The following is a 56,543-nucleotide window of genomic DNA, read 5'->3' on the forward strand; positions in this document are numbered from 1 at the left end:
TGGCTCCAGCCAACCGCGACCACCGCTGGGCCTTTATCGATCCCTTTGGGGATCGAGTAGAGGTACCTCATACACCACGCTTTGTCACCGCTGACCTAGATGCATTACATCGAGCTGCGGTCCAGGGTGTCGGGATCGTCCAGATGCCAGAGGTTATGGTGAGACATGACCTAGAGGCTGGCATGCTAGTGGAGGTGTTGCCGGCGTATCGACCTCCTAGCGGGTTAATTCATGCTGTCTACCCCTCCAAACGCGGATTGCTTCCGTCCGTCCGTGGGCTAATTGATCTTCTTGCCGAGGAGCTTGGGGCGAACGCTGAAGCTGATGGGAAGGCCTGTAAAGCAGCAGGCAAGATATCCAAACCGTAGTGATCGGAAAGACTCAGACAACGTGGGATGACGAGGCTTAGGATCAGATCTGTCCACCGAGCATGTCGCCATATAGGCAGTCCAAGCCGCAAATCTGCCAGATATCTCCAGCGGGATAATCGCAATACATGACCCGGGACTGATCCCAAGAGGGAGACCGTTCGTCGGGTTTGCCAGATGAGTAACTGAATAAAAAGTGTCTGATTGTTCACGTGCCTCCTGATTTTTCAAAGCCATGTAAATTACTTTGACATAGTAAAAATATTTCTAAGTTTAGTTCGCTCAGCGTGTTAGCGATTTTATCGCTAACCAAAACGGCAGGGTTCGATACTTAAAGCTTTATTATTAGGATGTCAATGTGATTGACCTACGCATGCAAAGGTTGAGGTGGAATTTTACATGCCAAAAAAAATAGTTGCAGCGGAGGTTGCTGTGGGCTAATTATTTCTACGCCACAACATGAACACGACGGCGTTGAAACTCATGCTAAACACTTCAGTTCTATCGCTGCTCTGCCAAAAAGAGATGCCAGCGGATCTTCAGTGCATCATGAATAGAGAGCGCTTCAAAAGATCTGAATACGGCTACAAAATTGACAAGCGGCTATCCGTGACATATCCGGTATTCTTGGATGCTTATGGTCTGCAATCCGGTGTTCGTGGCGACGAACAAGATATGTATGAGTTCTTTATGCTTCATTATACAGACGATAGCATCGGTATGGTCAGGTCGCAATGCATACGATTGAGCGAGATTAAGGATTTAGCAGGTCATAAAGTCGAATCTAGGAACTCGTTAAGCTTTGATGAATGGCGAAAGATACAGCCTTCAGCTGATCGTCTGAATTTCTATAATGGGTGGTTTTTGCCCACGCTAGGGCAGGCAGGCCAGCACATTAATTTACTCGACATTTACCAGAAGTTTGGTGCGGATTTTTGTGCCGAGGTTTACCGTGCCTTGGGCCTATATATCCTAAAAGTCAATCCGAAAACCGCGAAAATTAAAATAAATGCAATGCTTGTGGTTAACGGTATTCTTGTTGAAACCTTCGAAAATAAAGATCAGCTTAAGTATTCGTTTGGCGATCGTTTGCTTGAAGTTCTGGAGAAAATCTGGATTCACTTCATGCGTAAGAATTTCAATAGGCTAAGTGAGATTCATTTCTTTGAGGCGGTAAAAAGCTTAAATGATTTCTATATGAAGTATGGATTTATAGAGGGTTTAGGATATCCGTTGCACGGCCGACTAGCAAAATTGCTATTAGGTGACGTTATTAGAGGGAAAAGATTCTACTAGAACTCGCGACCTCTCGAACCACTGAGTTACTCCACTAGGACCGATATCAATCACATCTTTAAAGCCAGGGTGGGTTATGAGACACCGAATTTCCAGTGGCCAGATATCTAAGTACCCTCTCACTGAGCAGGGGCGCTTGCTTGAGCGTCGCATGTTGAATGCCATGTTGTTTCGGACCCAAACACTTGAATCAGGTTGTAGGGTTGCCTTGGCTCTATTCTGTGCGTTTCTCAACGTCGTCGGGATGAAGGATCTCCCAGTAGTGCTCTATAAAGTGGCAATCGAGTTTAGAGGTTTTTTGCTCATTGAGGTGGATGGGCCGCTTCACCATTTAGATAGAATATTTAAGTTCGCTTGCAAAATATTGGCCGCAATTTGTCCAGGATGTGACTTTCAGAAGCTAATTGAGCAGATATCCAATGATGATGCTAGTCGACAGGCATATCTTAGCCTTAATCGTAACGGAGCGCTCCTTGAGTATTACGGGGGGTGGCCGATAAGAACGCTTGACGATGAAGTGGTTTGGGCGAACTTAAGAGAGCTTCACCGAATTCATGGGGTGGCAGTGGCTAGGCGCTATCATAAAGCTCTCAAAAGTTACGGAAGGAAAATAGATGCTCAAACATTCAAGCATAAGCGCACACTGATCATAGATACTTTGAATGCAATATTGATGCTGTTGGTGAAAAGCGAAGATTTACAGCATTTACAGACCCCGCTGGGCGTAAACCAAGTTTTTGAACGTGTTAAAGTAATTATGCTTGTTCAATACCAAGCGGAGCGTCCAGGGGAAAACGTTGACATATCATTTGAAACGAAATGGAGGAGGGTGTGGGTTGAAATCTACGCCTTCTTCATTGGAGAAAAGTTAGTCTCGGAGCCGTTGTATCCCATCCCAAAGGGGAAAATACGTGGTCCTGTATCAAGGTCGTCGCTGCCGAAGGATGAGCTTGACGCCATAGGAACTTTCGGCGTGCTTACACCCATTCCGCTTTCAATACAGGACGAAGCAGCAGCGAGCCGGATATATGAACAAATCTGTACTGACCTTGATTTGGTAAAGGAGGCCTGTGAAGAAGCCAGGGAAAATATTTTAGAGGCGCACTGGAACAGGATTCACCTTGCGGAGAAGGGAAAGGTTTGTTCTCCGAATGATAGCACTGAGGCACGCGAGAAACTGGAAAATCGGTGTCGGACATGGCAGGAATATAATTATCATGTCGCAGATCGAAAAAACAAAACAACACTTTACGCCCTGCGCGGGGCAATTAATCCTGAGCTAGCGCTCCTATCAAACTCAACCTTGTTACCGTTCTTTTATTTATTGGTGGCCGAGCACCCTGCAATTACGGCATCGTGGTTAATAAATTATGAGCTTTACGATAAGCACGGAAATCTGAAAGGGCTGCAATCAGACGGGAAAATTGCAGTTAGCATTAAACCTAGGAGAGGGTCAAAGTCCGCACATCAACCTATCTATCTCAGTGAAAACGCCAGATTGCTGCTTGATGAAGTCTTGATGTTGACCCAGCAGGCGCGAGACTATTTGCGTAGCACGGGTAATGATGACTATCGTTATCTATTTTTGACAGGTAATGGGTTTGGTGTGCCGAGGCGTAAAAAGGAAAGCGTTCCGCCTTTAAATGACTTGACTTATGCACAATCAATCCTAAGGTCTGTGCTGCTTAATAAACTTACGCACAGACCAGATGGAAAAGAGTTTCTCGACAGAGTGACCCTCAAAACAATGAGGACCACCGCAGCCTTGAAAATCTACTTCGAAACTGGACGGCTAAGGGATATGGCCGATGCATTGGGCCATAAAACACTGAGCAGAAAACTCCTAGAAAAATACTTGCCGGCGCAATTGCTTCGATTTTTCCTTAATAGATGGATCCGGATTTTTCAGACGGCGATCACCTACAAGGCAGTCGTTGGTCGACCTTGTCTTCATGAAGCGATGGGGCTGAGCAATGAACACGAACTTCAGGAGTTTCTGCTGCATCATGACCTTAAACCACTGCCGAACTATTTAATGGTGGGCACGTACGGGCTGCCTGAAATTAATGTTACTAAGAAACGGGACAACATCCAAGTGGTATTTCCGATTACGCCAGAGAGGTGCACTTTCGTACTGTCTTGTGTAGCTGCTGTTGAGCGACTCCAAGCTAGCGGGCATGAGGTCTCAGAGGTCGGCAAGCATTGGTGGAGAACTGGTAAGTTCTTACAGATGTCGTCGGGGCTTCACGAGTCGGGCCAGATACGCGTTTGCTCTAACGAGGTGCTATCAATATTTAAAACAGCAAGTCATTCAGAGGCACTTGTAAGAGTGCTTGCCCCGATCATGACTCAATCAGCGAGTAGGTAATCGAGCTTTCATCATGAAAAATCCTGATTATTCAAACCGGGATCGACAATCCCAGGAGACTAAGTCCTTAGCAGAAAGGCTTGATGAGGTTCTAAAGCTGCCGTTTTCTGAAAGTCTTTCAGCATTGAATGCCTTAGTGCAACACGGTGCATCAGGTGATTACAACATAGATGCACCAGATTGGCTGGTTGATGGCACAAACTTTTACTCACCTATTTGGTCGTGCTATTTCGGAGAGGCTGATGAGTATTCGGTTAAAAGACTCGTAAATTTTGATGTGCGATTGGCAAACGGAAGCTCACTGACAGATCCTGAAAACATCGATACGCTCACATGGATTAGGTATTTTCTAGCTGTTCAAATTCATCCTCGGTTCAATGGTGGGACACGTAAGGCTCCAAATTTTGAGTTATTGAAATTCAATAGGGGGCTACACGTCGCTGATTACATTCTAATGAATGACGCTGCGGATTTTGACATAGGCAAAAATGGCTTAGGAATGGTTTCGGTAAATTCTTTCAAGAATTTCCTCATCAAAAATACAGCGACCCCTATTACCGATTATCTTTATGAGTATCCTGTCAGATTATCGAATTGGTTTCGATCGAAGCTAGACGAGGTGTCAGAGGCGGAGGTGGACGAGGCCTGTCAAAAATTCCCGTTGATAAAAAATATTCCTTCACAAGAGGACAGGATCCTTGGCTTCACCGACGCCGAGCTTATAAAGGTTCGCACGGTTATTGCTCTGAATGGTTGGTACGACTTGTATCCTGGTGGCAAGAGGTTCAATCCTCGAACTTTTATTAATACGGAATACAGGAATACTCTCTACGGTGTCTCTCTGATGCCCCGGGTTATTCCAGAGTTGAACCTTGATGACTCTCTCGCTAGAGAGTATCCGGGCGTGCCAGTAACAAGCGTTCCAAAACCAGGTGTTACTCTAGAACAACTGCGTAACTATGTGTCAGTTGTGCAAAAAATACCTGTTATTGAGGCTAGCTATGGAATAAAAGGTGTTTCGATTCAAGGTTTTGAGACCATTAACGCTGCCAATCTGCTGGAGCTGGTGGATCAAAAAGATCGAGGCCGTTTTGTCACCATTCCTTATGCGGTGCTGCTCCACACTCTTGGAAATAGTTTTCAGTTCTTTATTGATTACCGTCATGCGATTCTAGAAACGGTACTTGATGTGTTAATTGCGGTTAAAAATAATAATTTTGATTCGAGTCCTAGGATGAGGCAGGTCGAAGAGATTTTCTCCAGTGTATCGATCCCTGAACCGCTTCACGCGCTCGGCGTCAGTGAGTGGTGCATAGAGCGCCTGAGTGTGGATGTTGCCGATTTTTATGGAGAGATACGTAGTAATCGGTATTTCTTATATCTATATCAGGTAATGATTGGCTCGTTTCTGATTATAATCGGTAGTTTGGGTCTGCGGAGACAATCGGAGATCTTGGATTTAGATCCATTGTGCTGCCTGGAACCTCCCATTGATCCATACCTACCTAACAATGCATCTATAAATTACTGCTTGAACTATTCAGCAAGAAAAACTGGAACCAGGAACCAGCATCAAGTCCTAAGTGTAGGTATCACCCACCCGCTTGCCAGATTTATTTGGGATCTGATGGAGTTTAGGCGCAAGTGCGATCTCGCAGGTGTCCTTTCGGATAAGGCGAGGTTGTTGTTATGGGTGGATCAACGTAAGGTAACGGCAGGCCCTATTAAAATTGTTTCGTTTAATCAGGCCCTAGATGTGGCGTGCGATTATTTCGAAGTGCAGACTGTGGAGATTGATGGTATTGAGCGGCGTTATTACTTGCGCCAACACCAGTTGCGTAGATTTATTGCCTTGGCTTTCTATCACTCATCAAAAGGACATATTGAGGCGCTTCGTCATTGGCTTGGCCACTCAGACGTTGAGCATGTGTATACCTACATTTCTGAAACTACACCTGGACTGGTTCTTGATTCTGTAAAGGCTGAAGTGATTGTGGATTTTATGTTTAACGGAGAGGATAGCATCGAAGGGCTGGACTTCCTTAAGCAGAAAATCATGGAGAAATACTCTGCTGAAGATTTCGTAGTGCGATCACTAAATGAGATTGGTAAGTCTTACGAGCCGTTAGTCAAAAGGGGATTGAAGAATTCTAGTGTTTCTTTGGCAGATCTGATCGATCAGCAGACAGGTTACGATGAAGTGATGAAAATGCTGAGCGCTCACGCAATTGACCTCACTCCAGAGTTTTTTACCGCCACCATGGAAGATGGTAGTCAAGAAAATCGGTTTAACCTTGTTTTAAAAATTTCGGAGACTCAAGATGCACGGTGATCGCTCTAGGAAATCGATGCTGAAATTGCATGAGCTGTTACGAAATATCAATGACTCTCCTCAGTCGTATGTGCATGACAGAGAATGGTTGTCGATATTAGTTACTCAACACAGCTTGGCAGAATACAGCAATGTAGACCTGGGCATTCGTGGGTGCGCGATGGGTACATTCAGAAGTGCGGCGTCCCATCTAGCGATAGGCTTTGATGGTATAAACAAGCTGAGGATAAGTGCTCGCGCTCGGATTTTAGCGCTAACAACCCAAAAAGCGGTAAAAGCCTCAAAGAGTCGTCGAGATTACGTTTCCGAGATAGCGCATCTTCAGGAACAACTGAAAATCATGTCGCGGGACTTCTGTCAGATGCAGGTCGTTGTTCATAAATTGCGGTTGATATCGCAGCAACTTGCGACTGATGATGGTATTAGAGATCGGGAAAAATGGTGGATTCGAGAGATGAGACAGGTCGAGATAATTTATGAAGGTGGATTGAATAAATTATGGGCAGAGCAAAGCAATGCTACATCAAACTTGGCGTAGGGTCAAAGCTCGCAACTCACGCCCCATCGCCAAAAGAGCCGCCGCTATTCAACAACGCCACAGGCTTCCCCGTACTATACTTTCCTGATGGGGGTTACTGCTTTGAGTTTAATGCTTATTTGGCCTCGCTTCTCCTTGATCGTAATTATTCCTTAGTCGGCGACAGGGGTGGTACCTATGCGCAAATAGCTGCGGACCTGTCTCCTCTCATGAGGTACATGTATAGCAACCGTATTTGTGCTATGCAAATGAGTGATTCGCGGTTTATGAGTTTTATTGATGGACTCAATGTTGGCAGAAACCCAGATGGAAGCCCGCTTCGTGACCCTAATAGGATCCGTGCGATAGGATCTACTTGCCTTGATTTTTTGAATTACATGGGGGTATTTCATCACAGAACAAACTTCGTCTCTCCCGACGGTGCAATCAGAGGTTACCAGAAGCATATAGTTCCAACATGGAAGAAGAAGGTGGCCGGTCGTCTTCGCTGGTATCATTTTCATCTTCCAAATGCTAGGCCAGAGAATCACCGGCATCCCATTGGGGATATATCGCTGAAGAAGATGTACAGTGCTGCCTACTCGGTTGGATCTTATGAGCTTCAGCAAAGGAATAACATCCTTCTTTCAGTGTTTGAGCATACGGGAGGGCGTAAAGAGGAGTGTAATAGTCTGCTAGTTGCGGATCTGATCACAGCGCTGGAGAGTGGAGAGCCGTCGCCTAAAGTCAGACTCCCCACTCTCAAGCGGGGCAGAATTCATTTTCGCTACATTCCTGTGCCCAGAATCTATATTCAACAATGGATGGGCTACGTTAACTCGACTCGTCTTGTATGTATTCTTGAGAAAGGTGTTATAGATGATGGCTACCTTTTCATTAATATCAAAACTGGGAGGCGGCTGAGCAGTACGACTATAACTAAGATTTTTCAAGATCTGCGTGCCTCGGCGGGGATCTCAGAGAGAACGCACCCTCACATGTTTCGACACAGGTTTATTACAAATAAATTGAAATCGATCATGCTTGAGTTTGATTTTGAGAACCAAGACAATTTTAAGAGGGCATTAGCGGACTTCAGTGGGTTTTACGAGAAGCTTAAGCAGTGGACCGGTCATGCCAGGATAGACTCATTAGAGAGGTACATCCATCTCGCTTGTAATGAGCTTTCTGACTTAGGTCCAATAGTGGAGCACGCTCAGCAGGCCGAAGCCTTTCGAGCAGTGAGTCGTGTTCTGAATGGCGTTAAAGAAAAATTGGATAAGGGGGAACTCACAGAAACGGAATACAAGAAAGAATTTCGACGAACGATTGAAACTGGACTGGGCAGTCTGCTCAGTGAGGATTGGAAGTCGGCGATTTACACGTCTAACATTGACGCACCTTCTCATCCGTAATGATTGCCTTTCACCAGCCAAGAGGCTAAGCGCCCTCTAAAGCTCGTGTTACTACTCTCTATTAATAGTGATTCTTGAGGATCTAATATGGAAGTCGATACGATTGACGACGTCACGCTTGGTAAACTCTACGAGGCAGCCGAGTCTTTGGGGACCAGGGAGGTGCAGGATCGAAACAAAACTTTGCTTGGGGTATTCGAGCATACCGGTGCCCGGTTGGATGAGGTCCGCAATTTAACTACAGCATGTGTATTGATTGCATTTCACGTTGCTGGTGAGGGGGATATGGTTATGCTCCCACTGCGCTGCGCAAAAGTATCGAAAGGAAGCCTAGCGAGAGATAATCGAGATGTAGCCGTTTCTTATAAGAAGGTTGTACCTGTGCCCAAGAACATAGTCGCTACATGGGTTGAGTATATTCATACGAGTCGTGCTGCGTGCATCAAAAATAGCGAAGTTGACGATTGTGGATACCTCTTTATCGACACCACGACGGGTCAAAAGCTTACTAAAGGATCACTTCGTGGGATCATGCAACAACTCAGTGACGCGGCAGGCATAGCGGCTTCTGTGACGCCCCGAATGATTCGTAATAGGCTCCTTCTTAAAATCTGTAGGGCCAAGTCGAAAGCCTTCATAGTCTCCTTTCAGTCAATGTTAGGACACACCAGGTACGACGTCTTGAAGTATTATTTGAATTTGAATGATGCAAACTCCCGACGACCTAAAGATTGAGCATCTTTCTCATTGCTCAAAACGGGGGCGCCAGGGGTCAATTCACGGCCCGCAGGCGCCCTTTGTTTTTGAAGCGGATGATTCCGTCCTTCCACCGGATTCCAGGGCTACCTGTTTTGCGGAGGCCTCGGTTTGGTACCTGTGGCGGTCAAAGGTCATTGCGCTACAGACATCTGTCTTCCCAGCAGCGCATTGAGAGGTGAGGGGAGAAGCCGGCGTAAATTCGACGGCGGTAAATTGACTATTCGTGCGCGAAAGGGTGTTGACCTGTCAAAAAAACGTAGCGTATTCTCTATATGGTGTTTCTTTATCATCTCAGGCACTAGATGTAGTGCTTGTCGGGTTTTGCCACTATTATGCCGCTAGGGACTGGAGGTTGATGCATGTCAGATGGGTCTGGACCGCGTACGTATCACGTATTGGCACTGTCTGGGGGAGGTTATCGGGGTCTATACACGGCGACCATCCTTGCAGAGGTAGAGCAGGCTCTGGGCCGACCGATCGCCTCGCATTTCGATTTGATCTGCGGTACGTCGGCGGGAGGCCTGCTCGCGCTAGGCTTAGCTAGCGAGATCCCTGCCCCCGAACTGAAGTCGTTATTCGAAGATCAGGGGAAGCAGATTTTCGGCGTCCGCAGTTGGTGGCGTCGACGGGTTGGGATGTACTTCAAGGCCAAGCATTCCAATGACGGCCTGAGGTCGGTCCTGGAGCAGCGTTTTGGTGAAGCTAGCATCGGTGATTTGAAACATCGCGTGCTCATCCCGTCCGTTAATTTCACCACCGGACGGGGTCAGTTCTTCAAGACCCCCCATCACCCAACCTTCGAGCTTGATCACCGTCTCAGCATCGTCGATGTAGCCCTGGCAACTTCGGCCGCGCCGGTCTATTTCCCATCTGTTCGCAACCCCCGAGGTGTCTTTGTAGACGGCGGTCTGGTGGGCAACGCCCCCGGTTTGTTTGGGCTGCATGAAATACGCACCTTCCTAGACAAAGACCCGCAGGCCATCGTGCGAGTTTTGGCTATCGGAACCATGACCATCGGGGCAACGATTAGCGGTAAAACCAGCCTAGATCGAGGCATTCTTGGTTGGGGTGGGAGTCTTTTCGACCTGGTGATCTCGGCTCAGGAATCGTCTGTGGACTACATGCTCATGCAGTCGATAGGAGAGCGATATTTCAAAATTGACGACCAAGTCACTCCTCAGCAAAGCAGTGATGTGAAGTCACTTGATGAAGTGACCACAGCCTCCACCAATACGCTTCGTGATCGTGGTGCTAGTGCCGCACAGCGCGCACTTGGAGATCCGCGCTTCGCACCCTTCCGTACCCACGTCCCATCACGTCCCATTTTCTTCCATGGCCCCAACAAAAACTCGGAGGGCGTGTAAATGCTCGACCTTTCTAAGCTGTTCTACACCGAAACGACAGACGACTGCCTGTTGAACGCGCTGGAGCTTACCGACGTCGAGCGAGCTTACATCGCCGCATCCAAGGAAGACGTGCGCAACTGCTTGCGTGCAGGTGTTCCCCGGGTTCTAAAGACAATGGGGTACGAGGGTGTTGTGCCAAAACCACGCTTCTTCACGCAGGGTTCGTGGGCCTACAAGACTCTCAATTCGCCAGCGCACATCCCCCCGCAACAAGGCGATTGCGATGACGGCGCTTACTTGCCGATCAGCTTTTTGAAGGGAACCAGGAGGCCAAGTGTTGCAAGTGCGATCTTTTTCACAGCTGCGGAAACTGCGCTTGAGGATCTGGTGAGGGAAAACCAGTCACTGGGCTGGAAGCTGATTCGGGACAAGGACACCTGCATCCGAATCCAGATTTCAACCACTGCGCATATCGATATCCCGCTCTACTCAATTCCGGACGAAGAATTCGTTACCTTGGCTAAGGCCGCGACACGCAGTGGATACATGAGTTTCGATGAAGCATTCAACGCCCGAGGTGCTGAGTCGTGGGCTGATCTCCCTACCGACGAGGTGATGCTCGCTCACAGGAAGGATGATTGGGTTAGCTCGGATCCGCGCCCTGTGAAGAACTGGTTTGTAGACCAGGTAGCAGACAAGGGTGAGCAACTCCGTAGGATTGTGCGATACCTCAAAGCCTACCGTGACTGGCAGTGGGAGGCCGGCGGACCTTCCTCGATCTTGCTGATGGCTGCTGCAACGCCGCTGTTCACGAAAGTGAAGGGTAGGGACGACTTGGCGCTTCTGGAGGTGCTCAAAGGGCTTCCTGATGCATTGCGTGGAGGTGTCAGCAATCCAGTTGATGAGTCTGAGAGCCTTACTGAGCGACTCAGCGCTGAAGCGCTGGAGGAAGCCGCAGAGCAATTTGAGAAGTTTGAGATGAATCTGAACGGAGCAGTCAATGCATCTGACCCTGCCTCCGCGTGCGTATGGCTTCGCAAGATGTTTGGCCCTCGCTTCCCTCAGCGCACCGATCTCGTAAAGATTGTCACAGTCGCGTCGACAATCGCTGCTATGCCAGCCGAGGCAGCACCCAGCGAACTCGTCGGTACTTCCAAGGCAGGATAGATCGATGGGCTCGCAAAACGAGGCAGTCATTGAAGCGCTTGAAACGCGTGGTTTTCGTTACGTCGGGCGTAACGCGCAAAGGTGGCTGTCCTTTCTGGGGTATCTGAACACCAGTAAAGGTGAGCACGGCTGTGAGCTGGCCGTTGATCCTGAATTTTATGAGCTGCCACGCGTGCGCCTGCTTAGCGTTCCTGATGCTTTACTCCCCATCGCACCTCATATCGGAGGAAACGGAAGCATCTGCTACCTGACAAAAAATACAGTCGTTCTGGATTTTTTTGATCCCGTTGGCCAAACCCTGCGGTGTGTTGACGAGGCGCAAAGTGTCTTGGGCAAGGTTCTTCGGAAGGAGATGGTAGAAGATTTAACGGAAGAGTTTTTCGTCCACTGGTACGCGGGGCAGTGCATTTTCGATGTCCAGAAACCTATCCTCGGTGAGGTACCAGGCTTTTGCCTGCTCGGACGCAGTGGGGAACGGTTTCCCGTCATATCTGATGACCTCGGGGCCACTTCCCTGAAGCTGGATGTGATGGGCTTCGAAGCGAAACGTGAGCGAATTCCAGCGTACATTGTGAAAGCCCACGTCGAGCCAAGGCCGAGTCAGAAAGACTGGCCACCCAGAACAGTGGCAGATTTTTTGGAGTGGCAGCGGCAGTTGGACGGACGCTGCGCGAAGAAGGTAGAACAGCGGCTTGGCGAGGCCTCCCGCCTGACGAAGCGAGATGCTCTGATCATCATCAAATCGCCTAAAATGCGGTACGGCATACATGTACATTTTGATCAATCGGTACTTTCTGACGAAAAGCTAGCACTCGCCCGCGGAACCCAGCGCCTTTACAGCTACAAAATCTCTCGACTACATGTCTTGCGTCTGGATAACGAATACATCGCACAGCGCAACATTCCTGGTATGCAAACACTGGCTGGCAAGAGCATTGCTGTCGTGGGCTGTGGAACGATCGGTGGTTACCTGATCGATGCTTTGGCCAAAGCAGGGGCGGGTACTGGTGGTGGGGAGCTGACCATCGTTGACTACGAAGTACTTGGGCCTCAGAACCTCGGCCGACACCGCCTTGGGATGGGGCACCTATTTTTGAACAAAGCATCCGGGATGCGATTAACGCTTCAGTTCGACAACCCGTCAGTGGCAGTTCGTGCCCTAGATGTGGACGCCCGGCGTGCTCATCTCGGCGCAGTTGATTTGTTGATTGATGCCACGGGCGATGAGTCGCTCGGGCATTGGTTGGCGGCACGCTACGCCAATCAGCTCCCTATGCTTTCGATATGGATCGAAGGTCCTGGCGTGGCTGTTCGCGGCTTGATGAAGGAGCCAGGGCCAGGTGCTTGTTACCGATGCCTATGCAATCACCAGCGAGCAGGAGGTTTGCCTACGGTGAAGGGCGTAATGCCGGCATTGCGGGCAGGGCACGGGTGCGAGGGCTTGTATGTACCGTTCCCTGCAACGGTGTCTCTTCAGGCCGCGGCACTCGGTGCTGAGATGGCTCTGGCGTGGGTTAATAAAACAGAAAGTCCCTCGTTGCGGACTAGAATTACAGATTCGGAGTATGAGCTAGATACCCCTGACTGCGACGTTTTGAAAGCAGAGAGGTGCCCAGCTTGCTGCAAATGACAGATTGGGCCGCCCACGAAGGCCGCTGTTTGATCCACCTTTTGCCTGACGTGATCACGCTGTTCCACGAGTATGTTCAGAGGAATCCCTCGGATCCTGAAAGTGGCGGCATCCTTCTCGGAACTGTGCACGGGCCGCATAATCAGGTTGTCCACGCGACCCCACCCTTTCCTACAGACAGAAGGACCCGGTGCAGCTTTGATCGGGGCTCAGAAGGTCATACGGAGGTAGCGGACCAGTTTTGGCGGGAGAGCAGCGGGATCATTCGCTACATCGGTGAATGGCACACGCACCCAGAGGACTATCCATCACCTTCCGGCATCGATTTGAGAGAGTGGAAGATCTCAGCAGCGAAGCGCACGGATGGTCGGCCGGTGATTGGGTTGATCGTGGGCCGCAAGGCGATCTATATCCAAAGCACCTCTGCTACGGGAAAAGCCCTCGTTTACCAAGCACTGCTGGGAAATTGCCCTGCACTTGGCCACTGATTTTCATCGATGCTGACCACCGTTTGCATTCGGTCTGACCGGCCACTTGCAGGCGATCTGAACAGTCGAAAGGATGGCTAAGAAGCGTGAGCAGTTACCCACAACCGGGAGCTTACGATCCTTAGCTGCCCTTCACGAAGGGCTAGGAAACGTGGAGTGATTCCTATCTCCCCCACAAAAATCCAATAAGCCCTCCCTAACCATCAGTTGATAATCCACAATAGATCTGACTCCTTGAGCTTTGGTGAATCATGGCAGCTATCTCGAATCGCAGTTTTATCCTACCTATCCTGATGGCGTGCTCGTTCGCTACCGGTCTGTTTTTCGGACTAATAGCGAAAGGTCTGCTAAATCCTTCAGGCTGGGCTGAGGCCGCCTCTGGAATTGCTACGGTAATGGCTCTAACTCTTGGGGTCGTCACATATATAGGGTGGCACAAGCAGAAGATCAGAGAGGACGCATACTCAACAAAGAAATTATATATATCAACACTTGTTCAGATCGAATCAGCCGCTGTGCAAATAGCAAACCTACTATTCAATCTCGTCCCGGAAGCAGGTATGTTGGTGCCTAGTGATTCTCAGGCCAAGTCCAGCCTGGAGAAGGTGGTTGATAAAAATAACGAACTGAAACTCCATGCGCAATCTCTTGTTTCAATTAGTAGTGAGCTTAGCTTCTGGGGCGCTTCGTTGACCCAAGAATCAGCCAGCGAGCACATGAAGCTGATTGACTCAATAAGCGAATATCTAACATCTCTCCATTACCTTCACAATTGTCTGATAAATTTTTACGTACACAAGACAGGTGACGATACCATTCAGCAGTGGAAAACTAGATTTATTGAGGCCAATAAATCCATATTCGATTTGTTTGATTCGAGAAAGAAAAAAAGTATGAGCACAGTTTTTGTGAACTAGGCTCTGTACGAAATCCCGAAAAACTCAATCGTCGCGCCTCCAGCGCTGAGCTTTTGTAAGGTCACTCGCTATCAGAGGAAGGAATTTTGGGGTAAAGCGGTACCGACGCCTGGGGTGTGGTTTACGATCTCTTCATCGAAACCCACGGTCAGGGGCTATGCTGGGCGAGATAATCGCTGTAATTGGTTACTTGCAGGACTACGATGCCGATGCCCATCAATCGGCGTACAGCCTCAGATCACTGACAGCAACAGGTCGTTAGCTGCGAGTCGTGTATAGCTGCTTTCGCCCCTTAGTCATGCGTGCGACCGCTCAGAGTATGCAAGTGACTGGTCACGTCGAATGCTCATACGTGCGTGACATCGCCTTCAACGCTTAGATTTATCCTGCCAGGGAGTGATTTCCTATAAGGGGTTGGCGAACTCACCCTAACAAAGTACGCAGCCATCGAAACCGAAGGATGCAAACCCCGCCAATGTGCCCTTAACGTCCATTCCGAAATGGGTGTAAATGGGTGTGGAAACGGGTGTGTAGATGGTTGGTAAGCGTCCAGCCAGCCCGTCTTGTGTGGCTATGGGTCACCACGCGTGCGATATCAGACTCCCTAATCTCTCAAACCCGCTGCTTCGATAACGGACACAAGCACCATGCTGCCAACCGTAGGTCATCCGGCGCTTGCGGTCCTCCGCTCATGCTTTCAACCGTCACGAAGCTCAACGTCCGAGTTTATGGTTGAGGTGATGAAAAACTTTCGAAAGCATCTCCTCAGGCCTTCACACTACTGATCAACCCAGTCGCACTGTGCTGAGAGGATTGAGGGAGGAACCTCGAAATGTGCTTGGACGTCTACTGCCCTTGAGGTCTCTAGGGAAGAGAAGGGCAGAGCATTTTGACCTTTTCTGCTCCTAAACTGGTATTCCCCACAAAACGTTGAGGTCTTGCATGAGAATGTCTCACTGTTCCATCTGTGGGACAAACTAGCGCATATTTGCCGCCTTATCACCCATTACTCATCTCTGTAGGATTCTCTCCATCGTGATCGCCCAACGCTGCGGTCTTCAATCACAGGAGAGTCCCATGAAACTGTTGCACATCGATTCGAGCATCCTGGGCGACAATTCCGCCTCCCGCCAGCTGAGCCGTGAAGTGGTCGAAGCCTGGAAAGCCGCTGACCCAAGCGTGGAGGTGCTGTACCGCGACCTGGCCGCCGACGCCATTGCACACTTCTCTGCCGCGACCTTGGTAGCCGCAGGTACCCCTGAGGACATGCGCGATGCAGCCCAGGCCTTCGAGGCCAAGCTGAGCGCGCAAACCCTGGAAGAATTCCTGGCCGCCGATGCTGTGGTGATTGGTGCGCCGATGTACAACTTCACCGTACCGACCCAGCTCAAGGCCTGGATCGACCGCGTTGCCGTTGCCGGCAAGACCTTCCGCTACACCGAAGCGGGCCCGGAAGGCCTGTGCGGCAACAAGAAAGTGGTACTGGTGTCCACTGCCGGTGGCCTGCACGCTGGCCAGCCGAGCGGCGCCGGGCATGAGGACTTCCTGAAAGTGTTCCTGGGCTTTATCGGTGTCACCGACCTGGAAATCGTTCGCGCCCATGGCCTGGCTTATGGCCCGGAGCACCGCACACAAGCAATTGATGCTGCACAGGCGCAGATTGCCAACGCGCTGTTTGCTGCTGCCTGAGCCAGTCCGTAACCGCCAGCGTGAACATCGGGGGAGCAACCGTCAGGCGTGCTTCAGAATGTTGGCGGTGTGATCACCCAGATCACCACGGCATCCACCTCACCGGGGTTGCCGTAGCGGTGCGGCTCCTGGCTGGAGAAGCTGAAACTGTCGCCTTCACCCAGCTGAAAATGGCGTTCGCCCACCCACAGCTCGAAGCTGCCGCTCAGGATGTAGCCGGCTTCTTCGCCCTCATGGCTGTAGCTTTGCTGGCTGTAGGTGCCCGGGGGGAAGCGCGAGTGCAGGATCTCAAGCTGGCGGTTGGGCTGGGGGGTGAGCAACTGATCGACGATGCCATCTTCATAGTGCACGCTCAGGCGGCTGTTGCGCCGCACGACATAGCCCTGGTCCTCGGGCGCAGGGGTGGCCTCGCTGGCGAAGAACCACTGGATGGTCACGCCCAGGCTGCGGGCGATGTTGAACAGCGCCGGGATTGACGGGTAGGAGAGGTTGCGCTCCAACTGGCTGATGTAGCCGGCGGTCAGCTCACTGTGCGCAGCCAGCTCCGCCAAGGTCATGCCGCGGCGCTTGCGCAGGCCGCGGATGCGTGTGCCCAGAAACTGCGGCGCGGCGCCTCCGGCTTCGCTGGCGGGGGGCAGGGGGAGTTGGCTCATGCACGTCGGTCCATCGCAAAAGCCGCAGTATGTACAGCCTCAGAGCGACCAGGCAACCGTCAGGCCGTCGTGAATCGCTTCTTCGGCGGTACGTGGTGCCAGGCAGTCGCCAATGCGCCGCACTTCTACCAGACCGGCCAGCTCGCTGGCCAGGCTGTCTTGCGGCTGATGGCCCATGCACAGCACCAGCGTGTCGATGCCTTCGAAGATCATGGGTTCGCCGCTGGCGGTGTGCTCCAGGTACACCGTGTTGTCGTCGCTGCCGTACAAGCGCGCGTAAGGGGTGACAGGGATGCCCAGGCGATGCAGTTCGCCGGCGAGCTGGTCACGCACGTAAAGCGGCAGGTTCTCGCCGCAATGGGTACCGTTGACGGCCAACTGCACCTGGTGCCCCTCGCGTACCAGGCGTTCGGCGATGCCAGGGCCGATCCAGTCGCAGCGCCAGTCCATCACCAGCACCGAACGCCCCAGCTTCACTTCGTTACGCAGTACTTGCCAGGCGTCCACCACCTGCAGCTCGCCGCTGCGCTCGAACGCCGGCCAGTAGGGGGTGGCACCGGTAGCGGCAATGACCAGGTCGGGGTGTTCGTGTTCGACCAGGGCGCGGTCCACCCGGGTGTTGCGCACGACTTCGACACCGGCAAGGGCCATTTCCCGTTGCAGATTGGTACTGGCCCCGCCGAACTCGCTGCGCCGCGGTAGCAATTGGGCCAGCAGCACCTGGCCACCGAGCTGTGGGCCGGCCTCGTACAGCGTTACGTGGTGGCCGCGGGCGGCGGCCACGGCGGCAGCCTTCATGCCGGCGGGGCCGCCACCGGCGACGAGAATGCGCTTGGGCGTTGTGGTAGGCGTCAGCTGCCCATACTGCAATTCACGGCCGGTTTCTGGCCGCTGGATGCAGGAGATGGCCAAGCCGCGATGGAAGTGACCGATGCAGGCCTGGTTGCAGGCGATACAGGCGCGTACATCTTCGACCTGGCCGCGTTCGGTCTTGCTCGGCATCAGCGGGTCGCAGATCAGTGCGCGGGTCATGCCGCAAACATCGGCCTGGCCGCGTGCCAGGATCAGTTCAGCTTCCTGGGGCTGGTTGATGCGCCCGGTAACAAACAGGGGTATGGCCAGCTGTTGCTTGAAGGTGCCGGCTTCTCTGGCGAGATAGGCTGGCTCGATGGCCATGGGCGGGACTATGTGCACGGCGCCGCCCAAGGACGCCGATGTGCCGGCGACGATGTGCAGGTAGTCGAGTTGGCCCTGCAGGGCAATGGCTGCGGCCAGCGACTCGTCCTCGCTCAGCCCTTGGCTGTCGCGCTCGTCGGCGCTGATGCGCAGGCCGATGATGAACTGCTCGTCGGTGGCGGCGCGCACGGCGGCCAGCACCTCACGCAGAAACCTCAGGCGCTGTCCCAGATCGCCGTTGTAGCCGTCGCTGCGCAGGTTCACCCGCGGGTTGAGGAACTGTGCGGGCAGGTAGCCATGGCTGGCCACCACTTCGACGCCGTCCAGCCCAGCCTGGTGCAGACGCCGGGCCGCACTGGCGTAGCCCTGGACAATTTCGTCGATCATCGGCTGGTCCAGTGCGCGCGGCATCACCCGGAAGCGTTCGTTGGGCACCGAGGACGCACAGTAGGCAACCGCCAGCAGGCCGTCTGCCGATTCCATGATCTCCCGGCCGGGGTGAAACAGTTGCGACAGCACCACGGTGCCGTGTGCATGGCAGGCTTCGGCCAGCTGTCGATAGCCGTCGATGCAGGCATCGTCGGTGGCCATCAGCACATGCGAGGTGTAGCGGGCGCTGTCATGCACCCCCGCAACCTGCAGCACGATCAGGCCGACGCCACCGGCTGCACGGTCGCGCTGGTAGGCGATCAGCTTGTCGTTGACCAGGTTGTCGGTGGGCAGGCAGGTATCGTGGCCGGTGGACATGATGCGGTTCTTCAAGCGCTTGCCGCGGATCTGCAACGCTTCAAACAGGTGAGGGAAGGCGGTCTGCATACAGGCGGCTCCGGTGCGGTGTTGTTCTTGTTTTGTGTATGAAAGTGTAGCTCCAGTAAAAAATCAACTTGTTTTTTTACTGGTGCGCGACTAGGTTTTCATCACCCTCAGCGCGAGGGCGTGACCTCACAACAACAAGAAAACGGGCCCTTGGGGGCACCGGCAGGAGGAAACTTAGATGCAGACAATTGCACGTGTTGCTGGCCTTTGGGCAACGTTGCTGGCCGTTGGCCTGGGCACTGCGCAAGCTGCGCCGCAGATGGTCGTGGTGGGCTATGGCGGCGCCGGCCAGAAGGCTCAGGATGAAGCAATCTTCAAGCCCTTCAGTGCCCAGGATGGCAGCAAGCTGATACAGAGCGAATACAACGGCGAAATGGCGCGGATCCAGGTGATGGCCGACACCGGCAACGTCGATTGGGATGTGGTGCAGATCGAGGGGCCGGACTTGATGCGTGGCTGTGAGGAAGGTATCTACGAACACCTCGACTGGCAGCGCTTGGGCCATGCCGCCGACCTCATACCCGACGCGGCGCAGGATTGTGGCTCGGCTGCGCTGGTGTGGAGCGTGGCTATCGCCTACGACCGCAACAAGCTGGCGCAGGCGCCGGCCTCGTGGGCCGACTTCTGGGACGTGAACAAGTACCCAGGCAAGCGCGGCTTGCGCAAACGTGCGGTGTATAACCTGGAGTTTGCCCTGCTGGCCGATGGGGTCAAGGTAGAGGACGTCTATCAGGTGCTGTCGACGCCGGCCGGGGTTGACCGTGCATTCGCCAAGCTCAGCGAACTCAAGCCCTATATCCAGTGGTGGGACGCCGGCGCCCAACCTGCGCAGTGGCTGGCTGCAGGTGATGTGGTAATGACTTCGACCTACAGCGGGCGCATCGCCGTGGCGGCGCAGCAAGGCAGCCCGTTGGCCGTGGTCTGGCCTGGAAGCCTGTATGGCATGGACTACTGGGCAATCATCAAAGGCTCGCGGCATGTCGACCAGGCCAAGCGGCTGATTGCCTATGCCAATCAGCCGGATACCCAGGTGCGGTATGTGCAGCAGATTCCCTATGGGCCGACCAACACCCAGGCAGCCGTCAGGCTTGGCCCGGCCCTGGCCAGTTGGGTGCCCACCTCGCCGCAGAACTTGCAAGGGGCACTGGCGATGAATGTGGAATTCTGGGTCGACCATGGCGAAGAGCTGGAACAACGCTTCAATGCCTGGGCGAGCAAGTAGTTTCAAGCCTCCTCATCTATAGAGATAACCACCATGATCGCAACGGAACAGCGCTTGCGCCGGGAACTGGCTGCCTGCTATCGGCTGATCGCGCACTTTCGCATGAGCGACCTGATCTTCACCCACATTTCCTTGCGCCTGCCCGGGCCGGAGCATCACTTCCTGATCAACCCGTACGGGCTGCTGTTCGAAGAGATTACTGCCTCCAGCCTGGTAAAGATCGACTTGCAGGGAAGGCCAGTGCAACCTTCGCCACACCCGGTCAACCCGGCCGGCTTCGTCATTCACAGTGCTATTCATGCCGCTCGTGATGACGCCCAGTGCGTGCTGCACACTCACACCCGCGCGGGTTGCGCGGTAGCCGCGCTGGAGTGCGGCCTGTTGCCGGTCAACCAGATGTCCATGGAGTTTTACGGCCGGGTGGCTTACCACTCCTACGAAGGTATCGCACTGGATATGGACGAACAGCAGCGGTTGGTTGCCGACCTCGGCGACAAGCCGGTGATGATCCTGCGTAACCATGGCCTGCTTGCTACAGGGCGCAGCGTGGCCGAAGCATTCTTGCGCATGTTCTACCTGGAGAAGGCCTGTGAGATCCAGTTGGCAGCGCAGAGTGCCGGTCAACTGATACTGCCGCCGGCCGCAGTGTGCGTGCATACCGAACGGCAGTTCAATGAGCCGGAGCGGGGGTTGAAACAGGGTGAGCTGGCCGACCCGGATGCGCTGCAGCTGGCGTGGGCAGCGTTGTTGCGAATGCTGGAAAAGGTGGCACCAGGTTATCAGGATTGAGGCTGCGACCCGCTGATTTGGCAGGGGTGTGTCAGGCTCGGCACCGGAAAGCCTGCGATGTCACGGCGGGAGTACATGTGTTCTCCTGTGGTTGGCCCCGTACTGGGGGCCAGTAACAGTCACTGTTGCGCAACGACGGCGGGTAACTGTGCTGGTCCGCTTTTGAGGAATAGCCTTATGCTGTAACGAAATATGTCCACAAAGCCTGTAGAAGGAAGTCGCAATGCCGCTCAAGGACCTGCTCATTGCCCTGGTGGTGATTGTCGCCTGGGGAGTCAACTTCGTGGTCATCAAGGTTGGCCTCGACGGCTTGCCGCCGATGTTGCTGGGGGCGCTGCGCTTCCTGTTGGTGGCGTTTCCGGCAATCTTGCTGATCAAGCGGCCGAAACTGCCTTGGCGTTGGCTGATTGCCTATGGTGCGACGATTTCGCTGGGCCAGTTCGCGTTCCTGTTCCAGGCTATGTACAGCGGCATGCCGCCGGGCTTGGCCTCGCTGATCCTGCAGTCACAGGCTTTCTTTACGCTGGGGTTCGCGGCACTGTTTTTGGGTGAACGGTTGCGCCTGGCCAGTGTGTTGGGGCTGCTGATAGCAGCCAGCGGCCTGGCGTTGATTGGTAGCGAAGATGGTGGCCATGTACCGCTGCTGGCGTTGGTGCTGACCTTGTGCGGTGGTGCCATGTGGGGCATGGGCAACATCATTACCCGGCGTTTTGGCTCGGTTGACCTGGTGGCATTGGTGATCTGGGGCGGGCTGATACCGCCACTGCCGTTCCTGGCGTTGTCCTGGTGGCTGGAAGGGCCTGAGCGCATTGGCCATGCCCTGGCCAATATCAGCTGGAGCTCGGTGCTGGCACTGGTGTACCTGGCCTTCGTCGCCACCATGCTTGGTTACAGCCTGTGGAGCAAACTGCTGTCGCGCCACCCGGCCGGCAAGGTGGCACCGTTCTCGCTGCTGGTGCCCGTGATTGGTTTGAGCTCGTCGGCGTTGTTGCTGGGCGAACGGCTGACCGCAATCCAGGGCTGGGGTGCCTTGCTGGTAATGGCGGGGTTGCTGGTGAACGTATTCGGCGCGCGTATCGGGCAAAGGTTGCGGGCGGTCACCGCGTAAGCCGCACAAATATGCTGCTTGGCGCTCTGTTAGAATCGGCCTCTTTATCCAGGTCAACGGAGCGCTTTCATGATCATTACCACGACCAGCCAGTACAGGCCGCGTTTTCTGGGCGACTTTTCTGGTTGCCGGCGCGACTGCCACTGGAGGGAGACAGGGCATGAGCGAATCCTTTTTCGAAGACCTGAATGATGCGTTCCCGATCAACAGCCAAGTGCGTTGCGGCCAGGCGGCCTTCCGCCTCGGGTTCGCCCACATGACGCTGGATGATTCCGAACAGCTACAGCCTGCACACCTGCAGCGCAGTAAAAAAGGCCGCTTCATGCCGCGGGTTCCGCTGAAGAAGTGACCCCGCCCCAGTACATAACCCCGCCCAATGGCGGGGTTTTTATTGCGCTTTGTTGATCCGGCTCATGGCATTGCCGGGTAGCGCTCGCCGGCTGGCCAGGGTTGTGGTCTTCTGTCGTGGCATTCCAGCGACGGAGGATCGAATGCTCATGCGAGTCAGGGAACAGACGTATTGGCAGTGGGCCGACGCCCAGTTGCACAGCCGCAGCCACAACGAAGCTCTCAGTGACGGCACAACGCTGGATGTGCAGGTGCGCTTGTCACGTCTGGGGGCGACTCAGCTATTTTTAGGGCTGTATGGAGCCGATGGGCGGGCAATGCTGGAGGAGTACTACCCTGCGCGGCCCGGGGAAACCATGACCCGTGCCTTGGTGTGGGGTGTGGACCGTGCCCGTGCGATGGCTACCGGTGCCCTGCCATTGCCGCAAAGCCGTTGCCGACGGCGCCAGGCATGAAAAAGCCCGGCCTATGCGGGCCGGGCTCAGATAAAGGTGAGAACCCTCAGTTGAGCGGTTCGATCACCTTGACTGCCTGCCGCTCACGGGCGGCGGGCCATTCTTGTTGCAGGGTCTGCAGCACGCGGCCGACGAATTCGGTATCGGCGGCGGCCTTCTTGCCGACGTAGCCCTGGCCACGGCGGTAGACCTTGAAGCGGGCACGCATGCTGGGCAGGTGCTCTTCGAATTCATCTTCGATCGTATTCGGTGGCAGGCGGTCGAGCCGCACCTCACCGGTTTGGCTAACCCACAGCAGGTGGTCGTCAAGGCTGTCCTTGCGTACAGCGAACAGCTGCGCCAGTTGGTCGATAGTCGGATTGTTGTTCAAGTTCATCATAAAGCCCCCATTACCCATTCGTAGGTGATTTTCACAGTTGGCGCTACCACGGTGTAGCGCACTACCAACGCTGCTACAGCAGCATCGCAACAGGGGCTTTCTCACGCTGCCTTTTGGACAGTTCCCTCTCCACGGACGGCCTGCGTTACCGCGCAAGCCGTCTGGAACACCCTTGCCACCGCTCCCGATCAGGGAGACGGCTTCATCATGCACAAGGGCGATGAGCGGCGTCAATCATTTTGTAGTGAATATTTTTACTCACTACATTTCTGTCTTTTTGTTCGACAATCGCCGTTTCCACTACAGCCCGGAGAGTATCTCGAAGGCTGCACGAACCCTGGCTTCGTTCGGGTAATTTCGATTGGCCAGCAACACTATTGCCAGCTGTTCACTGGGCACAAATGCGGCGTATGCGCCGAAACCGCTAGTTGCACCGGTTTTGTTGTACCAGGCGGCCGGCAGTTGGGGCAGGGCGGGTTGCAAGCGCTTGGTTGGCTGCGGTTCACGGATCAGCCGCGCGCTGTTGCCATCTACCAGGGTGCCCAGCGTGACGGGGTAGGGATAACGCTCCCAGCCCAGGCCTTGGGTCATGGTGCCGACCTGGAAGTAGCCCTGCTGGGTGATGGCGGTTGCTTTAGCCAGTGCCGGTGGCAGGCCCTGGGGCTGCATGTGCAGCCGCACGTACTGCAGCAAATCGCTGGCGCTGGTCTTGATGCCGTAGGCTTCGTCGGCATACGGGCCGGGGCCGACGCGCACCGGTTTGTCGGCGTCGTCGTAACCTTGGGCATAAAGCCCCTGAGCACTGGCCGGGACCTGCAGATAGGTGTTTTTGAGGCCCATTTTTGCCAGCAGCCCCTCGGACATCAGCGTAGAAAACGGTTGATGCTGTGCCCGTGCGGCCAGGTCACCGAACAGGCCAAGGCTGGGGTTCGAGTAGCAGCGCTGGGTGCCGGGTTTGGCACGGGGTTGCCAGTGGCGGAAGAAATCGACGACCTGTTGCGGTGTCTGCACCGCATCGGGGAACTGCAAGGGCAGGCAGTCGGCACTGTAGGCACCCAGTTCCAGCACCGTCGCGTCGCCGATGGGCGCCCCGGCCAGTGCCGGATGATAGTGCTTGGCCGGGGCTTCAAGGTCCAGCTTGCCCTCGGCGCTGGCCAGCGCGGCCAGGGTGGCGGTGTAGGTCTTGCTCAGCGAACCGATCTCGAACAGCGTGTCTCGGCTGACAGGCACATTGTCGGCCTTGCTGGCCACGCCATAGCTGAAGTAGTGCGCGTGGTCGCGTGCGTAGATCGCCACGGCCATGCCGCTGATTCCCTGCGCCTGCATCAACGGGCGGATGATCTGGTCGACCTTGGCCTGCAATTGGTCGTCGGCCTGGGCGGCGGTGTGGCCCAGAATGAGTGTGATGACGGCTGCAAGCGCGGCCGGGCGGGAGAGGGGCATGAGCGGGTCCTTTTGCGGAGCGTGTCCGTTGAGCGATACCGATGGGGGTTCCGGCGTTAGCGGCGGAAAGCCGTAGACCTTATCGTCTGCCCTTGCACAATGACAAGACGGACACTGTGATGAAGTATTTGCGGATGTTATTCGACAATTTCACCCTGGCTTTGCTTGGGGTGGTTCTGATCGCCACCGTCCTGCCTTGCTCGGGCGATGGTGCGGTGTATTTTGGCTGGCTGACCAACCTGGCCATCGGCCTGCTGTTCTTCCTGCATGGTGCCAAGCTGTCGCGCGAGGCAATCATTGCCGGCGCCGGGCACTGGCGCCTGCACCTGCTGGTGTTTTCTTGTACGTTCGTGATGTTCCCGCTGCTTGGCCTGGCGCTAAAGCCTGTGTTCCTGCCACTGGTAGGCAACGAGTTGTACCTGGGCGTGCTCTACCTGTGTGCCTTGCCGGCCACGGTGCAGTCGGCCATCGCCTTTACCTCGCTGGCCCGCGGTAACGTGCCAGCAGCCATTTGCAGCGCGGCGGCCTCAAGCCTGCTGGGTATCTTCCTGACCCCCTTGCTGGTGATGATGTTGCTGGGCGCCAGTGGTGACACCGGTTCTGGCCTGGATGCCGTGCTGAAGATCACCCTGCAACTGCTGGTGCCGTTTGTTGCCGGGCAGGTTGCGCGGCGCTGGATCGGCGCCTGGGTCAAGCGCAATGCGCGTTGGCTCAAGGTGGTGGACCAGGGCTCGATCCTGCTGGTGGTGTACACCGCTTTCAGCGAAGCCGTGGTCACCGGCTTGTGGCACACGGTATCGCCGCAGCACCTGGCCGGGTTGTTCGCCGTGTGCGGGATTTTGCTGGCGGTGGTGCTGTTTGGTACCCGTGTGCTTGGCAAGGCATTGGGCTTCAATCTCGAAGACCGCATCACCATCTTGTTTGCCGGCTCCAAGAAAAGCCTGGCTACCGGTGTGCCCATGGCTCAAGTGTTGTTCGTGGGCAGCGGTATTGGTGCGATGATCCTGCCGCTTATGCTGTTCCACCAGATCCAGCTGATGGTCTGTGCGGTGCTGGCGCAACGTTATGCCAGCCGTGAGCAGGGCGCCGAAGAGGCTTCGGCGGCGTCCTGAGCGCATGCGCAGTCCGCTACCGGAGCGGCCTTGTATCGCGATGGGCTGCAAAGCAGCCCATTTCTACCTGGCTTGGCCTGAAGCGCGTTCGCGCAAAGCCTTGCCGACCTCGGCCTCGATCTTGTAGGCCGGCGCTTCGAGGTCGTCATAGTTGCGCGTATAGCGCCGGGCAAATTCCTCCACCCCCAGCGCCTGATACTGCTGCACATGCTTGAGCTCGTGAGCCCACAGGGCCACGTTGTCCTCGGCGTCGCCGGCCCGGCGGAAGATGATCGTGTCGATCAGCGTCACGGCGTTTACATCGGGGTTCTGCAGTAACGCGTTGGCTGCGCTCATCTGCTGTTCGTCACCCACCCGGAAGCGCGCCGCATCGAGCACGGCAAAGTCGTACCAGGGTTCGAGTTGCGCACGGATATGCAGCGGGATCGGCTCGACGCCGCTGGCGGTGGCCTCATCCCTGGCCTGGCGCAAGGCGAACGTCAGGCTGGACGAGGCCATCACCTCCACATCCTTGAGAATCTGACCGGCTTGCCCCGGGTCAATCGGCGCACAAAAACAGCCCATCAGGCACACTTGGTATTGCCCGGGCGGGCACGCTTGTTCGGCAAGCGCGGGCACCGTCAGCGTCAGGCCCAGCAGCAGGCTAATCCGCTTCATGCAGGGCCTTTTCGACAAACTGGCGGCTTGCATCCAGCACCTGCGATTGCACCCCTTCAGTGGCCAGCATGCGCCCGATCATCAACGCACCCACGCATTGGCTGATCAGCACCCAGGCCAGTTGATCATCCTCCAATGTCGCGCTCCAGGCCTGGTGCAGTTCGACCAGCCAGTGCTCAGCCTCTTCGCGCACCGGCGTTGCGGCCCGGGCGATTTCCACACCCAGCGGCGGGAGCGGGCAGCCGCTTTCGGGATTGTGCAGGTGGGCCAGGCTCAGGTACTGCTGCAGACAGCGGCCCAGGCGTTCGCGGCTGGCGCCCTGGTTGGCCAGGCGGGCCAGCGGGCTGTTGCGCAGCTCCTGGCGCACCACCTCGGTAAACAGGTCGTCCTTGGAGGGGAAGTGATTGTAAAAGGCGCCGCCGGTCAGGCCAATCGCCTTCATCAGCCCGGCCACCCCGGTACTGGCAAAGCCCCCGCGTTTGGCCAGCGCGCCGCTGCTGCTCAGCAACCGTTCACGGGTCTGCTGCTTGTGTTCGTTGGAGTAACGCATTCAATTGCCTCTGCAGGCGGGCTTGACGATGACGGTGATCATAACATAGCGTTCGTTTACTAAACGATCATTTACCAATGGAGGCAAGCATGCCAGAACAACAAAAAGTCGTGTTGGTGATCGGTGCGGGCGATGCCACGGGTGGCGAGATTGCCAAGCGCTTTGCCCGTGAGGGCTACATTGCCTGCGTCACGCGGCGTCAGGCTGACAAGCTGCAACCGCTGCTGGAGGAAATACGTGCCGCTGGCGGCCAGGCCCACGGCTTTGGCTCCGATGCGCGCAAAGAGCAGGAGGTGGCGGCGTTGGTCGAGACTATCGAGCGTGATATCGGCCCGATCGACGTGTTTGTCTTCAATATCGGCGCCAATGTGCCCTGCAGTATTCTGGAGGAAACCCCGCGCAAGTACTTCAAGATCTGGGAAATGGCCTGCTTTGCCGGTTTTCTCACGGCGCAAGCGGTTGCCCGGCGCATGGTCCGGCGTGAGCGCGGCACGATCCTGTTCACCGGCGCCACCGCAGGCACCCGCGGTGCGGCGGGTTTCGCGGCTTTCGCCGGGGCAAAGCATGGCTTGCGCGCTCTGGCCCAGAGCATGGCACGTGAGCTGGGGCCGCGGAATATCCATGTCGCGCACGTAGTGGTGGACGGTGCCATCGACACCGCTTTCATCCGCGACAGCTTTCCCGAGCGCTATGCCCTCAAGGACCAGGATGGCATCCTCGACCCGGCGCACATTGCCGACAGCTACTGGTTCCTGCACGCCCAGCCACGAGACGCCTGGACTTTCGAGCTGGACCTGCGCCCCTGGATGGAACGCTGGTAAGCCCCTATCACCAAGCAAGGACTGTCACCATGAACAAGACTGTCGATTTCTTTTTTGACCTGGGCAGCCCGGCCAGCTACCTGGCCTGGACTCAATTGCCAGGCCTGTGTGCCCGCCAGGGGGCTACGCTGCACTTGCGGCCAATGCTGCTGGGCGGGGTTTTCCAGGCTACCGGCAATGCTTCGCCGGCCATGGTCCCGGCCAAGGGGCGCTACATGTTCACGGACCTGGCACGCTTTGCCGCGCGCTATGGGGTACCGTTCGGGCTGCCGCTGGGGTTTCCGGTCAATACCTTGACCTTGATGCGCGGGGTCATGGGTACCCAGTTGCGCGCGCCGGAGCAGTTGGAGTCGTTGCTGTCGGCGCTGTTCAATGGGCTGTGGGTGCAGCGGCGCAACCTGAGCGATAGCGCGGTTCTGGACGAAACACTGAGCCAGGCAGGGTTCGATCCGCAGGCTTTTCATGCGCTGGCGGCCGACGGCGAAGTAAAAGCAGCGCTCAAGCAGGCGACCGAGGTGGCAGTGGAGCGCGGGGTGTTTGGCGCGCCGACCTGCTTTGTCGGTGAGGCAATGTTCTTTGGGCAGGACCGTCTGGACTTTGTCGAGGAAGCGTTAAGTCAGGGTGCCAGCAGCTTTTCGAGCTGAGTGCGTTCCCACAGGCTCAGCAGGTCGACCGGGTTGGTGCCGTAGCGCTGCCACTCCTCGATCCCGGCCTGATGGCCGTCGGGGCAGCGGCAACTGATGCAATGGGCAAGGCCTTCGGTATCCACGGCCAGTGCCAATTGCCAACCCTGGATGTCGACATCGACCAGGCCGCCATCGCGGCGTGCACTCACCTGCAGGTGATGCACGCCAAGTGCAGCGTTACGCAGGCTCTGGTAAATGGCCCGGGTGTTCAGCGAACCGCTGCGCGTCAAGGTCAGAAATTCGCCGGCGTGTTTGCGCTGATAATCTCGGCCTCGTCCGGGCCGATGTTTTTGAAGCTGTGCGGCAGGGTAGTGGGGATGTAGTAGCCGTCGCCCGAGTTGAGCACGCTGACTTGGCCATCGACCCAAAGCTCCACGGTGCCGCGGGTGACCAGGCCACATTCTTCGCCCTCGGCATGCACGATCGGCTCGCCCGAATCCGCACCCGGTGCATACAGTTCGCGCAGCATGCGCATCTGCCGGCCTTCGACACTGGCACCAACCAGCAGCATGCGCAGGCCGTTGCGGCCCAGGTCTGGCTGCTCGGCGCCCCGGAAGACAAAGCGTTCTTCGCGCACCGGCTCGTCGAAACTGAAGAACTCCGCGAGGCTCATGGGAATGCCTTCGAGCAGTTTTTTCAGGGAACTGACCGAAGGGCTGACGCGGTTCTGCTCGATCTGCGAGATCGTCGAATTGGTCAGCCCGCTGCGGCGGGCCAGTTCCCGTTGGGAGAGGTTGTTGCGTTCACGCACCAGTTTGAGTCGCGTCCCCGTGTCCATAGCCGCCTTGTAATCAGAGGTGTAAAAAATAATGAGCGACGCGCATTAAAACACACTCTGCACGCTTGCGCGCTGTGCTTCTCAGACACGCTGGTCGCGCGGCATCGGCCATAGCCCGACCAGCAGCAACAGGGCGGCCACGGCCAGGAATGGCAGGCGCGGATCAAGGGCATAAACCAGGGTGCCAGCCAGCGGGCCGATCACCGCCCCCATGCCTTGGGCCGCACCAATGGAACCGGCTGTGGCGCCCTGCTCGGAGGCGTGCATGGCGTTAGCCGCCAGCGCAGAAAAGGACGGGAAGACAAAGCCCATGCCCGCTGCCGCGATGAAATAGCAGCCCCATAGCGCAGGTGCGGTGGTGGCGAGCGAGCCGCAGGCAAAGCCCAGGGCTGAGACCGTGGCGCCTGTGCGGATCATTTTCAGTGGCGGCCATTCCAGTTTGCGCAGCAATACCTGTGACAGCATCAATGCCACGCCCACCGTGGTCAATGCGATGCCGGCGGCCTGGGCGGCCTCTGCAGGGCCCAGGTGCAGGCGGTCAATGGCGAAGAAACCGACGATGATCTGCGACACGGTGACACTGAGCATGGCGCTGAATGCTACCAGCAGGGGCCGGCGCAGGCGTGGGTCGTTCAAACGCACTGGGCTCGGGGCATGGTTGTGAGGCAGCGCCTGCGGCTTGAGGGTGAACAACAGCACGAGAAAGGCACTGGCCGGCAGCAGCGACATGATATGAAAAGGCAGGCTCAGACTATGCCTGGCCAACAGCGCCGCCAGCGCCGGCCCCACCACCAGGCCGACAGCGTTGGCCGCCCCCAGCGAGGCCATGGCCCGAGCACGACGCTGCGGCTCGACATGGTCGGCGATCAGCGCATTGCAACCTACCGGGATAGCCGCATAGAAGGCACCGATGCAGCCGCGTGCGACCATCAGGCCGATGAACGCTGCGGTCGCCCCCGGCAGCCAGCGCAGCGCGCCTTCCACAAACAGGCATAGCAGCCAATAAGCCAGAGTAAAACCGGCGGTGCCCAGCAGCAGAACGCGCCGGCGCCCCAGGCGGTCTGCCGCCCGGCCCCAGGGCCGCGCCAGCAGCACCCACACCACGCCGGCCACAGTCACGGCGGCACCCGCCTGCCAGGTGGCCATGCCGAGCTGGCGGGCAATCGGGCCGATCAGGGCGACGAAGGCCATCATCGACATGGTACAGGCCATGTTGGCCAGCAGCAGCGGACGCAAGTCCAGGGTGCTGGCAGGTTTAAGGGTTGCAGGATCCTTTGCGACGTTCATTGGGCAGTCCAGGGCAGTAAGGCAATAGAAACCGATATTATTAAGAATTGTTATCGATTGTCGAACGGCCCGGGCTATTGCAATTCATTCGCTGCGGCGCAGGGGGCCAGGCCACATGCTACGCAACACACCGTCGCGGCGCACCCATGCGTGCATCAAGGCTGCCGCCACATGCACCAGCACGGTGGCGAACAGCAGGTAGCCGGCCCAGCCGTGTGCCATGCGCAGCACGGCATACAGTTGCAAGTTGTGCGGGGCGATGGCCGGCAAGCCCAGCGGGCGAGGGTAGTCGCCCGCTGACAGCATTGCCCAGCCCAGTAGCGGCATGGCTAGCATCAGGCCATAGAGCAGCAGGTGCGATGCCCCGGCGGCCCAGCGCTGCAGGGTGGGCAGGTCTCGCGGCAAGGGTGGGTGAGGCACGGCCAGGCGCACCCCGATACGCAGCACGACCAGCACCAGCAGTGCCAGGCCGGTGGCCTTGTGCAGCCCGATGAGTACAGGGTGGCGTAGCGACAGGTCTGCAACCATGCTCACGCCAATGAACAGCATGGCCAGGATCAGCACGGCCATCAGCCAGTGCAGCAGGCGGGCGAAAGGGTGGAAGGCTTCGGGTTTCATGGGTGGGCTCCGGTGCTGAGCGATTCACGGCTGCGGCGGTTGAACGATTCCGAGTAGGCAGCCGAACGGGCGGCGAGGATGGGGTCGGCAGATGCCTCTATGCCTCGGGGGAGGATCAACGGGTCGAAGTTGAGGTCGCGGCATGCCCCCTGTTCGGGGGCGTCGACCTGTTCCAGCACCAGGGTGCCGGCGTCTACGCTGCGCCGTTCGGCAGGCCAGGGCCGGGCAGGGTCGTCCACAGCATCGCCGGGTTCAGCCAGCACCAGACGAAGCGTCCAGCGTAACGGGCCCTGGGCCAGGCGTTGCTGCAGGTCGTGTTGCAGAAACTGTTTGTCATCAATCTGGGTGGGCAGCGCGGCAAACGCGGTTTGTGGCTCAAGCTGCCAGCGCACCGGGTGGCGGGCGCCGCTTGCATCTATCAGCTGAAAGGCATTGATGCTGTGGTATTGGGTGCTGGCGAAGCTGTTGCTGGGCTTGTAGCCCGCCGCCCACTGGCGAAACGCTGCGCTTTCCGGGTGGGCTGCGAAGAACGCCTGCATGCTGGCGGGGTTCGGTTTGCCGGTGGCCGGGTCTGGCGTACTCGCCAGTACTTGCTCGTAGAACCCTTGCGGGGTGCTTATCGCCAGCACAGGCGGGGTGTTCATGCCGGTGCGCCAGACCTGCCCGTCGTCGGTGCTCAGCTGAATGGCCAGGCTGCGTACGGGTATGCTTGTGTCCGGGGCATACGGGTTGGCGCCGCCAATGGCGAAGCGGCCGATCACCGGGACACGCGCCTGGCTGAATACGCGCGCCGTGGACAGGTTGGCGGCCTGCCCGCTGGCCTGGAAGTAGCCACTGACACACAGGCCCTTGGCGTGGTTCTTGCGGTAGCCTGGGTAGTGCCCGGCTTGGGCCTCGAAGGTGTCAATGATGCGCTGTGGTGTCAGCCGGGTTTCGCCAAGCCAGCCGGCGGCATAGGCAAAGCCGGCACCTGCGGCCAGCATCACGGCGCCGATGGCAGCCAGGCGCAAGGCTTTCGCCGGGCCGTGCAAAGGTGAGTTCATGGTCATCGTCCGGTTTGGTGAATGTGCCAGTACGACGGGGCAGGGAAAAATTTATTCCATCGACGGGAATAGAATTTCCTGGTGGGCGTCTGCCTTTACAATGACTACTTCAAAGGCCGGGACTTTGCCATGCATGATCTGGACGACCACCAGTGGCGCGAGCTGCTGGCCCGCCTGCGCCGTTTTGCCGTGTGGCTGACCCGCGAGCCGGGCAGCGCCGATGACCTGGTGCAGGCTACGGTCGAGCGGGCCCTGAGCCGACGTGACCAGCAACGCGATGCCGAGGCGCTGCGGGCTTGGCTGTTTACCATCCTCTATCGGCTTTTCCTTGACGGTAAGCGTCGCGACCGCCTGCATGCGCGCTGGCTGTCGTGGTTCGGCCGTGCCGAGAGCGAGGAGGAGCCGCTCGGGGCCAACCTTGAGGCGATTGTCCTGGCCCAGGCCGACTTGCAGGCATTTGCCCGGCTGACGGCCGAACAGCGCGCCTTGTTGCTGCTTATCAGCATCGAAGGCTTGAGTTACAAGGAAGCTGCCCAGGCCTTGGGCATCCCCATCGGCACTGTGATGTCGCGCCTGTCGCGCGCCCGCAGTGCCTTGCGCGAACTGACCGAGGGCAACCCTCAGCCCCCGGCCTTGCGGAGACTGAAATGACGCGTCTGATCCCCAGCGAAGACGAATTGCACGCTTACGTCGATGAGCGCCTGGCGCCTGCGCGCCGGGCCGAAGTGCAGGCCTGGCTGGCGGCCAACCCGCAGGCTGCGGCACGGGTAGAGGGCTGGCGCGCCGATGCCCGCCGGTTGCGTACGGCGCTGGCCGGGTTTGGCGAACTGCCCGGGGCGGCGCAGCTGGACCTTGGGCAGTTGCGTCGGCAATTGCGCCAGCGTCGGCAGCGGCGCTGGGCCACCGCGGCGGTGGTCGTGCTGGCATTGGGCGTCGGAGGGCTGGGCGGCTGGCAGGTGCGCGATGCGTCCCTGGCACGAGCCGACCAGCCCATGGCCGATGCTGTCCAGGCGCACCGGTTGTTTGCCGCCAGCGAGGCGCTGGATATCCAGGCCAGTGATCCAGGGCAGTTGCGCGACTGGTTGGGGCGGCATTTCAGCCGCGTTGGGCAATTGCCGGACCTGGCGGGCTATGGCTTCAAACCGGTGGGGGCGCGCTTGCTCAGCAACGAGCAGGGGCCGGCGGCGCTGCTGGTGTTTGAAGATGGCAAGGGCCAGCGCATCAGCCTGTTCCTGCGCTCACCGGGCGAGCTTTATCGGCGCATGCCAGACGGGCAGCGGGTTGATGGCCAGCTGGAGGCGCGGTACTGGTCGCATGGGGCTTACAACTTCGCCTTGGTCAGCGCGGCGGACGATGCGCGTGGGGCCGGGGTGGGGGAGGCGTTGCGGTTGGGGTTGTGAGTGCTCGCCATAACAATTTCAGCGCCTGTGCGATCGAGCGCCGCCCGCGCGGCGCTCGGTCTAACCGGCACTACAAGCCCCAAGGCGTGCACCTTGGGCCCACACCAGAATCAGCTCAACTCCAACCAGATCGGCGCATGGTCCGAGGGCTTTTCCATGCCACGCAGTTCATAGTCCACGCCCGCTGCCTTGATGCGCGGCACCAGGTGCTGCGAGGCCATGATCAGGTCGATGCGCAGGCCACGTTTGGGATCGTCCTCGAAACCCCGGCTGCGGTAGTCGAACCAGCTGAAACGGTCGGTCACGTCGGGGTGCAGGTGGCGGAAGCTGTCAACCAGGCCCCAGCCTTTCAAGCGCTCCATCCACTCACGCTCTTCAGGCAGGAAACTGCACTTGCCAGTCTTCAGCCAGCGCTTGGCATTGTCTGGGCCGATGCCGATATCGCAGTCCTGCGGCGAGATGTTCATGTCACCCATTACCAGCAGTGGCTGGTCGTTGCGGAACTGGCCTTCCAGCAGTGCCTGCAGGTCGCTGTAGAAACGCTGCTTGGCCGGGAATTTGGTGGGGTGGTCGCGGCTTTCGCCCTGGGGGAAATAGCCGTTCATGATGGTGATCGGGTTGCCATCTGCATCGGCGAAGGTGCCCCAGATGAAGCGGCGCTGGGCCTCTTCTTCATCGGTGGCAAAGCCTTTGTGCAGGCTCAATGGAGCCTGGCGCGACAGTAGAGCCACGCCGTAGTGGCCTTTCTGGCCGTGGTAGTGCACGTGGTAACCCAGCGCCTGCACGTCGGCCAGCGGAAACTGATCGTCGCTGACCTTGGTTTCCTGCAGGCCGATCACGTCCGGCTGGTGCTTTTCGATGAGCGCTGCCAGCTGATGCGGGCGTGCTCGCAGGCCGTTGATGTTGAAACAGACGATCTTCATGGAAAGACAATCCCGGTAAAAGGCGGGATGCTAGCCGACATCGCCCCACATCACCAGCGTGGCGGCCTCCGGCCCCTGCTGCTAACGTGCTGTAGGGGGTGAACGAAGCGCGGTGGTGCACCTCCAAGGCAATGTACGCCCATTCCAGGAGGTCTGCCCGCAATGCCCGAAACCACTGCCGCCCCGGCTCAAGTCTGCCTGCTTGATGATGGCTATAGCCGCGAAGCGCGTTCGCTGCTGTACAACGCCTACCGCCACGAACCCACCTTCGCCTATATCTTCGAAGCCCAGCGCCCGGGGTATGAGCGACGCTTGCGGGTAATGGTGCGCGAATGGGTGCGCCAGCATTTCTACCTGCAATTACCTGCCATCGGCTTGCTGGTGGACGACCGCCTGATTGCCATGGCCCTGATCGTGCCGCCGGTGCGCCGGTTGGGCGTTGCCGACAGCTGGGCCTGGCGCCTGCGCATGATCCTCGGCACTGGCCTGCGCTGCACGCGGCGTTACATGGACTACCAGGCCGCCCTGGCCACCTGCCTGCCCACCGATCAGGTGCATGTGTTGCCACTGCTGGGGGTACATCCGCAATTTCAGGGCAAGCATTACGGGGAGCAATTGTTACAAGCCGTGCACGACTGGTGCGCGGATCAACCAGGCACCCAGGGCGTAGTGCTCGACACCGGCAATGAGCATTACCTGGCCTTTTACCAGCGCCAGGGCTATGAAGAAATTGGTGAGGTCGCCGTAGGACCGATCCGGGAACGGGTGTTCTTCCATCCCAATCCAGTCTCTTCAACGTCCACTTTTGCCTGAACATCCCGCCAGGCGGCTCCCTTGAGCGCCTGGCTCTGGTAGCATTTGCCGCATGACGTATTCAGGAAGATTGACCTGGGGCCTGGTTTTCTGGGCCGCCAGTTTCGCAGCATGGGGCCAGAGCGAGTTGCTGGTGAAGGTAAAACCAGCCAACAAGGCGCTCAAGGCCAATGTCGAAGGCTATATAGGCACCCTTGGTGACCGCGATGAAGAAGCATTGTTACGCTTCAGTCGCGGGGCAGAGGAGCAGGCGCGCAAAGCCGCGCAGGCACTTGGCTACTACCAGGCGCAGATCGACAGCGAGGTCAAGCCGCCCAGAGATGCAGACCATTCCCCGCAACTGGTCATCAGCATCAACCCGGGCGAGCCGATTCGCCTGCGCAACGTGACCGTGCGTATCGAAGGCCCGGCCAGCGAAATGAAGGCCTTTCGCATGCCCGACAGCCGGGCGCTGCGCGCAGGCGAACAGCTCAACCACGGCCATTACGAAGATGCCAAGCGGCTGATCCAGAACCAGGCGTCGCGCTACGGCTTTTTCAGCGGCCGCTTCAGCCGTCAGCGCCTTGCGGTCGACCCGCAGGCCGGTGTGGCCGATATCGAACTGGTCTACCAGAGTGGCCCGCGCTATCACCTGGGCGCCGTCACCTTCGGCGGCGACACGCCGCTGGACGACGACCTGCTGCAGCGCATGGTGTCGTTCAAGCCAGGCACGCCCTACGACTCGGAACTGATCGCCGAACTGAACAATGACCTGCAATCGAGCGGCTATTTCGAAGGCGTACGGGTGGATGCGGCGCCCACTGCTGCAGTGGGTGAAGAAATCCCGGTGGATGTCCGCCTGGAAACCCGCAAACCACGCACCATGGGGCTGGGTCTGGGCTTCTCGACCGACGTCGGTCCGCGTGGCAAGGCCAACTGGACCCGCCATTGGGTCAACCCGCAGGGCCACAGTTACGGTTGGGAAACCGAGCTGTCCGCCCCCCGACAGAACGTTGGCCTGTGGTATGACATCCCCCTCGACCCGCCACTGACCGACAAGCTGCGCTTTGCCGGTGGTTACCAGAACGAGGAGCTGGCAGGTACCGATACACTCAGCAAACTGCTGACAGTGGGCCCAGAGTGGCACAGCAAGCTGCCCAGCGGCTGGCAGCGGGTCATTTCGCTCAAGTACCAGCGCGAGGAGTATCGCCTGGGTGACGATTCCGGGCTGAGCAACCTGCTGATGCCTGGCGTGAGCTATTCGTTTCTGCGCAGTGACAATCGCATCGATCCGCACAACGGCTACCGCCTGCAGTTCGATGTACAAGGGGCCAAGGAAGGGCTGGTTTCCGACACCAACCTGTTGCACGGCAACGTACTGCTCAAGGGCTTGACCACGCTTGGCCACAACCACCGCCTTCTGGGGCGCGTGCAGTTCGGTGGCAGTGCCACCAACGGCTTCAAGAACAACATTCCGCCGTCGCTGCGCTTCTTCGCCGGTGGCGACCAGAGCGTGCGTGGCTATGACTACCAGACCCTGTCACCGAAGAACAGCGATGGCGACCGCATCGGCGGGCGCTACCTGGTAGCCGGCAGTGTCGAGTACCAGTATTCGCTGACTGAAAAGTGGCGGATCGCGACGTTTGTCGATCAGGGGAACTCGTTCAACAACCTTGAGCTACCCAGCCTAAAGACCGGTGTCGGTTTTGGTGTGCGCTGGGTATCGCCGGTCGGGCCGTTGCGACTCGACCTGGCCAAGGCGCTGGATGACGAAGGGGGCATTCGCCTGCACTTTTCCATGGGGCCTGAGTTGTGAAACGCGTGATCAAGTACATTCTGCTGGGCCTGCTAGGTGTGGTCGCGAGCCTGGGCGTAGGGCTGGGCCTGTTGCTGGGTACCGAAGCGGGCAGCCGCTGGACGCTGGGCAAAGTGCCAGGGCTTGAGGTGGCTGATTTCCAGGGCCGCTTGGCGGGCAGCTGGCAGGCCAGCGTGCTGCGCTGGGCCGATGGTGGCAATACGGTAGAGGTGCAGGCACCGCTATTCGCCTGGTCGCCTGCCTGTCTGATGCGCGCCACTCTGTGCATCGACCAGTTGCAGGCACAACGCATTGACATGGCCTTTGCGCCAAGTGCCGAGCCGGCCGACAGCGGCCCGCTGCAGTTGCCAGCGCTGCGCTTGCCGCTGGCCATCGAGCTGGGCGAAGTCAAGGTCGGCCAGCTGCGGCTGGATGGCAGCGACCTGCTGGGTGATCTGCAACTGGCGGCGCACTGGACCGGCACCGGGATGCACATCGACAGCCTGCACCTGCAGCGCGATGAGCTGCAACTGGACCTGCAGGGCGACCTGCAGCCCGAAGGTGACTGGCCATTGCAACTCCAGGGGCAGCTGCAACTGCCCGCCGTAGACGGCAAAGCCTGGCAGCTGGCGCTGACGGCAACCGGAGAATTACAAAAGACCCTGAAACTTGCCGGCACCAGCCGTGGTTATCTCGACGCCACGCTGAGCGGGCAGTTGCAAGCGTTGGCCGAGCATCTGCCGGCGACCCTGCAGATTCGTTCAGAGGCGTTCAAACCGGCGGGCTCGTTGCCCGATACGTTGCAGTTGAATCAGCTCGTGCTTGATGCCAAGGGCGATCTGTTCAAGGGCTATCAACTGTCGGGAACGGCCAACCTGCCGGCTGAACAGTCGCCGATCGCGTTGGCGCTGTCCGGGTTGGTCGACAGCAAAGGCGCCAGGCTCGATGCCCTTGACCTGACTGCCAGCGACACCCAGCGCGTGAAACTGCAGGCCACGACCGACTGGCAGCAAGGCCTGACCGCCGATGCGCAGCTGGACTGGCAGGACTTCCCGTGGTTGCGGCTGTACCCGCTGGAGGCGCCGCCCGAGGTCACCCTCAAGCGCTTCAGTACCCAGGTGCATTATCGCGATGGCAATTACCAGGGCACCTTCAAAGGCGACCTGGACGGCCCGGCAGGGGCGTTCAGCCTGGCCAGCCCGTTCGAAGGTGACCTGACCCAGGTGAAACTGCCGCAACTGGCGCTGACCGCCGGGCAAGGCAAGGCTGCCGGCAGTGTGGCCGTGCGTTTTGCCGACACTTTGGCTTGGGATGTCGACTTGCAGCTTTCGGCGCTCGACCCGGCGTATTGGCTGGCGGAGCTGCCGGGCACCTTGGCGGGGCCGCTGCGCAGCAAAGGCGAGATGAAGGGCGAGGTGCTCACCCTTGATGCCCAACTTGACCTCAAAGGCCGCCTGCGCGGCCAGCCGGCAGTGCTCAAGGCCGAAGCGCAGGGGGCAGGGCAGAGCTGGACCCTCGGCGCCCTGGCGATCCAGCTGGGTGACAACCGTATCAACGGCAGTGGCAGCTTGCAGCAGCGCCTGGCCGGGCGAATCGACCTTGACCTGCCGCGCCTGGGCCAGCTGTGGCCAAGGCTGCAGGGCCAGGTCAAGGGCCGGCTGGATGTTGCCGGCACCTTGCAGGCTCCGCAAGGCACGCTGACCTTGCAGGGCCAGCGCTTGGCCCAGGCCGAAAACCGGCTGCAACAGCTGGACCTGGATGCCCGCCTGGACAACGCCCAGCGCGGTGTGATCGAGCTAAAGGCCACTGGCATTCACCTGGGCGACACGGCATTGGGCACGCTGCAGGCCAACGGCAAAGGCGACATTCGCCAGCAAGCCTTGACCCTGGCGCTGGATGGCCCGCAGCTCAAGCTTGACCTCGGTCTGGATGGCCAGTTGAGCAAGGGTGACTGGCGTGGCCGCCTCGCGAGTGGGCGTATCCAGGCCGGTGGCCAGGATTGGCGGCTGCAATCGCCGGCACGCCTGCAGCGCCTGGCCAGCGGCCAGCTGGACTTCGGTGCCCATTGCTGGCGCTCTGGCCAGGCCAGCCTTTGTGGTGACGACCAGCGGCTGGCGCCCGAGCCGCGCTTGCGTTACCACCTCAAGCAGTTCCCGCTGGACAGCCTTGCACAGTGGCTGCCAAAAGACTTCGCCTGGCAGGGCCTGCTCAATGCGGATATCAATCTGGACATCCCGGCCAGCGGCCCCAAAGGCACCATTGTCATTGATGCCAGTGGCGGCACGCTGCGTGTGCGCGACAAGGGCCGTTGGGTCGATTTCCCCTATCAGGCCCTGCGTGTCGACAGCACGTTGGCGCCACGGCGTATCGATACCCGCCTGGCCTTCCGTGGAGAGCGCCTGGGCGAGCTCAACGTCAATACGCGCCTCGACCCGCTGGGCAAGAACAAGCCGTTGTCAGGTGATTTCCGCCTAGCCGGGCTGGACCTGTCAGTGGCGCGCCCGTTCGTGCCGATGGTCGAACGCCTGGCCGGGCAGCTCAACGGCAGTGGCCGGCTTTCAGGGACCTTGCTGACACCACAGGTCAACGGCAACCTGATGCTCAGCGGCGGTGAAGTGAGTGGCGCCGAGTTGCCGGCCAGCCTTGAGGACCTGTCGTTGCAGGCGCTGATCGCCGGCGAGCAGGTGCAACTCAATGGCAACTGGCGCAGCGGCGATGCAGGGCGGGGCCAGTTGAGTGGCAACCTCACGTGGGGCCAGGCGCTGGGCATGGACCTGCGCCTGCAAGGCCAGCAACTGCCAGTCACGGTTGAGCCCTATGCAACGCTGGAGGTCGCCCCGGACCTGACCTTGCGCCTGATCGACGACAAACTGGCGGTTACCGGCAAGGTGCAGGTACCCAAAGGCAAGATCACCGTGCGTGAACTGCCGCCGTCAACCGTGAAGGTATCGGATGACACGGTAATCGTTGGTCATCAGACCGAAGAGGGCAAACCGCCCATGGCGATGGCCATGGACATCGATGTCGAAGTGGGCCGCGACAAGTTGTCGTTCAGCGGCTTTGGGCTCACTGCCAACCTGCTCGGCCACGTACATATAGGCGACAACCTCGATACCCGTGGCGAGCTGAGCCTGGCCGACGGCCGTTACCGTGCCTACGGCCAGCGCCTGACCATCCGCCGCGCGCGCTTGCTGTTTGCCGGCCCGATCGATCAGCCCTACCTGGACATCGAAGCCATACGCACGGTCGATGACGTGATTGCCGGTATCCGCCTGAGCGGCAGTGCCGAGCAACCCACGACCAAGGTGTTTTCGGAACCGGCCATGAGCCAGGAGCAGGCGCTGTCGTACCTCGTGCTGGGGCGGCCTCTGGGCAACGCTGGCGAGGACAACAACATGCTTGCCGAGGCAGCGTTGGGCCTGGGGCTGGCTGGCAGCGCCGGCATCACCGGCAGCCTGGCATCGAGCCTGGGCATCGACGACTTCCAGCTGGACACCGAAGGCTCGGGCAACACCACCAGCGTGGTCGCCAGCGGCAACATCACCGAGAAGCTGAGCCTGCGTTACGGCGTGGGTGTGTTCGAACCCGCCAACACCATCGCGTTGCGTTACAAGCTGAGCAAGAAGGTGTACCTGGAAGCCGCCAGCGGGCTGGCCAGCTCACTGGACATCTTCTACAAGCGCGATTTCTGAAGCGGTGCCGGGGCGGCCGTCAACGGACGGTGGCCGCCTCGATAAATTCATTGGTATCGGGTGAGGGCTGCGGATCAGGGGCACGTACCGGGACGATCAGGTTGGTGTATTCGTCTATCAGCCGGTTCAGGGCTTCCGGCGGTTCGCTGGCCTGGAACTGCATGCGGATCTGTACTTCGTCAGGGTCACGGCTTTCGCCCTGACGGCCTTGACCGCCGATGGTGACCTTGAAGCTTGCAGTCTTGTTCTCGCTTGCGGTCTGCAGTGCCTGTTGCGCTTCGGTCCCTTTAACCCGTACCGAGAGGTCGACCTGCATTCGCTCCAGGGCCAGGCCCTTGGGCGATACCAAGGCAAACAGGGGGACGCGCATGATGTGTTGCCCATCCATGGCCACCTCGACCATCTTGGCTTTCATGGGGGCGCCCAAGGCGTCGCTGTCGCACTCGAAGAACTGGTCGAACAGGTTGATGTACTGTTGTGCAATCAGGCTGTTGGTGGCGCTGGCGGCTTCTTGCAGGCCACGGGTGATCTCACGCAGGTCAATGGAGGTCATCGGGGCAGGGGGCTTGTTCATGGGTTCGACTCCTCAGGCCAGGTGTGCCCCCCGGCGCTGGCCAGGAGGGCTGTTTTGCGGGGCAGGGAGCGTCTCAAGCAGTACCGGTAGTTACATCGGCAGCAGGACCTTTCAAGGTATCGGCCTGGGAAATCTCGTCCTGGCTTTTCAGTTCGGCGGTTCTGACCACCGTTGGCTTGGTTGCCGCATCGGTCAGGAACTCGATCACCCTCATCATTGCTTCAGGCGGCTCCTGGCGCTTGAGCGTGGTATTGAAGGCGTAGCGGGCGCGGGTGTCGGTCTTGCGGGTTTGTGTGGACTTATGGCTGACGCTGCCTTTCACATTCAGCCTGAATGGCCCCCAGCCCAAAGAGCCGGTCAGATCGGCACTCATGTCCTTGCTGGAAGTGTCTTCCGACATCTGGTTGATGACCAGTTCGAACTCGACATTGCCTTCCTCGATGGAAATGTTCGGGTGCGTGATGGCCGCAAGCAGCGGCACCTTCATGGTCTTGCTGACCACACCTTTGTATTCACCCTGTTCGTCGACGATGGTTTCGTCGTAGTCGAACTGGATGGCGACGGCCTTGCCGTCCTGCACGCACACCTGCATCAGGAAGTCGGCGTATGACTTGCTCGCAGTAACCTGTGCCTGGACCATGGCCTGCAGGGGACCTGCGATCATGCGATCCATTGGCAAGGCGTTGATCACGGATCCGATGAGGCTGTTGTCTATCGACATGCTTGATTGCTCTTGTTGTTGAAGGGAAAAGTGGCCACCTGTGGCGGCCTAACGGGTTGGCCGTCAGCGGGCGTAGTTCTCCTGACGGCGGATGTTGCCGATCTGACGCAAGCTCAGACCGTACTTGTTCGCCAGCAGGCTGCGTGAAAGGCCATCGGCGCTTTCCTTCTGGATCTGCTGGTTACGCAACTGGCGCAGAAAGTGGTCAGCCTTGGGGATTTCCAGGGCTACCCCGGCAAAGCGTTTGATCAATGCGTCGAGCGCCTCGGCTGGCAGCACGTCGGCCAGCTTGGTGCGTTCGCGGTACTTGGGGATGTATTTGGGCCTGCCGCCGTAGGCGCAGGTCAACTGGTAGGCGTTGTCGATGCCGATACAGTCGACCAGGGCCTGCAGCGAATGGGGCAGTTGGCTGATATCGATGAGGCTCAAGTCTGGTAATTCCATATGGCGCTCCTTCTGGATGGGGGGATGTGCGACCCGATCACCAGCGGCGTTATGTCGACGGTGTGAGCAAATTCTGTGTGACAGCCACCGCGCGTCGCTAGGCGACATATGGGGTGCGGTTTGTAGCCTCGGTGAACAGGGATTGCAGGCAGCGATATCCTGCGGTGTAGGACGTGTCTTCAGCATGTGGCTGTGGCGGTTGATTACCCATAAGGGCGCTACGCTCATCGAGTGATGGGGCGGGGTACCCTCAGTTGCAGGGGTAACTGCTCAGCAGGCTGGCGCTGCGCAGGTAGGCCTGGGGGGAGGCGAGCATGCTTTCTGGCAGCGTCCGCCAGTCGACCACCAGGCACAAGGCATGCAGTGGCTGGCCGCCGCGCTGACCGATGACCGTGTCGGAAAAACTGCGGCGATACAGCGCCTGGGTCTGGTGCAGCGGTTGCACATGATCGGCTTGGGCCAAGGTCAGCCGCGCCAGTTCAGGCAACAGGGCCATGGGGGCGCTGAAGTGCAGCGGCGCGCCTTGAGCCTGCAGGTAGCCGGCCTGGCGCACGCGCTGCCACAGTTGTTGCCACTGGCTGGCGCCGGCATGGCGCTCCAGGTCGCGGCCAAGCTCAAGCAGTTGCGCCGCCTTTACTTCGCGGGTGTCCAGCGCGTGAAGGGAAAGCGGGGTCAGAATCAGGGACGCGAACAGCAGGGGTTTGTACATGGTGCCTCCGGCATGGGTGCTTGAAGCCCCATGCTTTCAGGCAGTCGCCACCCTACCCAGCAGGAAATGCAGCGCCGGGCCCTGTGGGCGTTGTATCATTGGCGCGGCTCGTTGCGAGCCATTTGCCCCTGATGTTGCAAGGAACTTTCGATGACACACGTGCAGCGCCTTAAATATTCCCTTCTGATCATCCTGGTGGTACTAGGCCTGATGCTGGGCCTGTCCCACCTGCAGAAGCAGGGCACGATCAGTGAGCAGACCTTTCAGATGCTGGCCATCGCCATCGCTGTGGTGGTCGTGGTGATCAACGGCATCCTGCGGCGCAAGGTCAAACCCTGACCCCTGCGGGCCGGCCAAGTGTGGCCGGCCATGCGCTTAACGCGAGGATGCCTGCTCCAGTACGGCGCGCGCCTGGGCGTTGAGGCTATAGCACTTGTCGTTGCCCAACTCGATGACACCTTCGGTGCACAGCCGCTTTAGCACTTCACGCACGCTGAGGAACGACAGCGGTATGTCCAGTTGTTCCAGTTGTGCGTGCACGCCGCGTACGCCAATGCTGCGGCCATTGCGGTCGGCGGTGTGCAGGGCATCGATCACCTTGAGCCGGATCAGGCTGGTACGCAGACCGAAAGTACGCAGGAGCTCGCGGATCTGTTCGTTGCCGATGCGTTCTTCAGAAAAAACGTCCTGTCCGTTGGGCGCTTTGCCTGGGACGCGCCCGGCCTGGGTCGAGGGTTGCGGGTTGTACATGTGAATGCTCCTTTTCGTGGACGAACCCGAAATGTGGTTGCCTCACTAACTAGGACGAATGAGAACGCAAAAACTGCAACCCACCCGTAAAAAAAATGGTGTTCTTCTTCAAGACGTTCCATTGCCCGGTAACACGTAAAATTTTCATCTGGCCATTCGTCTGATCGGGATAGAGCCCGAACCCGAGGAGTGCCCGTGTTTCCACTTTCCCATCCCATGGCGTGCGCAGGCCTGGCCGCTGCGCTGTTGGCGGTGAGCGTTGCCGTACACGCGCAGCCCGCCACTGATGCCAGCGCGCAGATTCGTCGAACCAGTTACGGGGTGCCGCATATCGTGGCCAAGGATGAGCGCGGCCTGGGCTATGGCGTCGGCTATGCCTATGCCCAGGACAACCTGTGCCTGCTGGCCAACGAGGTGCTGACCGTCAGTGGTGAGCGCTCACGCCATTTTGGTGCCAACGGCAAGACCCTGGAGCAGCGTGACAACCTGGCCAGCGACGTGTTTTTCACTTGGCTCAACAGCCCAGTGGCGGTCGATACGTTCCTGCAGGCGCAGCCGGCGCAGGTGCAAGCATTGCTGGCGGGTTATGCCAGCGGCTACAACCGGGCGCTGGCCGAGCGCCGCCGCGGGGGGCTACCCGCCGAATGCGGTAACGGTGAGTGGTTGCGACCGATCACCAGCCAGGACCTGGTCAAGCTGACCCGTCGCCTGTTGGCCGAGGGTGGCGTCGGGCAGTTCGTCGAGGCGCTGGCAGGCGCGCAACCCCCTGCACAGGCTCGCCAGCAGGCGCCGGCAGGCTTCGCCGCTGCGCTGGCGTGGCAAGCGCGCTTTGCCACGGAGCGCGGTAGTAATGCGGTGGCGGTCGGGGCACAGCGTTCGGCCAATGGCCGTGGCCTGTTGCTGGCCAACCCGCATTTCCCGTGGATGGGCGGCATGCGCTTCTACCAGATGCAGTTGACCATTCCCGGCCAGCTCGATGTGATGGGCGCGGCATTGCCGGGCCTGCCGGTGGTCAACATTGGTTTCAACAGGCACCTGGCCTGGACGCATACCGTCGACACGTCCAAACACTTCACTTTGTACCGGCTGCAGCTCGACCCCAAGGACCCGACCCGCTACCTGCTGGATGGCAAGTCGCTGCCATTGGCCCGGCAAACCATCAGCGTTGCCGTCAAGGCTGAGGATGGCAGCCTCGGTCAGGTGGAGCGGCAGGTCTACAGTTCGCAATTCGGCCCGGTGGTGCAATGGCCCGGGCGCCTGGATTGGGATGCGCATGTGGCCTACAGCTTGCGTGACGCCAACCTCGACAACACCCGGGTGCTGCAACAGTGGTACCAGATCAATCGTGCCGATAACCTGGCAGCGTTGAAAGGCTCGGTCGAGCAGTTGCAGGGTATCCCTTGGGTCAACACCCTGGCCGTGGACCCAGGGGGGCGGGCGTTGTACCTGAACCAATCGGTGGTGCCATATGTGGATCAGCAACTGCTCGGCGCTTGCAGCACCCCGCAAGGGCAAGGGCCCGTAGTGGTGCTGGACGGCTCGCGTAGCGCCTGCCAATGGAAGATCGACGCGAACGCTGCGCAACCGGGAATCTTCCCGGCGCGACTGCTGCCGAGCCTTGAACGCGAGGACTTCGTGCAGAACTCCAACGACCCGGCCTGGTTGGCCAACCCGGCGCAGCCGCTGACCGGCTATTCACCCTTGATCAGCCGCAGTGACCAGCCGCTGGGCATGCGCGGCCGTTTCGCCCTGCAGCGCCTGCAGGGCACGGCAAGGCTGAGCGTTGATGACTTGCAGCGCATGGTGACCGACGACGAGGTTTACCTGGCCAGCCTGGTGCTGCCAGACCTGCTGCAATGGTGCCAGGGCGCCGCCATAGAGGTACAGGCCGTGTGCAGCAGCCTGGCTGCCTGGAATGGCAAGGCCGACCTCGACAGTGGCATTGGTCTGGTGCATTTCCAGAACCTGTTCACTGCCCTGGCCGAGCACCCGGAAAGCTGGCGTGTGGCCTTTGACCCGGCAGACCCGCAGCACACGCCGCGTGGTCTGGCGGTGGAGCAGGCGGCCGTGCGCAAACGGGTGCATGACGCGGCACTGGCGTCGCTCAAGCAGGTGAACGACAGCGGTGTCGCGGAGGGGACGCGTTGGGGGCAGGTGCAGCAGGCGCTCGATGGCACGCCGGTACCCGGTGGTCCGCAGGCTCTGGGCGTGTACAACGCGATGTACAGTGTGCCGCACGGGCAGGGCAAGCGGTTGGTGGTCAGCGGTACCAGCTACCTGCAACTGGTCAGCTTCACCGACAAAGGGCCAGAGGCTCGTGGGTTATTGGCATTCTCCCAGTCGAGCGAAGCGGCTTCAGCCCATGCCAGTGACCAGACCAAGGCATTTGCGGCCAAGCAACTGGCGGTGATTCCGTTTACCGAGGCGCAGATCAAGGCAGACCCGGAGTACCGGGAAGTGGTGATCAGTGAGCGGGACAAAGGGGCGGTGGTTCAGCAGTGAGGCATTCTGGCCTCTTCGCGGGCAAGCCCGCTCCCACAGGTACGCCACAGATTTTCATACTTGTGGTGTACCGGTGGGAGCGGGCTTGCCCGCGAAAGGGCCGGTACTGCCAGTCCTGTAATGTCAGGCAAATTCGAACGGCGCCAGCTGAAACCCTTGCTCATCTACTTGCAAGGCCCAGCCGCGGCGGTCCCAGTCGCCCAGCACGATGCGCCGTGCCGGTTCCCCATCAACCACCAGCTTGTGAATCGCTGGCCGGTGGGTATGGCCATGCACCAGCGTGCGCACGCCATGCGCCGCCATCACCTTGGGTACTTCCTCCGGTGTGACGTCGACAATTTCGGTGGACTTCATCCGCACTTGCGTGCTGCTTTCGCTGCGCAGTTTGCGCGCCAGCTTGTAGCGGGCTGACAGCGGCAGGTGACGCAAGACCCACAAGCTCAGCGGGTTGCGCAGCAAGCGGCGCATTTTCATGTAACCCAGGTCGCGGGTGCACAAGGTGTCGCCATGCATCAGCAGCACCTGTTCACCGCCCAGCTCGATCACACTGGGGTCGCTCAACAACGTGCAGCCCGCAGCGTCGCAGAAGGCCTGGCCGATCAGGAAGTCACGGTTGCCATGCATCAGGAAGATGGCTGTACCGCTGTCGCTCAGCCGGCGCATGGCTTGGCAGATCGACTGCTGAAAGGGCGTCATGGCATCGTCGCCGATCCACGCTTCGAAGAAGTCGCCCAGGATGTACAACGCCTTGGCGTGGCGGGCACGGCCGTCGAGCAGATCAAGAAACGCCCGGGAAATGTCCGGGCGCTCTTCTTGCAAATGCAGATCGGAGATCAGCAGTATCACCCAATGATCTCGGCTTTCTCGATGATCACGTCTTCTTTTGGTACGTCCTGGTGGCCAGCCTTGGAACCGGTGGCGACCTTCTCGATGGCATCAACCACTTCACGGCCTTCAATCACTTCACCGAATACCGCGTAGCCCCAGCCCTGTACGTTCTTGCCGCTGTGGTTGAGGAAGTCGTTGTCCGAGGCATTGATGAAGAACTGCGCCGAAGCAGAGTGCGGCTCCATGGTGCGAGCCATGGCGATGGTGTACTTGGCGTTTTTCAGGCCGTTGTCAGCTTCGTTCTGGATGCTGGCACGCTTGTCGCGCTTTTCGTTCATGCCTGGCTCGAAACCGCCGCCCTGAATCATGAAGCCCTTGATCACGCGGTGGAACACGGTGTTGGTGTAGTGGCCTGCGTTGACGTATTCGATGAAGTTGGCCACGGTAATCGGGGCTTTTTCAGCGTTCAGTTCAATGACGATGTCGCCGTGGTTGGTGGTCAGTTTGACTTTGGACATGCTGAAACTCGCTTTTTCAAGGCAATCGGGAATTAGGGTGCGCAGGGCGCCGGTTATCACCTGACGCATGTTCAGGCGATCACGACACATGGCGCGCACTGGCCATTTTGCCAGGCTGCGGCAAAAAGCCGTGATAAATCACGCCAGTTTGTCCGGGCCCGACTGTCAGCAGCTTGACTGCTTCGGCTATGATAGGCCCTTTGTTTCAATCGGCCTACCCAGGCCGGACACGTGCATTCAAGGATCCTATGAGCAAGCCCACTGCCGACAACGCGCCCAACGCCGCTGCCAAAGGCGCCCCCGCTGTCCCTGCGAACTTCCTGCGGCCGATCATCCAGGCCGACCTGGACTCGGGCAAGCACAGCAGCATCGTCACCCGCTTCCCGCCGGAGCCCAACGGCTACCTGCACATCGGTCATGCCAAGTCGATCTGTGTCAACTTCGGCCTGGCCAAGGAATTCGGGGGCGTCTGCCACCTGCGTTTCGATGACACCAACCCGGCCAAGGAAGACCAGGAATACATCGACGCCATTCAGAGCGACGTCAAATGGCTGGGCTTCGACTGGGCCGGCGACGTGCGTTATGCGTCCAGCTACTTCGACCAGCTGCACGAATGGGCGCTCGAGCTGATCAAGCGTGGCAAGGCCTATGTCTGCGACCTGACCCCTGATCAAGCCAAGGAATACCGCGGCAATCTCAAGGAGCCGGGCAGGAACAGCCCATTCCGCGAGCGTAGCGTGGAAGAAAACCTCGACCTGTTCGCCCGCATGAAGGCCGGCGAGTTCAAGGACGGCGAGCGCGTGCTGCGGGCGAAGATCGACATGGCTTCGCCAAACATGAACCTGCGCGACCCGATCCTGTACCGCATCCGCCATGCCCACCATCACCAGACCGGTGACAAATGGTGCATCTACCCCAACTATGACTTCACCCACGGCCAGTCGGACGCCATCGAGGGCATCACCCACTCGATCTGCACCCTGGAGTTCGAAGGGCATCGTCCGCTGTACGACTGGTTCCTCGACAACCTGCCCGTGCCGGCGCACCCGCGCCAGTACGAGTTCAGCCGCCTGAACCTGAACTACACCATCACGTCCAAGCGCAAGCTCAAGCAGCTGGTTGACGAAAAGCACGTCGACGCCTGGGACGACCCGCGCATGTCGACCCTGTCCGGCTTCCGTCGCCGTGGCTACACCCCGGCTTCGATCCGCAACTTCTGCGAAATGATCGGCACCAACCGCTCCGACGGCGTGGTCGACATGTCGATGCTCGAATTCAGCATCCGTGACGACCTGGACCGCACCGCACCGCGCGCCATGTGCGTACTGCGCCCGCTGAGAGTGGTCATCACCAACTACCCGGAAGGCCAGGTGGAGCAACTTGAGCTGCCGCGCCACCCTAAAGAAGACATGGGCGTGCGTGTGCTGCCGTTCGCACGCGAGCTGTACATCGACCGCGATGACTTCATGGAAGAGCCGCCGAAGGGCTACAAGCGCCTGGAGCCGGCCGGTGAAGTGCGCCTGCGCGGGAGCTACGTGATCCGCGCCGACGAGGCCATCAAGGACGCCGACGGCACTATCGTCGAGCTGCGTTGCTCGTACGACCCGGACACCCTGGGCAAGAATCCTGAAGGCCGCAAGGTCAAGGGCGTGATCCACTGGGTGCCGGCCGAGGGCAGCGTCGAGTGCGAAGTGCGCCTGTACGACCGCCTGTTCCGCTCGCCGAACCCGGAAAAGACCGAGGAGGGCGGCAGCTTCCTGGACAACATCAACCCAGACTCGCTGCAAGTGCTCAGCGGTTGCCGTGCCGAGCCTTCGCTGGCCCAGGCGCAGCCTGAGGACCGTTTCCAGTTCGAGCGCGAAGGCTACTTCTGCGCCGACCTGAAAGACAGCCAGCCGGGCCGCCCGGTGTTCAACCGCACTGTCACCCTGCGTGACTCCTGGGGCAGCTGAGGAAACGCCGTGCTTACCATTTACAACACCCTGAGCAAAGCGAAGGAAACCTTCAAGCCGCTGGATGGCAACAAGGTGCGCATGTACGTGTGCGGCATGACCGTATACGACTACTGCCACCTGGGCCATGGCCGCAGCATGGTGGCCTTCGACCTGGTCACCCGCTGGCTGCGCAAGAGCGGCTACGAGCTGACTTATGTGCGCAACATCACCGATATCGATGACAAGATCATCAACCGCGCCAACGAGAACGGTGAAAGCTTCGAAGCCCTGACTGCTCGTATGATCGATGCGATGCATGAAGACGAGCGCCGCCTGAACATCCTGCCGCCAGACCAGGAGCCGCGTGCCACCGACCATATCGCCGGCATGCACGCGATGATCCAGACCCTGATCGACAAGGGTTACGCCTATGCCCCGGGCAACGGCGACGTGTACTACCGCGTCGGCAAGTTCGTCGGCTACGGCAAGCTGTCGCGCAAGAAAATCGAAGACCTGCGCATCGGTGCACGCATCGAGGTCGACGAAGCCAAGCAGGACCCACTGGACTTCGTGCTATGGAAGGGCGTCAAGCCGGGCGAACCGAGCTGGGAATCGCCATGGGGCCCGGGCCGTCCGGGCTGGCACATCGAGTGCTCGGTGATGTCCACCTGCTGCCTGGGTGAGAGCTTCGACATTCACGGCGGCGGCAGCGACCTGGAATTCCCGCACCACGAGAACGAGATTGCCCAGAGCGAGGCGGCCACTGGCAAGCAGTACGCCAACGCCTGGATGCACTGTGGCATGATCCGGATCAACGGCGAGAAGATGTCGAAGTCGTTGAACAACTTCTTCACCATCCGCGATGTGCTCGAGAAGTACCACCCGGAAGTGGTGCGCTACCTGCTGGTGGCCAGCCACTACCGCAGCGCGATCAACTACTCCGAAGACAGCCTGCGCGACGCCAAGGGTGCGCTGGAGCGCTTCTACCACGCCTTGCGTGGTTTGCCACGGGTGGCGGCCAAGGGCGGCGAGGCGTTTGTCGAGCGTTTCAGTGTGGCGATGAACGACGACTTCGGTACCCCCGAGGCCTGCGCCGTGCTGTTCGACCTGGTGCGGGAAATCAATCGCCTGCGCGACAGCGACCCGCAGGCTGCTGCCGGCCTGGCTGGCCGCCTGCGCGAGCTGGGTGAAGTGCTGGGTGTGCTGCAACTGGAAGCCGATGACTTCCTGCGTGCGGGTGCCGAAGGCAAGGTTGATGCTGGCGAGGTGGAAGGCCTGATACAGGCGCGGCTGCAGGCTCGTGCGGACAAGAACTGGGCCGAGTCTGATCGTATTCGCGACCAGCTGACCGCCATGGGTGTGGTACTGGAAGACAGCAAAGGCTCTACTACCTGGCGTCTGGCTGACTGATCCAATGGCGCGAAGGGGCTGCCATGCAGCCCTTTCGCGACACGCTAGTGAACAGCAGCCACCGGTTCGCTGCCCAGTACCGCTCGCCCTGGCTTCATGCCGACCGCCAGCGCCGATAAGATCAGGGCAATACACAGCCACTCCCACCCGCTAGGCACCTCATCCACGATCAAGGCTGAGCTGGCGATGCCGAAAACCGGAATCAGCAGCGAAAGCGGCGCTACCCTGGACACTGGGTATTCGCGCAACAGGTAATTCCATCCCCAGTAGCAAAAGTGTGTTGCGGCATACACCTGGAATAACAGGCAAAAGACCACGACGGCATTCGCCTGCGCTGCCAGTGCGACGAACGCGGCTGTGCCATGCAGCCACCAGGCCAGCGACAGCAAAGGTATTGGCGCGAAAAGGCTGGCCCATATGACGAAGGCAAATATCTCCTTCACCTTTGACAGCTTGATGATGACGTTGCCGATGCTCCAGGCTAGCGCGCTGATCAAGAGCAGCAGCAAACCTGTGGTCGTGGTTTTGCCGGGGCTTACTGCCAGAATGCCAACCAACCCTGTTGCCGCCAGCGCGATGCCGACCAATTGGGTGCCGGTCAGGCGTTCGCGAAACAGTAAACAGCCCCACGCCAGGGTAAAAAATGCACTGAACTGAATCAGTAGCGAGGCGCTGCCGGCTGGCACCCCCATGGCGATCCCGAGATTGATCAGTGCCCACATCGCTACGCCAAAGATCAGGCCATATGCAGCTAGCCAATGGACAGCGACCTTCGGGCGCTTCACAAAAAACACCCACGGCAATGCGCACAGTGCGAAGCGTAAGCCTGTGAGCAGGAGTGGGTCTATGTGGGCCAAACCCAGTTTTGTGAGCGGGAAGTTGAGGCCCCATAGGGCTGTAACCAGGACGGCAAGGATCATGTGTTTTCTGTGCATGGTTTGGCAATCTACTGATGTCGCGGCAGTGCGCCTTGACGCTTCCGTTAATATGCCGGCCAGCGGTTTGGCCCGCTTTCAATTGAAGGTCAAATCTGATTAAAATCAGGCCATGACAAACGCTGAAGACACGCTGTACGGCAACACGCTGTGTGAAGTGGTGGTTACAAGGAAGGCTTTTGCCGACGGCGAATCTTTCCCGAAACACCGTCACGATCGAGGGCAGTTTGCCTTTGCCGCCTGCGGCGTGATCACAGTGGCAACTGAAGCGGGCAACTGGGCTGTGCCGCCGTTGCGGGCCATTTGGGTGCCTGCGCGACTGGCCCATGCAATGCAGATGCGCGGCCCGGTCATCATGCTCAATGCCTACATTTGCCCGCAGGCAGCCGAGCGGGTCGGCCTACCTCGGCATTGCCAGGTCTTCGCCGTTTCCCCATTGGTGCAGCAACTGCTTGAGAAGGCGATCGAAGTGCCTGCCCAGCACCCCCTACAGGGGCGTCATGCCTGCTTGATGGGCTTGCTGCTGCATGAGATTGCCGACATGCCGGCGCTTTCGCTGAATGCGCCGATCCCCGAGGAACCGCGCCTTGCCCAGGCATGCAAGGCGTTTCTGGCGGCACCCTCGCTGCAAACAGGTATCGATGGAATGGCGCAATGGGCATGCATGAGCCGGCGCACGTTCACACGCCAGTTTCGCTTGTACACCGGGATCAGCTTTATCGAATGGCGCCAGCAGGCATGCTTGCTGGATGCCGTGGTTCGGCTTGGAAAGGGTGAGCCCGTCACGCGCGTCGCGATGGCGCTTGGCTACAGCAGCCCGAGCGCCTTTGCGACCGTGTTCAAGCGTTTGCTGGGCGAGGCGCCCAGCCGTTACTTTGATACCCCTATCAATGGGCAATGCAGTACCAGCCTGGCGCCACCCAGCTCGCTGGCGCCTATCTCCAGTCCAAACCCATGAAGGTCAACGATCGCGGCAACGATCGACAGACCCAGCCCGAAGCCCGCGTGGCGGTGACCTTCCTCGCTGCGATAGAACCGCTTCAGCACGGCCGTACGCTCTTCTTCGGGGATGCCCGGCCCGCTGTCCTCGATAGCCAGGTGCACACCGGTGTCGTCGTGTGTTGCGCAAATGCGCACTTGCCCACCCTCGGGCGTGAACTTGATACCGTTGCCCACAAGGTTGGCCAGGGCCTCAAACAGCAGTTCGCGGTCACCGTGCAGTGCCGGCAGCTGTGCGGGCTGGTGCAATTCCAGGTGGATGCCGCCATCCTCGGCCAAAGGCAGGTAGAAGTCGTGCAGTTCGACCAGCAGTTCATGGGGGTCAAGCTGGACGAAGCCGGCCCGGCGCTGGCGATCTTCCAGTTCGCTGATGCGCAGCAACCCGCGAAAACGCGCCATCAGGGTGTCGGTTTCGCCGATGGCCTGGTCCAGCGCCTCGGCTTGCGTGGAGTCGACGTCGCTCTGCTGGCGAATGCGGTACAGCTGGGCACGCAGGCGTGTAAGCGGGGTACGCAGGTCATGGGCAATGTTGTCGCACACACCCTTGACCTCATGCATCAGCCGCTCGATGCGGTCGAGCATGGCGTTGACGATGGCGGCCAACATGTCCAGCTCGTCGCGCCGGGCCGACAAGGGCAGACGGTGGGTCAGGTCGCCGGCAACGATCAGCTCGGCCTGGGCCTGGATCGCGCGGATACGCTTTAGCGGCCGGCGGCGCAACAAGTACCAGCCGGCAAAACCTGGGATCAGCGTCAAGGAGATACCCCAGAGCAGGGCGTCGAGAATGATCCGGGTAACCACGAACAGTGAGCCGTTATCGCGGAACAGTACCAGCCAGCGGCCATCTTGCACTTTGATCGCCACCGCATCGCAGCTGTCGCGGGGAAGGTGTGGGTCGTCGGCATCCAGGCAGCGTTTCAACTCATGGATCTTGCCGTCCAGCCTGAGCTCCGGGGGCAGGGTACGCACACTGCCGCCAATCGGGTTGAGCTGGGTGTCGAACAGGCCATAGGCATCAAAGCTGCGTTCTTCGAAGGCCTGGCTGGCAATCAGGGCGTCGTCCAGCTGCTTGCCGCTCATGTGTGCGAACAGATGCTGTCGCTGCAGCATTGAATGGCGGGTGAGCTTGTTCAGGTAGCTGGACACCTCGAAGTACAGCACGCCCATGAGGATGCTGCTCCAGGCCACGAACAGGAAACTGTACAGCGCCAGCAGGCGGCTGGTGGAAGAGCTCCAGCCTTTAGACGGGTTCAGCAATGGCATAGCCGGAGCCCCGTACCGTACGGATCAGCGGCGACTGGCCGGGGGCGTCGATTTTCTTGCGCAGGCGGCCGATGTGCACGTCGATCAGGTTGGTGCCGGGATCGAAGTGGTAGCCCCAGACTTCTTCGAAAATCATCATCCGCGTGATCACCTGGCCGCTGTGGCGCATCAGGTATTCCAGCAGTTTGTATTCGGTGGGCAGCAGGTTGAGCGTATTGTCGCCGCGGCGCGCCTCGTGGCTGATCAGGTCCAGTTGCAGGTCCGCAACCTGCAGGCGGGTCTGGGTCATGGGCACGCTGTTACGGCGCAGCAATACCTCGACACGTGCGGCCATCTCGTCGGAGGCAAACGGCTTGGTCAGGTAGTCGTCACCGCCTGCACGCAGGCCGCGTACGCGTTCGTCGACGTCCGACAGGGCGCTGATCATCAGGATCGGCGTGGCGATCTTGAGGCTGCGCAGGGTGGTGACGATGGTCAGGCCATCGACCTCGGGGAGCATGCGGTCCAGGGTGATCAGGTCGTAGCCCCCGGCAATGGCTTTGGCCAGGCCTTCACGGCCATTGTCGGCCCACTCCACCTCCAGGCCGTGGCTGGTAAGTTCGGCGACGATTTCCTGGCCGGTGACGGCGTCGTCTTCGATGGTCAGTACGCGAGGCATGCTGGTTCCTGGGCATCTAATGGAGATTTGATTGTGCCAAAGAATAGACAACCGGCGATTTAAGAAAAATTCATCTAGCGTCTTTTACCTGCGCTGGCCTCCTCGCGGGTTCACCCGCGAAGCAAGCGGCGTGGTGTTTCAGCGGGCGCCGATACCTTCGGCATGCATGATCTGCGCAATGATCGGCACCGGGGTCATCAGGTGCGAGCGCATCATGGCGCTGGCGCGCTTGGCGTCGCGGGCTAGAATCACCTCGACCAGCGCCGCATGCTCCTGGCGCTTGAGCTCCAGGGCCTGTTCGGAGAACACCGTCTGCGTCAGCCACAGGTGGCGGTAGCGCTCGGCCTGGTCGAACAGATAGGTGCGTGCCTGCAGCAGGTGCTTGGAGCCGCAGCCCGAGGCAATGGCGGTATGAAACGCCTTATGCCGCTCGTCCCACACATCCAGGCGCTGCTCGCGGGTTTTCACTTCCACCACCTTGGCCAGGGTATGCGAGTGGGCCAGCACTGACGCTTCCCAGGTGTCGTCGCCGCGCTCGATGGCCAGGGCAATGATCATCGCCTCCAGGTTGGCGCGGGCATCGTAGATGTCGTTCATCTCGTCCAGCGACATGGGCGCCACCCGGTAGCCTTTCTGGCTGATGGCATTGACCAGGTGCTCTGCCACCAGTTGCGACAACGCTTCGCGCAGCGGGCCCACGCCCAGGTCGTAGCGCTCCTTCAGGGCGCTCATCAACAGCTTTTCGCCGGGCTTGAACACGCCACGGATGATGTCCTTCTTGAGCCTCTCATACCCGCTGAATGCTGAGTTTTGTCGGGGGGCGAGCGCTTCCAAGATCCTGTTCCTCAAAACGTTTTGGCGATCATACCGAAACCGTCTGCCGACGAAAAACAGTGGATAAAAAACATAAGTGTCGCTCAAATACAAAAATGTAGACATTCTCATCTAGTGGCGATACTTTTACCTCGCCCGCACTGATCCAGGTCACATCCGGACGGCGCTTTCCACTTTTTTGCCAGGACACTGCCATGAACGCTTTTACGCAGATCGACGAACTTGTGATGCCACTGCCGCTCGAGCCCCGTGGTTACACGATTGCCCCTTCGAAACAGTCGCCGCGCCTGCTTGAACTGACTTTCGCCCGGGAAACTGTCGAAGCGTTCGTCGAGGCCGTTGCCCAGTGGCCGGTTCAGGCGCTGGAGTACAAGTCGTTCCTGCGCTTCCGGCTGGGTGAAATCCTTGACGAGCTGTGCCAGGGCACCCTGCGCCCGGTGCTGCTCAACACCATCCTTGATCGCGCCACCGGCGGCATGCTGATTACCCCGGTGGGCCTGGATGACGTGAGCCAGGCCGAGGACATGGTCAAGTTCACCACCGCTTGCGCACACCTGATCGGCCGCTCTAACTACGACGCCATGAGCGGCCAGTTCTATGCCCGCTTTGTGGTAGTCAACTCCGACAAC

55 protein-coding genes (2 of these 55 cut by a window edge) are annotated in these 56,543 nt (G+C 58.9%); 32 read left to right on the forward strand and 23 right to left on the reverse strand.

Annotation, left to right across the window (positions count from 1 at the left end; all coding sequences use genetic code 11):
• The 13 genes from CKW35_RS03155 to CKW35_RS03210 all read left to right on the forward strand — a co-directional run.
• A protein-coding gene (locus CKW35_RS03155) for a LysR substrate-binding domain-containing protein (RefSeq protein WP_095115044.1) crosses the window boundary here: on the forward strand, window positions 1-368 show its 3' portion. It extends 577 nt beyond the left edge of the window; 368 of the gene's 945 nt are visible here — the last part of the coding sequence; its start codon lies beyond the left edge, outside the window; the stop codon is at window positions 366-368.
• 459 nt (window positions 369-827) lie between these two features.
• Entirely contained in the window at window positions 828-1,664 is an 837-nt protein-coding gene (locus CKW35_RS03160; RefSeq protein WP_095115046.1) for a hypothetical protein, read from the forward strand.
• 151 nt (window positions 1,665-1,815) lie between these two features.
• A complete protein-coding gene (locus CKW35_RS03165) occupies window positions 1,816-4,032 on the forward strand; it encodes a hypothetical protein (protein WP_095115048.1) in 2,217 nt (738 codons plus the stop codon).
• Window positions 4,033-4,045: 13 nt separating this feature from the next.
• Window positions 4,046-6,364 (forward strand): hypothetical protein, encoded by a 2,319-nt coding sequence (locus tag CKW35_RS03170; protein WP_143499733.1) that lies wholly within the window; start codon window positions 4,046-4,048, stop codon window positions 6,362-6,364.
• Window positions 6,365-6,380: 16 nt separating this feature from the next.
• Window positions 6,381-6,902 carry a hypothetical protein gene (locus CKW35_RS27720; protein WP_143499735.1) on the forward strand — a complete coding sequence of 174 codons (522 nt, stop codon included), beginning with the start codon at window positions 6,381-6,383 and terminating at the stop codon, window positions 6,900-6,902.
• 218 nt (window positions 6,903-7,120) lie between these two features.
• A complete protein-coding gene (locus tag CKW35_RS03175; protein WP_159971657.1) occupies window positions 7,121-8,296 on the forward strand; it encodes a tyrosine-type recombinase/integrase in 1,176 nt (391 codons plus the stop codon).
• Window positions 8,297-8,383: 87 nt separating this feature from the next.
• Window positions 8,384-9,031 carry a tyrosine-type recombinase/integrase gene (locus tag CKW35_RS03180; protein WP_095115056.1) on the forward strand — a complete coding sequence of 216 codons (648 nt, stop codon included), beginning with the start codon at window positions 8,384-8,386 and terminating at the stop codon, window positions 9,029-9,031.
• Window positions 9,032-9,414: 383 nt separating this feature from the next.
• Window positions 9,415-10,419 (forward strand): CBASS cGAMP-activated phospholipase, encoded by a 1,005-nt coding sequence (locus tag CKW35_RS03185; protein ID WP_095115059.1) that lies wholly within the window; start codon window positions 9,415-9,417, stop codon window positions 10,417-10,419.
• Window positions 10,420-11,568 carry a cyclic GMP-AMP synthase DncV-like nucleotidyltransferase gene (locus CKW35_RS03190; protein WP_095115062.1) on the forward strand — a complete coding sequence of 383 codons (1,149 nt, stop codon included), beginning with the start codon at window positions 10,420-10,422 and terminating at the stop codon, window positions 11,566-11,568.
• Window positions 11,569-11,572: 4 nt separating this feature from the next.
• Complete coding sequence (locus tag CKW35_RS03195) at window positions 11,573-13,198, forward strand: ThiF family adenylyltransferase (protein ID WP_095115066.1); 1,626 nt, start codon at window positions 11,573-11,575, stop codon at window positions 13,196-13,198.
• A complete protein-coding gene (locus tag CKW35_RS03200) occupies window positions 13,195-13,686 on the forward strand; it encodes a Mov34/MPN/PAD-1 family protein (RefSeq protein ID WP_095115068.1) in 492 nt (163 codons plus the stop codon). Before CKW35_RS03195 ends, CKW35_RS03200 begins: the two co-directional genes overlap by 4 nt.
• 251 nt (window positions 13,687-13,937) lie before the next feature.
• Complete coding sequence (locus CKW35_RS03205; RefSeq protein ID WP_143499739.1) at window positions 13,938-14,603, forward strand: hypothetical protein; 666 nt, start codon at window positions 13,938-13,940, stop codon at window positions 14,601-14,603.
• Between the two features lie 1,077 nt (window positions 14,604-15,680).
• Window positions 15,681-16,292: an FMN-dependent NADH-azoreductase gene (locus tag CKW35_RS03210; protein WP_023049322.1), complete on the forward strand. Its 612-nt coding sequence runs from the start codon at window positions 15,681-15,683 to the stop codon at window positions 16,290-16,292.
• A 53-nt stretch (window positions 16,293-16,345) separates the two neighbouring features.
• Here CKW35_RS03210 and CKW35_RS03215 read toward each other — a convergent pair whose 3' ends face one another.
• A complete protein-coding gene (locus CKW35_RS03215) occupies window positions 16,346-16,945 on the reverse strand; it encodes a helix-turn-helix domain-containing protein (protein ID WP_016486514.1) in 600 nt (199 codons plus the stop codon).
• A gap of 39 nt (window positions 16,946-16,984) precedes the next feature.
• Window positions 16,985-18,937, reverse strand: a complete 1,953-nt coding sequence (locus CKW35_RS03220) for an FAD-dependent oxidoreductase (RefSeq protein ID WP_095115073.1) — start codon at window positions 18,935-18,937, stop codon at window positions 16,985-16,987.
• A gap of 178 nt (window positions 18,938-19,115) precedes the next feature.
• Between CKW35_RS03220 and CKW35_RS03225 the strand changes: the two genes are divergently transcribed.
• From CKW35_RS03225 to CKW35_RS03245, 5 genes are all read left to right on the forward strand, one after another.
• On the forward strand, window positions 19,116-20,159 hold the full coding sequence (locus tag CKW35_RS03225) for an ABC transporter substrate-binding protein (RefSeq protein ID WP_095115075.1): 1,044 nt from the start codon (window positions 19,116-19,118) through the stop codon (window positions 20,157-20,159).
• Window positions 20,160-20,192: 33 nt separating this feature from the next.
• Window positions 20,193-20,948 carry a class II aldolase/adducin family protein gene (locus CKW35_RS03230; RefSeq protein WP_016486517.1) on the forward strand — a complete coding sequence of 252 codons (756 nt, stop codon included), beginning with the start codon at window positions 20,193-20,195 and terminating at the stop codon, window positions 20,946-20,948.
• A gap of 223 nt (window positions 20,949-21,171) precedes the next feature.
• Window positions 21,172-22,056 carry an EamA family transporter gene (locus CKW35_RS03235; RefSeq protein ID WP_095115077.1) on the forward strand — a complete coding sequence of 295 codons (885 nt, stop codon included), beginning with the start codon at window positions 21,172-21,174 and terminating at the stop codon, window positions 22,054-22,056.
• A gap of 160 nt (window positions 22,057-22,216) precedes the next feature.
• Complete coding sequence (locus CKW35_RS03240; RefSeq protein WP_003253897.1) at window positions 22,217-22,405, forward strand: hypothetical protein; 189 nt, start codon at window positions 22,217-22,219, stop codon at window positions 22,403-22,405.
• Window positions 22,406-22,547: 142 nt separating this feature from the next.
• Complete coding sequence (locus CKW35_RS03245; RefSeq protein WP_016486520.1) at window positions 22,548-22,859, forward strand: hypothetical protein; 312 nt, start codon at window positions 22,548-22,550, stop codon at window positions 22,857-22,859.
• Between the two features lie 46 nt (window positions 22,860-22,905).
• Here the strand turns inward: CKW35_RS03245 and CKW35_RS03250 are convergent, their stop codons facing one another.
• Complete coding sequence (locus CKW35_RS03250) at window positions 22,906-23,238, reverse strand: hypothetical protein (RefSeq protein ID WP_016486521.1); 333 nt, start codon at window positions 23,236-23,238, stop codon at window positions 22,906-22,908.
• Window positions 23,239-23,538: 300 nt separating this feature from the next.
• Window positions 23,539-24,681, reverse strand: a complete 1,143-nt coding sequence (gene ampC, locus CKW35_RS03255) for a class C beta-lactamase (RefSeq protein ID WP_023049134.1) — start codon at window positions 24,679-24,681, stop codon at window positions 23,539-23,541.
• Between the two features lie 119 nt (window positions 24,682-24,800).
• On the opposite strand from ampC, the gene CKW35_RS03260 reads away from it, so the two are divergent.
• Complete coding sequence (locus CKW35_RS03260) at window positions 24,801-25,793, forward strand: bile acid:sodium symporter family protein (RefSeq protein ID WP_031312499.1); 993 nt, start codon at window positions 24,801-24,803, stop codon at window positions 25,791-25,793.
• Window positions 25,794-25,856: 63 nt separating this feature from the next.
• Here the strand turns inward: CKW35_RS03260 and CKW35_RS03265 are convergent, their stop codons facing one another.
• Both CKW35_RS03265 and CKW35_RS03270 read right to left on the reverse strand, forming a co-directional pair.
• Complete coding sequence (locus tag CKW35_RS03265; protein WP_016486524.1) at window positions 25,857-26,450, reverse strand: DUF4157 domain-containing protein; 594 nt, start codon at window positions 26,448-26,450, stop codon at window positions 25,857-25,859.
• Window positions 26,437-27,000, reverse strand: coding sequence for a TetR/AcrR family transcriptional regulator (locus tag CKW35_RS03270; protein WP_023049133.1), 564 nt, complete (start codon window positions 26,998-27,000; stop codon window positions 26,437-26,439). The genes CKW35_RS03265 and CKW35_RS03270 overlap by 14 nt, the downstream gene beginning before the upstream one ends.
• An 89-nt stretch (window positions 27,001-27,089) precedes the next feature.
• Here CKW35_RS03270 and CKW35_RS03275 point away from each other — a divergent pair, with 89 nt between their 5' ends.
• Both CKW35_RS03275 and CKW35_RS03280 read left to right on the forward strand, forming a co-directional pair.
• Window positions 27,090-27,821 (forward strand): SDR family oxidoreductase, encoded by a 732-nt coding sequence (locus tag CKW35_RS03275; protein WP_070086510.1) that lies wholly within the window; start codon window positions 27,090-27,092, stop codon window positions 27,819-27,821.
• Window positions 27,822-27,850: 29 nt separating this feature from the next.
• Window positions 27,851-28,465, forward strand: coding sequence for a 2-hydroxychromene-2-carboxylate isomerase (locus CKW35_RS03280; RefSeq protein ID WP_023049132.1), 615 nt, complete (start codon window positions 27,851-27,853; stop codon window positions 28,463-28,465).
• Here CKW35_RS03280 and CKW35_RS03285 read toward each other — a convergent pair.
• From CKW35_RS03285 to CKW35_RS03305, 5 genes are all read right to left on the reverse strand, one after another.
• On the reverse strand, window positions 28,438-28,737 hold the full coding sequence (locus tag CKW35_RS03285) for a hypothetical protein (protein WP_023049131.1): 300 nt from the start codon (window positions 28,735-28,737) through the stop codon (window positions 28,438-28,440). The genes CKW35_RS03280 and CKW35_RS03285 overlap by 28 nt on opposite strands.
• A gap of 2 nt (window positions 28,738-28,739) precedes the next feature.
• On the reverse strand, window positions 28,740-29,285 hold the full coding sequence (locus tag CKW35_RS03290; RefSeq protein ID WP_016486529.1) for a cupin domain-containing protein: 546 nt from the start codon (window positions 29,283-29,285) through the stop codon (window positions 28,740-28,742).
• Between the two features lie 81 nt (window positions 29,286-29,366).
• Window positions 29,367-30,572, reverse strand: coding sequence for an MFS transporter (locus CKW35_RS03295; protein ID WP_016486530.1), 1,206 nt, complete (start codon window positions 30,570-30,572; stop codon window positions 29,367-29,369).
• Between the two features lie 84 nt (window positions 30,573-30,656).
• Window positions 30,657-31,190: a cytochrome b gene (locus CKW35_RS03300; protein ID WP_016486531.1), complete on the reverse strand. Its 534-nt coding sequence runs from the start codon at window positions 31,188-31,190 to the stop codon at window positions 30,657-30,659.
• Window positions 31,187-32,239: a catalase family peroxidase gene (locus CKW35_RS03305; RefSeq protein WP_070086509.1), complete on the reverse strand. Its 1,053-nt coding sequence runs from the start codon at window positions 32,237-32,239 to the stop codon at window positions 31,187-31,189. The genes CKW35_RS03300 and CKW35_RS03305 overlap by 4 nt, the downstream gene beginning before the upstream one ends.
• Window positions 32,240-32,362: 123 nt before the next feature.
• Here CKW35_RS03305 and CKW35_RS03310 point away from each other — a divergent pair, with 123 nt between their 5' ends.
• Both CKW35_RS03310 and CKW35_RS03315 read left to right on the forward strand, forming a co-directional pair.
• Window positions 32,363-32,884: a sigma-70 family RNA polymerase sigma factor gene (locus CKW35_RS03310; protein ID WP_024717967.1), complete on the forward strand. Its 522-nt coding sequence runs from the start codon at window positions 32,363-32,365 to the stop codon at window positions 32,882-32,884.
• Window positions 32,881-33,633, forward strand: a complete 753-nt coding sequence (locus CKW35_RS03315; RefSeq protein WP_060516626.1) for an anti-sigma factor — start codon at window positions 32,881-32,883, stop codon at window positions 33,631-33,633. The genes CKW35_RS03310 and CKW35_RS03315 overlap by 4 nt, the downstream gene beginning before the upstream one ends.
• Before the next feature lie 110 nt (window positions 33,634-33,743).
• On the opposite strand, the gene xthA is transcribed toward CKW35_RS03315, so the two are convergent.
• The gene (xthA, locus tag CKW35_RS03320; RefSeq protein ID WP_095115079.1) at window positions 33,744-34,556 is read right to left on the reverse strand and encodes an exodeoxyribonuclease III; all 813 of its coding nucleotides are present in this window, start codon (window positions 34,554-34,556) and stop codon (window positions 33,744-33,746) included.
• Between the two features lie 162 nt (window positions 34,557-34,718).
• Here xthA and CKW35_RS03325 point away from each other — a divergent pair, with 162 nt between their 5' ends.
• From CKW35_RS03325 to CKW35_RS03335, 3 genes are read left to right on the forward strand one after another with little or no spacing between them, the layout of a single operon-like run.
• Window positions 34,719-35,369 carry an N-acetyltransferase gene (locus CKW35_RS03325; RefSeq protein ID WP_016486536.1) on the forward strand — a complete coding sequence of 217 codons (651 nt, stop codon included), beginning with the start codon at window positions 34,719-34,721 and terminating at the stop codon, window positions 35,367-35,369.
• Window positions 35,370-35,421: 52 nt separating this feature from the next.
• On the forward strand, window positions 35,422-37,164 hold the full coding sequence (locus CKW35_RS03330; RefSeq protein ID WP_016486537.1) for an autotransporter assembly complex family protein: 1,743 nt from the start codon (window positions 35,422-35,424) through the stop codon (window positions 37,162-37,164).
• On the forward strand, window positions 37,161-40,835 hold the full coding sequence (locus CKW35_RS03335) for a translocation/assembly module TamB domain-containing protein (protein WP_070086508.1): 3,675 nt from the start codon (window positions 37,161-37,163) through the stop codon (window positions 40,833-40,835). The genes CKW35_RS03330 and CKW35_RS03335 overlap by 4 nt, the downstream gene beginning before the upstream one ends.
• 19 nt (window positions 40,836-40,854) lie before the next feature.
• On the opposite strand, the gene CKW35_RS03340 is transcribed toward CKW35_RS03335, so the two are convergent.
• The 4 genes from CKW35_RS03340 to CKW35_RS03355 form a co-directional block, all read right to left on the reverse strand.
• Entirely contained in the window at window positions 40,855-41,409 is a 555-nt protein-coding gene (locus CKW35_RS03340; RefSeq protein ID WP_016486539.1) for a DUF2589 domain-containing protein, read from the reverse strand.
• A gap of 73 nt (window positions 41,410-41,482) precedes the next feature.
• Window positions 41,483-42,130, reverse strand: a complete 648-nt coding sequence (locus tag CKW35_RS03345; protein ID WP_016486540.1) for a DUF2589 domain-containing protein — start codon at window positions 42,128-42,130, stop codon at window positions 41,483-41,485.
• A gap of 63 nt (window positions 42,131-42,193) precedes the next feature.
• Complete coding sequence (locus CKW35_RS03350) at window positions 42,194-42,574, reverse strand: Mor transcription activator family protein (protein ID WP_016486541.1); 381 nt, start codon at window positions 42,572-42,574, stop codon at window positions 42,194-42,196.
• Between the two features lie 250 nt (window positions 42,575-42,824).
• Window positions 42,825-43,283 (reverse strand): hypothetical protein, encoded by a 459-nt coding sequence (locus CKW35_RS03355; protein WP_023049269.1) that lies wholly within the window; start codon window positions 43,281-43,283, stop codon window positions 42,825-42,827.
• A gap of 150 nt (window positions 43,284-43,433) precedes the next feature.
• On the opposite strand from CKW35_RS03355, the gene CKW35_RS03360 reads away from it, so the two are divergent.
• A complete protein-coding gene (locus tag CKW35_RS03360) occupies window positions 43,434-43,622 on the forward strand; it encodes a hypothetical protein (protein ID WP_003248064.1) in 189 nt (62 codons plus the stop codon).
• 36 nt (window positions 43,623-43,658) lie between these two features.
• Here the strand turns inward: CKW35_RS03360 and CKW35_RS03365 are convergent, their stop codons facing one another.
• On the reverse strand, window positions 43,659-44,033 hold the full coding sequence (locus CKW35_RS03365; RefSeq protein ID WP_016486543.1) for a fe2+ zn2+ uptake regulation protein: 375 nt from the start codon (window positions 44,031-44,033) through the stop codon (window positions 43,659-43,661).
• A gap of 195 nt (window positions 44,034-44,228) precedes the next feature.
• Here CKW35_RS03365 and CKW35_RS03370 point away from each other — a divergent pair, with 195 nt between their 5' ends.
• Window positions 44,229-46,535 carry an acylase gene (locus tag CKW35_RS03370; protein WP_095115081.1) on the forward strand — a complete coding sequence of 769 codons (2,307 nt, stop codon included), beginning with the start codon at window positions 44,229-44,231 and terminating at the stop codon, window positions 46,533-46,535.
• Between the two features lie 123 nt (window positions 46,536-46,658).
• Here CKW35_RS03370 and CKW35_RS03375 read toward each other — a convergent pair whose 3' ends face one another.
• Window positions 46,659-47,381 (reverse strand): UDP-2,3-diacylglucosamine diphosphatase, encoded by a 723-nt coding sequence (locus CKW35_RS03375; RefSeq protein WP_016486545.1) that lies wholly within the window; start codon window positions 47,379-47,381, stop codon window positions 46,659-46,661.
• Window positions 47,378-47,881, reverse strand: a complete 504-nt coding sequence (locus tag CKW35_RS03380; RefSeq protein WP_031311992.1) for a peptidylprolyl isomerase — start codon at window positions 47,879-47,881, stop codon at window positions 47,378-47,380. Before CKW35_RS03380 ends, CKW35_RS03375 begins: the two co-directional genes overlap by 4 nt.
• Window positions 47,882-48,129: 248 nt before the next feature.
• Between CKW35_RS03380 and CKW35_RS03385 the strand changes: the two genes are divergently transcribed.
• A complete protein-coding gene (locus tag CKW35_RS03385) occupies window positions 48,130-49,833 on the forward strand; it encodes a glutamine--tRNA ligase/YqeY domain fusion protein (RefSeq protein WP_095115082.1) in 1,704 nt (567 codons plus the stop codon).
• Between the two features lie 9 nt (window positions 49,834-49,842).
• Window positions 49,843-51,225, forward strand: a complete 1,383-nt coding sequence (gene cysS / locus CKW35_RS03390) for a cysteine--tRNA ligase (RefSeq protein WP_060516609.1) — start codon at window positions 49,843-49,845, stop codon at window positions 51,223-51,225.
• 44 nt (window positions 51,226-51,269) lie between these two features.
• Here the strand turns inward: cysS and CKW35_RS03395 are convergent, their stop codons facing one another.
• Complete coding sequence (locus CKW35_RS03395; protein WP_095115083.1) at window positions 51,270-52,160, reverse strand: EamA family transporter; 891 nt, start codon at window positions 52,158-52,160, stop codon at window positions 51,270-51,272.
• 112 nt (window positions 52,161-52,272) lie between these two features.
• Between CKW35_RS03395 and CKW35_RS03400 the strand changes: the two genes are divergently transcribed.
• A complete protein-coding gene (locus CKW35_RS03400; protein WP_016486550.1) occupies window positions 52,273-53,118 on the forward strand; it encodes a helix-turn-helix domain-containing protein in 846 nt (281 codons plus the stop codon).
• Here CKW35_RS03400 and CKW35_RS03405 read toward each other — a convergent pair.
• The 3 genes from CKW35_RS03405 to csiR all read right to left on the reverse strand — a co-directional run bounded on the left by CKW35_RS03405 (window position 53,031) and on the right by csiR (window position 55,914).
• Window positions 53,031-54,422, reverse strand: a complete 1,392-nt coding sequence (locus CKW35_RS03405) for a HAMP domain-containing sensor histidine kinase (RefSeq protein ID WP_070086506.1) — start codon at window positions 54,420-54,422, stop codon at window positions 53,031-53,033. The genes CKW35_RS03400 and CKW35_RS03405 overlap by 88 nt on opposite strands.
• Window positions 54,400-55,080, reverse strand: a complete 681-nt coding sequence (locus CKW35_RS03410) for a response regulator transcription factor (protein WP_016486552.1) — start codon at window positions 55,078-55,080, stop codon at window positions 54,400-54,402. Before CKW35_RS03410 ends, CKW35_RS03405 begins: the two co-directional genes overlap by 23 nt.
• 138 nt (window positions 55,081-55,218) lie before the next feature.
• Complete coding sequence (gene csiR, locus CKW35_RS03415) at window positions 55,219-55,914, reverse strand: DNA-binding transcriptional regulator CsiR (RefSeq protein ID WP_016486553.1); 696 nt, start codon at window positions 55,912-55,914, stop codon at window positions 55,219-55,221.
• A gap of 194 nt (window positions 55,915-56,108) precedes the next feature.
• On the opposite strand from csiR, the gene glaH reads away from it, so the two are divergent.
• Window positions 56,109-56,543: the start of a glutarate dioxygenase GlaH gene (glaH, locus tag CKW35_RS03420; RefSeq protein ID WP_023047992.1), read on the forward strand. 543 nt of this gene lie beyond the right edge of the window; only the first 435 of its 978 coding nucleotides appear in the window; its start codon is at window positions 56,109-56,111; its stop codon lies off the right edge, out of view.

It is taken from the genome of Pseudomonas sp. Irchel 3F3 (assembly GCF_900187545.1).
In the GTDB taxonomy this organism is placed as follows: Bacteria; Pseudomonadota; Gammaproteobacteria; order Pseudomonadales; family Pseudomonadaceae; genus Aquipseudomonas; species Aquipseudomonas fortuita.

Coding starts and splice junctions, on each gene's coding strand:
- CKW35_RS03160 (WP_095115046.1), top strand. CDS start 828: ATGAACACGACGGCGTTGAAACTCATGCTAAACACTTCAGTTCTATCG.
- CKW35_RS03165 (WP_095115048.1), top strand. CDS start 1,816: ATGTTGAATGCCATGTTGTTTCGGACCCAAACACTTGAATCAGGTTGT.
- CKW35_RS03170 (WP_143499733.1), top strand. CDS start 4,046: ATGAAAAATCCTGATTATTCAAACCGGGATCGACAATCCCAGGAGACT.
- CKW35_RS27720 (WP_143499735.1), top strand. CDS start 6,381: ATGCTGAAATTGCATGAGCTGTTACGAAATATCAATGACTCTCCTCAG.
- CKW35_RS03175 (WP_159971657.1), top strand. CDS start 7,121: ATGTATAGCAACCGTATTTGTGCTATGCAAATGAGTGATTCGCGGTTT.
- CKW35_RS03180 (WP_095115056.1), top strand. CDS start 8,384: ATGGAAGTCGATACGATTGACGACGTCACGCTTGGTAAACTCTACGAG.
- CKW35_RS03185 (WP_095115059.1), top strand. CDS start 9,415: ATGTCAGATGGGTCTGGACCGCGTACGTATCACGTATTGGCACTGTCT.
- CKW35_RS03190 (WP_095115062.1), top strand. CDS start 10,420: ATGCTCGACCTTTCTAAGCTGTTCTACACCGAAACGACAGACGACTGC.
- CKW35_RS03195 (WP_095115066.1), top strand. CDS start 11,573: ATGGGCTCGCAAAACGAGGCAGTCATTGAAGCGCTTGAAACGCGTGGT.
- CKW35_RS03200 (WP_095115068.1), top strand. CDS start 13,195: ATGACAGATTGGGCCGCCCACGAAGGCCGCTGTTTGATCCACCTTTTG.
- CKW35_RS03205 (WP_143499739.1), top strand. CDS start 13,938: ATGGCAGCTATCTCGAATCGCAGTTTTATCCTACCTATCCTGATGGCG.
- CKW35_RS03210 (WP_023049322.1), top strand. CDS start 15,681: ATGAAACTGTTGCACATCGATTCGAGCATCCTGGGCGACAATTCCGCC.
- CKW35_RS03215 (WP_016486514.1), bottom strand. CDS start 16,945: ATGAGCCAACTCCCCCTGCCCCCCGCCAGCGAAGCCGGAGGCGCCGCG.
- CKW35_RS03220 (WP_095115073.1), bottom strand. CDS start 18,937: ATGCAGACCGCCTTCCCTCACCTGTTTGAAGCGTTGCAGATCCGCGGC.
- CKW35_RS03225 (WP_095115075.1), top strand. CDS start 19,116: ATGCAGACAATTGCACGTGTTGCTGGCCTTTGGGCAACGTTGCTGGCC.
- CKW35_RS03230 (WP_016486517.1), top strand. CDS start 20,193: ATGATCGCAACGGAACAGCGCTTGCGCCGGGAACTGGCTGCCTGCTAT.
- CKW35_RS03235 (WP_095115077.1), top strand. CDS start 21,172: ATGCCGCTCAAGGACCTGCTCATTGCCCTGGTGGTGATTGTCGCCTGG.
- CKW35_RS03240 (WP_003253897.1), top strand. CDS start 22,217: ATGAGCGAATCCTTTTTCGAAGACCTGAATGATGCGTTCCCGATCAAC.
- CKW35_RS03245 (WP_016486520.1), top strand. CDS start 22,548: ATGCTCATGCGAGTCAGGGAACAGACGTATTGGCAGTGGGCCGACGCC.
- CKW35_RS03250 (WP_016486521.1), bottom strand. CDS start 23,238: ATGATGAACTTGAACAACAATCCGACTATCGACCAACTGGCGCAGCTG.
- ampC (WP_023049134.1), bottom strand. CDS start 24,681: ATGCCCCTCTCCCGCCCGGCCGCGCTTGCAGCCGTCATCACACTCATT.
- CKW35_RS03260 (WP_031312499.1), top strand. CDS start 24,801: ATGAAGTATTTGCGGATGTTATTCGACAATTTCACCCTGGCTTTGCTT.
- CKW35_RS03265 (WP_016486524.1), bottom strand. CDS start 26,450: ATGAAGCGGATTAGCCTGCTGCTGGGCCTGACGCTGACGGTGCCCGCG.
- CKW35_RS03270 (WP_023049133.1), bottom strand. CDS start 27,000: ATGCGTTACTCCAACGAACACAAGCAGCAGACCCGTGAACGGTTGCTG.
- CKW35_RS03275 (WP_070086510.1), top strand. CDS start 27,090: ATGCCAGAACAACAAAAAGTCGTGTTGGTGATCGGTGCGGGCGATGCC.
- CKW35_RS03280 (WP_023049132.1), top strand. CDS start 27,851: ATGAACAAGACTGTCGATTTCTTTTTTGACCTGGGCAGCCCGGCCAGC.
- CKW35_RS03290 (WP_016486529.1), bottom strand. CDS start 29,285: ATGGACACGGGGACGCGACTCAAACTGGTGCGTGAACGCAACAACCTC.
- CKW35_RS03295 (WP_016486530.1), bottom strand. CDS start 30,572: ATGAACGTCGCAAAGGATCCTGCAACCCTTAAACCTGCCAGCACCCTG.
- CKW35_RS03300 (WP_016486531.1), bottom strand. CDS start 31,190: ATGAAACCCGAAGCCTTCCACCCTTTCGCCCGCCTGCTGCACTGGCTG.
- CKW35_RS03305 (WP_070086509.1), bottom strand. CDS start 32,239: ATGACCATGAACTCACCTTTGCACGGCCCGGCGAAAGCCTTGCGCCTG.
- CKW35_RS03310 (WP_024717967.1), top strand. CDS start 32,363: ATGCATGATCTGGACGACCACCAGTGGCGCGAGCTGCTGGCCCGCCTG.
- CKW35_RS03315 (WP_060516626.1), top strand. CDS start 32,881: ATGACGCGTCTGATCCCCAGCGAAGACGAATTGCACGCTTACGTCGAT.
- xthA (WP_095115079.1), bottom strand. CDS start 34,556: ATGAAGATCGTCTGTTTCAACATCAACGGCCTGCGAGCACGCCCGCAT.
- CKW35_RS03325 (WP_016486536.1), top strand. CDS start 34,719: ATGCCCGAAACCACTGCCGCCCCGGCTCAAGTCTGCCTGCTTGATGAT.
- CKW35_RS03330 (WP_016486537.1), top strand. CDS start 35,422: ATGACGTATTCAGGAAGATTGACCTGGGGCCTGGTTTTCTGGGCCGCC.
- CKW35_RS03340 (WP_016486539.1), bottom strand. CDS start 41,409: ATGAACAAGCCCCCTGCCCCGATGACCTCCATTGACCTGCGTGAGATC.
- CKW35_RS03345 (WP_016486540.1), bottom strand. CDS start 42,130: ATGTCGATAGACAACAGCCTCATCGGATCCGTGATCAACGCCTTGCCA.
- CKW35_RS03350 (WP_016486541.1), bottom strand. CDS start 42,574: ATGGAATTACCAGACTTGAGCCTCATCGATATCAGCCAACTGCCCCAT.
- CKW35_RS03355 (WP_023049269.1), bottom strand. CDS start 43,283: ATGTACAAACCCCTGCTGTTCGCGTCCCTGATTCTGACCCCGCTTTCC.
- CKW35_RS03360 (WP_003248064.1), top strand. CDS start 43,434: ATGACACACGTGCAGCGCCTTAAATATTCCCTTCTGATCATCCTGGTG.
- CKW35_RS03365 (WP_016486543.1), bottom strand. CDS start 44,033: ATGTACAACCCGCAACCCTCGACCCAGGCCGGGCGCGTCCCAGGCAAA.
- CKW35_RS03380 (WP_031311992.1), bottom strand. CDS start 47,881: ATGTCCAAAGTCAAACTGACCACCAACCACGGCGACATCGTCATTGAA.
- CKW35_RS03385 (WP_095115082.1), top strand. CDS start 48,130: ATGAGCAAGCCCACTGCCGACAACGCGCCCAACGCCGCTGCCAAAGGC.
- CKW35_RS03395 (WP_095115083.1), bottom strand. CDS start 52,160: ATGCACAGAAAACACATGATCCTTGCCGTCCTGGTTACAGCCCTATGG.
- CKW35_RS03400 (WP_016486550.1), top strand. CDS start 52,273: ATGACAAACGCTGAAGACACGCTGTACGGCAACACGCTGTGTGAAGTG.
- CKW35_RS03405 (WP_070086506.1), bottom strand. CDS start 54,422: ATGCCATTGCTGAACCCGTCTAAAGGCTGGAGCTCTTCCACCAGCCGC.
- CKW35_RS03410 (WP_016486552.1), bottom strand. CDS start 55,080: ATGCCTCGCGTACTGACCATCGAAGACGACGCCGTCACCGGCCAGGAA.